At 63.3% G+C, this 57671-nt stretch carries 48 protein-coding genes (2 of these 48 cut by a window edge); 19 read left to right on the top strand and 29 right to left on the bottom strand.

Features of this window, described 5'->3' with window-relative positions; genetic code table 11:
- A protein-coding gene (locus tag K288_RS0113130; RefSeq protein ID WP_027579964.1) for a hypothetical protein crosses the window boundary here: on the top strand, positions 1-338 show its 3' portion. 97 nt of this gene lie to the left of the window's left edge; only the last 338 of its 435 coding nucleotides appear in the window; the start codon falls outside the window, past its left edge; the stop codon is at positions 336-338.
- A 114-nt stretch (positions 339-452) separates the two neighbouring features.
- On the opposite strand, the gene K288_RS0113125 is transcribed toward K288_RS0113130, so the two are convergent.
- The 3 genes from K288_RS0113125 to K288_RS0113115 all read right to left on the bottom strand — a co-directional run bounded on the left by K288_RS0113125 (position 453) and on the right by K288_RS0113115 (position 3945).
- Complete coding sequence (locus tag K288_RS0113125) at positions 453-1514, bottom strand: CPBP family intramembrane glutamic endopeptidase (RefSeq protein ID WP_152535500.1); 1062 nt, start codon at positions 1512-1514, stop codon at positions 453-455.
- Between the two features lie 218 nt (positions 1515-1732).
- A complete protein-coding gene (locus K288_RS45430) occupies positions 1733-3187 on the bottom strand; it encodes an MFS transporter (protein ID WP_084799583.1) in 1455 nt (484 codons plus the stop codon).
- A gap of 251 nt (positions 3188-3438) precedes the next feature.
- Complete coding sequence (locus K288_RS0113115) at positions 3439-3945, bottom strand: ferritin-like domain-containing protein (protein WP_027579962.1); 507 nt, start codon at positions 3943-3945, stop codon at positions 3439-3441.
- Positions 3946-4338: 393 nt separating this feature from the next.
- Here K288_RS0113115 and K288_RS0113110 point away from each other — a divergent pair, with 393 nt between their 5' ends.
- A complete protein-coding gene (locus tag K288_RS0113110; protein WP_027579961.1) occupies positions 4339-5424 on the top strand; it encodes a YbhN family protein in 1086 nt (361 codons plus the stop codon).
- Between the two features lie 87 nt (positions 5425-5511).
- Positions 5512-7449 (top strand): hypothetical protein, encoded by a 1938-nt coding sequence (locus K288_RS0113105; protein ID WP_043159764.1) that lies wholly within the window; start codon positions 5512-5514, stop codon positions 7447-7449.
- A 120-nt stretch (positions 7450-7569) separates the two neighbouring features.
- Here K288_RS0113105 and K288_RS0113100 read toward each other — a convergent pair whose 3' ends face one another.
- Entirely contained in the window at positions 7570-8157 is a 588-nt protein-coding gene (locus K288_RS0113100) for a DUF2147 domain-containing protein (protein WP_027579959.1), read from the bottom strand.
- A 162-nt stretch (positions 8158-8319) separates the two neighbouring features.
- The gene (locus K288_RS0113095) at positions 8320-9348 is read right to left on the bottom strand and encodes an NAD(P)/FAD-dependent oxidoreductase (protein ID WP_027579958.1); all 1029 of its coding nucleotides are present in this window, start codon (positions 9346-9348) and stop codon (positions 8320-8322) included.
- Between the two features lie 164 nt (positions 9349-9512).
- On the opposite strand from K288_RS0113095, the gene K288_RS0113090 reads away from it, so the two are divergent.
- On the top strand, positions 9513-9977 hold the full coding sequence (locus K288_RS0113090; RefSeq protein ID WP_027579957.1) for a thioesterase family protein: 465 nt from the start codon (positions 9513-9515) through the stop codon (positions 9975-9977).
- A gap of 96 nt (positions 9978-10073) precedes the next feature.
- Here the strand turns inward: K288_RS0113090 and K288_RS0113085 are convergent, their stop codons facing one another.
- On the bottom strand, positions 10074-10394 hold the full coding sequence (locus K288_RS0113085) for a 2Fe-2S iron-sulfur cluster-binding protein (protein ID WP_027579956.1): 321 nt from the start codon (positions 10392-10394) through the stop codon (positions 10074-10076).
- A gap of 127 nt (positions 10395-10521) precedes the next feature.
- Positions 10522-10911, bottom strand: a complete 390-nt coding sequence (locus K288_RS0113080) for an Hpt domain-containing protein (protein ID WP_027579955.1) — start codon at positions 10909-10911, stop codon at positions 10522-10524.
- Positions 10912-11306: 395 nt separating this feature from the next.
- Between K288_RS0113080 and K288_RS0113070 the strand changes: the two genes are divergently transcribed.
- The 3 genes from K288_RS0113070 (at position 11307) to K288_RS0113060 (ending at position 18765) form a co-directional block, all read left to right on the top strand.
- Positions 11307-17228: a negative regulator of septation ring formation gene (locus K288_RS0113070; protein WP_027579954.1), complete on the top strand. Its 5922-nt coding sequence runs from the start codon at positions 11307-11309 to the stop codon at positions 17226-17228.
- Positions 17229-17399: 171 nt separating this feature from the next.
- A complete protein-coding gene (locus K288_RS0113065; RefSeq protein WP_043159761.1) occupies positions 17400-18080 on the top strand; it encodes a hypothetical protein in 681 nt (226 codons plus the stop codon).
- Between the two features lie 85 nt (positions 18081-18165).
- On the top strand, positions 18166-18765 hold the full coding sequence (locus tag K288_RS0113060) for an RES family NAD+ phosphorylase (RefSeq protein ID WP_244443138.1): 600 nt from the start codon (positions 18166-18168) through the stop codon (positions 18763-18765).
- Positions 18766-18846: 81 nt separating this feature from the next.
- Here K288_RS0113060 and K288_RS0113055 read toward each other — a convergent pair whose 3' ends face one another.
- The 3 genes from K288_RS0113055 to K288_RS0113045 all read right to left on the bottom strand — a co-directional run bounded on the left by K288_RS0113055 (position 18847) and on the right by K288_RS0113045 (position 21743).
- Positions 18847-19716, bottom strand: a complete 870-nt coding sequence (locus K288_RS0113055) for an MlaD family protein (protein ID WP_027579951.1) — start codon at positions 19714-19716, stop codon at positions 18847-18849.
- Positions 19717-19833: 117 nt separating this feature from the next.
- Entirely contained in the window at positions 19834-20604 is a 771-nt protein-coding gene (locus K288_RS0113050) for an ABC transporter ATP-binding protein (protein WP_027579950.1), read from the bottom strand.
- 5 nt (positions 20605-20609) lie between these two features.
- On the bottom strand, positions 20610-21743 hold the full coding sequence (locus K288_RS0113045; RefSeq protein ID WP_027579949.1) for an ABC transporter permease: 1134 nt from the start codon (positions 21741-21743) through the stop codon (positions 20610-20612).
- Positions 21744-21868: 125 nt separating this feature from the next.
- On the opposite strand from K288_RS0113045, the gene dgcA reads away from it, so the two are divergent.
- Complete coding sequence (gene dgcA, locus K288_RS45425; protein ID WP_043159760.1) at positions 21869-22876, top strand: N-acetyl-D-Glu racemase DgcA; 1008 nt, start codon at positions 21869-21871, stop codon at positions 22874-22876.
- 25 nt (positions 22877-22901) lie between these two features.
- Here dgcA and K288_RS0113035 read toward each other — a convergent pair whose 3' ends face one another.
- Entirely contained in the window at positions 22902-24101 is a 1200-nt protein-coding gene (locus K288_RS0113035; protein WP_027579948.1) for an MFS transporter, read from the bottom strand.
- A 75-nt stretch (positions 24102-24176) separates the two neighbouring features.
- Here K288_RS0113035 and K288_RS0113030 point away from each other — a divergent pair, with 75 nt between their 5' ends.
- Together K288_RS0113030 and K288_RS0113025 are read left to right on the top strand one after the other, a co-directional pair.
- Positions 24177-25373 carry a hypothetical protein gene (locus tag K288_RS0113030; protein ID WP_027579947.1) on the top strand — a complete coding sequence of 399 codons (1197 nt, stop codon included), beginning with the start codon at positions 24177-24179 and terminating at the stop codon, positions 25371-25373.
- Between the two features lie 187 nt (positions 25374-25560).
- On the top strand, positions 25561-27330 hold the full coding sequence (locus K288_RS0113025; RefSeq protein ID WP_051334518.1) for a metallophosphoesterase: 1770 nt from the start codon (positions 25561-25563) through the stop codon (positions 27328-27330).
- Between the two features lie 42 nt (positions 27331-27372).
- On the opposite strand, the gene K288_RS0113020 is transcribed toward K288_RS0113025, so the two are convergent.
- From K288_RS0113020 to thiD, 5 genes are all read right to left on the bottom strand, one after another.
- Entirely contained in the window at positions 27373-28413 is a 1041-nt protein-coding gene (locus tag K288_RS0113020) for an AI-2E family transporter (protein WP_027579945.1), read from the bottom strand.
- Between the two features lie 240 nt (positions 28414-28653).
- Entirely contained in the window at positions 28654-29643 is a 990-nt protein-coding gene (locus K288_RS0113015) for a threonine/serine dehydratase (protein WP_027579944.1), read from the bottom strand.
- A gap of 53 nt (positions 29644-29696) precedes the next feature.
- Positions 29697-30767 carry a glycosyltransferase family 1 protein gene (locus K288_RS0113010; RefSeq protein WP_027579943.1) on the bottom strand — a complete coding sequence of 357 codons (1071 nt, stop codon included), beginning with the start codon at positions 30765-30767 and terminating at the stop codon, positions 29697-29699.
- Positions 30764-31576 (bottom strand): UDP-2,3-diacylglucosamine diphosphatase, encoded by an 813-nt coding sequence (locus tag K288_RS0113005; protein ID WP_027579942.1) that lies wholly within the window; start codon positions 31574-31576, stop codon positions 30764-30766. The genes K288_RS0113010 and K288_RS0113005 overlap by 4 nt, the downstream gene beginning before the upstream one ends.
- Before the next feature lie 272 nt (positions 31577-31848).
- Complete coding sequence (gene thiD / locus K288_RS0113000; RefSeq protein WP_027579941.1) at positions 31849-32646, bottom strand: bifunctional hydroxymethylpyrimidine kinase/phosphomethylpyrimidine kinase; 798 nt, start codon at positions 32644-32646, stop codon at positions 31849-31851.
- Between the two features lie 139 nt (positions 32647-32785).
- On the opposite strand from thiD, the gene K288_RS0112995 reads away from it, so the two are divergent.
- Positions 32786-33031 (top strand): Lrp/AsnC ligand binding domain-containing protein, encoded by a 246-nt coding sequence (locus K288_RS0112995; protein WP_027579940.1) that lies wholly within the window; start codon positions 32786-32788, stop codon positions 33029-33031.
- A gap of 30 nt (positions 33032-33061) precedes the next feature.
- Here K288_RS0112995 and K288_RS0112990 read toward each other — a convergent pair whose 3' ends face one another.
- From K288_RS0112990 to K288_RS0112970, 5 genes are all read right to left on the bottom strand, one after another.
- Positions 33062-33766 (bottom strand): glutathione S-transferase N-terminal domain-containing protein, encoded by a 705-nt coding sequence (locus K288_RS0112990; protein ID WP_027579939.1) that lies wholly within the window; start codon positions 33764-33766, stop codon positions 33062-33064.
- A 181-nt stretch (positions 33767-33947) separates the two neighbouring features.
- Positions 33948-34586, bottom strand: a complete 639-nt coding sequence (locus tag K288_RS0112985; RefSeq protein ID WP_027579938.1) for an HD domain-containing protein — start codon at positions 34584-34586, stop codon at positions 33948-33950.
- Between the two features lie 211 nt (positions 34587-34797).
- Complete coding sequence (locus K288_RS45420; protein ID WP_051334517.1) at positions 34798-35844, bottom strand: RES family NAD+ phosphorylase; 1047 nt, start codon at positions 35842-35844, stop codon at positions 34798-34800.
- 91 nt (positions 35845-35935) lie between these two features.
- Positions 35936-36853: an NADP-dependent oxidoreductase gene (locus K288_RS0112975; RefSeq protein ID WP_027579937.1), complete on the bottom strand. Its 918-nt coding sequence runs from the start codon at positions 36851-36853 to the stop codon at positions 35936-35938.
- 178 nt (positions 36854-37031) lie between these two features.
- Positions 37032-37964 carry an NADP-dependent oxidoreductase gene (locus K288_RS0112970; RefSeq protein ID WP_027579936.1) on the bottom strand — a complete coding sequence of 311 codons (933 nt, stop codon included), beginning with the start codon at positions 37962-37964 and terminating at the stop codon, positions 37032-37034.
- A 278-nt stretch (positions 37965-38242) separates the two neighbouring features.
- Between K288_RS0112970 and K288_RS0112965 the strand changes: the two genes are divergently transcribed.
- The 5 genes from K288_RS0112965 to K288_RS0112945 all read left to right on the top strand — a co-directional run bounded on the left by K288_RS0112965 (position 38243) and on the right by K288_RS0112945 (position 43819).
- Positions 38243-39646 (top strand): PLP-dependent aminotransferase family protein, encoded by a 1404-nt coding sequence (locus K288_RS0112965; RefSeq protein WP_027579935.1) that lies wholly within the window; start codon positions 38243-38245, stop codon positions 39644-39646.
- A gap of 271 nt (positions 39647-39917) precedes the next feature.
- Complete coding sequence (locus tag K288_RS0112960; protein ID WP_027579934.1) at positions 39918-40643, top strand: alpha/beta hydrolase; 726 nt, start codon at positions 39918-39920, stop codon at positions 40641-40643.
- Positions 40644-40822: 179 nt separating this feature from the next.
- Positions 40823-41293, top strand: coding sequence for a c-type cytochrome (locus K288_RS0112955; protein ID WP_051334519.1), 471 nt, complete (start codon positions 40823-40825; stop codon positions 41291-41293).
- A gap of 157 nt (positions 41294-41450) precedes the next feature.
- Positions 41451-42713 carry a flavin-dependent oxidoreductase gene (locus K288_RS0112950; protein ID WP_084799582.1) on the top strand — a complete coding sequence of 421 codons (1263 nt, stop codon included), beginning with the start codon at positions 41451-41453 and terminating at the stop codon, positions 42711-42713.
- A gap of 146 nt (positions 42714-42859) precedes the next feature.
- The gene (locus K288_RS0112945; RefSeq protein ID WP_027579931.1) at positions 42860-43819 is read left to right on the top strand and encodes an NADP-dependent oxidoreductase; all 960 of its coding nucleotides are present in this window, start codon (positions 42860-42862) and stop codon (positions 43817-43819) included.
- 108 nt (positions 43820-43927) lie between these two features.
- Here the strand turns inward: K288_RS0112945 and K288_RS0112940 are convergent, their stop codons facing one another.
- A complete protein-coding gene (locus K288_RS0112940) occupies positions 43928-44857 on the bottom strand; it encodes a cytochrome c (protein ID WP_027579930.1) in 930 nt (309 codons plus the stop codon).
- 284 nt (positions 44858-45141) lie between these two features.
- Between K288_RS0112940 and K288_RS0112935 the strand changes: the two genes are divergently transcribed.
- Positions 45142-45564, top strand: coding sequence for a CHRD domain-containing protein (locus K288_RS0112935; protein ID WP_027579929.1), 423 nt, complete (start codon positions 45142-45144; stop codon positions 45562-45564).
- A gap of 224 nt (positions 45565-45788) precedes the next feature.
- Here the strand turns inward: K288_RS0112935 and K288_RS0112930 are convergent, their stop codons facing one another.
- The 6 genes from K288_RS0112930 to K288_RS0112905 form a co-directional block, all read right to left on the bottom strand.
- A complete protein-coding gene (locus K288_RS0112930; RefSeq protein WP_027579928.1) occupies positions 45789-46238 on the bottom strand; it encodes a cytochrome c in 450 nt (149 codons plus the stop codon).
- Between the two features lie 103 nt (positions 46239-46341).
- Positions 46342-48651 (bottom strand): xanthine dehydrogenase family protein molybdopterin-binding subunit, encoded by a 2310-nt coding sequence (locus K288_RS0112925; RefSeq protein WP_027579927.1) that lies wholly within the window; start codon positions 48649-48651, stop codon positions 46342-46344.
- A 241-nt stretch (positions 48652-48892) separates the two neighbouring features.
- Positions 48893-50422, bottom strand: coding sequence for a murein biosynthesis integral membrane protein MurJ (murJ, locus tag K288_RS0112920; RefSeq protein WP_027579926.1), 1530 nt, complete (start codon positions 50420-50422; stop codon positions 48893-48895).
- Between the two features lie 92 nt (positions 50423-50514).
- Complete coding sequence (locus K288_RS0112915; protein WP_027579925.1) at positions 50515-51663, bottom strand: DegT/DnrJ/EryC1/StrS aminotransferase family protein; 1149 nt, start codon at positions 51661-51663, stop codon at positions 50515-50517.
- A 29-nt stretch (positions 51664-51692) separates the two neighbouring features.
- Positions 51693-52709 (bottom strand): Gfo/Idh/MocA family oxidoreductase, encoded by a 1017-nt coding sequence (locus K288_RS0112910; RefSeq protein WP_027579924.1) that lies wholly within the window; start codon positions 52707-52709, stop codon positions 51693-51695.
- A gap of 261 nt (positions 52710-52970) precedes the next feature.
- Positions 52971-54380 carry a mannose-1-phosphate guanylyltransferase/mannose-6-phosphate isomerase gene (locus K288_RS0112905; RefSeq protein ID WP_027579923.1) on the bottom strand — a complete coding sequence of 470 codons (1410 nt, stop codon included), beginning with the start codon at positions 54378-54380 and terminating at the stop codon, positions 52971-52973.
- A 434-nt stretch (positions 54381-54814) separates the two neighbouring features.
- On the opposite strand from K288_RS0112905, the gene K288_RS0112895 reads away from it, so the two are divergent.
- On the top strand, positions 54815-55795 hold the full coding sequence (locus K288_RS0112895; RefSeq protein ID WP_027579922.1) for a lysylphosphatidylglycerol synthase transmembrane domain-containing protein: 981 nt from the start codon (positions 54815-54817) through the stop codon (positions 55793-55795).
- On the top strand, positions 55792-56808 hold the full coding sequence (locus K288_RS0112890; RefSeq protein ID WP_027579921.1) for a glycosyl transferase: 1017 nt from the start codon (positions 55792-55794) through the stop codon (positions 56806-56808). Before K288_RS0112895 ends, K288_RS0112890 begins: the two co-directional genes overlap by 4 nt.
- Positions 56809-56812: 4 nt before the next feature.
- On the opposite strand, the gene K288_RS0112885 is transcribed toward K288_RS0112890, so the two are convergent.
- Positions 56813-57671, bottom strand: partial view of an NAD-dependent epimerase/dehydratase family protein gene (locus K288_RS0112885; protein WP_027579920.1) — the 3' portion only. The gene runs 83 nt beyond the window's last position; the window shows 859 of its 942 coding nt (coding positions 84-942); the start codon falls outside the window, past its right edge; the stop codon is at positions 56813-56815.

The raw sequence follows: 57671 nt of genomic DNA, 5'->3' as shown, positions 1-57671 counted from the left end.
GCTACGGCCTCGATCTTGGCGGGCTGTGGCGCTCCGACACGCACGAATCCATGCCGGCTGGGGCGGCAATCGCCTGGTGGCTGATCGCGACGGTGGCGTTCTGTGGCGGCTATTTCACCGCGAACCTGATGCACAGCGCCGTCTCCGGCGAGATCCCGCCGCGAATGCGGCAATTCCTGATCGCCGTCGGCGTCCTGATCCTCGCCGGCGCCGGCCAGGTGGCTTCCGCACCGAGTTCGATCTCGACCATCTCGATCGTGGAGGCAGGCCTCGCCGCGCTGTGCCTCGGCGGTGCGATGGCGTTTTGCGGCGCGCATTTCGCGCTGCGCAGGAACTAAGCTCGCTGGCATTGGTGTGACCTCTCCGCCGTGGTGATGATGCCCAGGCTCTTGCCGAGCCCGGTCACGGCGCGAACGATCGCCATGAGCCAACATCACATGCAGCCCGCCACTTCACGGTAGCAGCGCCCGTGCGAAAGCCGCACGGGATCGCTCCGACGCAGCGTTTGTCTCAATGTCCGAAATGCCGGCAACCGTGTCTATGTGGAGGGCAGGATACGTAAAGAAAACCGCGTGAATGAAGTTCAACAGAAAGTGCACCGCGATAGATGTTTCCAGGCGGTTGGTTTTCAGAAAGGCTGCACCGTAGAACAATCCTGCGAGAGCGGCCAGCGCGACATAGGCCCAGCCTCCAGCAATATGGGCTAATCCGAAGAGTCCAGCGCTTACCAGCAACGCAGCATAAGCGGGCCAGCCAAGACGGGTAAATCCGGCCGTGAGGCTGCCCTGCACCATCCCGCGAAACAAAGTCTCTTCTGAAAACGCAACGAATATGAGGTTATTCGCTGCCCAGATCCAGAAGAAGGGCATGATCTTGGGGTCGAATGCGATGTAGCCGATGGCTAAGGAAACCGGAATTATCACGGCAAGGCAACTGCCCAGACAGAGGGCGCCGATCACGAGACTGCGCCGTGCGTCAGCCTGTTCGTTCGCTGATTTTTGGGAGTCGGCGGCCACGGGAAAAAAGCCCCCGCACCGCGCCAGTATCCAGGCCGCGGCCACCTTGTCGAAGTCAAGGTACATCGTGAACGGCACTCCGCCCGGAGACATCACCATGTGATCTATGATTTTCGCATTATGAAAACCGGGCATGAAGTGACCGGCGAATGTAACGGCTGCAGCCACAACCAAAAGTCCGGATAACATGGTCGCGCCGGGAAAGGTGAAAGCCACGTCGCCGCGGCGCAGGCTGAAGTGCCAAAGACACAGAACGAGAAACGCCGCCAATGCGAAAACTGCCTCGATCGATACGATGCCGCCGAAGAGGGCCGCCACCAACGAAAGGCACGCAAACCAAGTCGAGAAATTTTGCTTTCGAGCGACAAGTGCGGCGGCTGAAATTGCCAACAGAAGATATGCGGCGCCGGACAACGGGTGGGTTGAAACAAACGACATCAAAGCCCCTTGCGAAATATCTTGAGTTCGTTTGAGAACATCAGGGGTGCCGCTTTCCACGCGAAGCCGCTCGAGCCATGAAAGACACTAGAGCATGATCCGGACAATCCGAAACCGGCTTTCGCTGGACGCGCGAGGCGTTTGCCGAAAGATCACGCCCTAATGATCTGCAGCCCAGTCAGCCTGGCCGGATCGTGATTCAGTTCGCTGCCGTGCGCAGGCGATCAGCCGCATAGATGACGATCTCACTTTGTTCGGCGGTTTCTGCGCGGCATTGATCAGCGCGGGGGTGGGCACGTTCTCGTCATCCACCTCTCCGGCCAACGCTGGGCACCAAGCATGATCGTGGCAGCGGCAGTAACCAGCAGGCCGGCCGAGATAAGCAGCGACGCGTGCAGGCCGGCGATGAATGCCGTGGACCGACCGACCAGCGAGCCGAACAGCGCGACGCCCAGCACACTTCCGGTCTGCCGCGTCGCATTGAGCACGCCGGCCGCAATCCCCGAGCGCGATTTCTCGACGCTGCCGAGCAGCGTCGACGTCAACGGCGGGACCAAGAGACCCAGGCCGCAGCTCATCATGACCAGTTGCGCGCAGATCGCCCAATAGGAGGTATCAGGCCCCAAACCGAGCAATGCCAGACATCCCGCGGCCGACAGCAGAGCGCCGCTGCCGATGGTCGCGGGCGCGCCGATGCGCTCGCTGATGCGCGGCGCGATCAGATTGACGGGCAGCACCGCGCCCATCATCGGCACGAAGGCAAGCCCGGTCTGAAATGCCGAAAGGCCATTGATCTCCTGGAAATACAGGCTCAGCACGAAGATCAGCCCGTAATAGGCGACGTTGACGAGAAGACCGACGAGCGATGTCGCCGTGAACATTCGCTGCCTGAACAGTGCGAGCGGCAGCATCGGTTGCAGCGCATAGGCTTCGAGCCGGGCGAACAGCGCGCTCAGCACCGCGGACGCGGCAAAGCCTGAGACCACGAATGGATCTTGCCAGCCGCGCGCGCCGCCCTCGATAAGCGCGCCAGCAAGCGTGCCGAGGGCCGCGATCGCCGCGATTTGACCAGGCAGGTCGATCTCGCGCGAGAATGAGCGCGTGGTCTCGTCGGCGTAGCGGAAGGTGAGCCAGAGGCCGGCAAGGCCGATCGGCAGATTGACCAAAAAGATCGCGCGCCAGCCGATCAGCGCAATCAGTGCACCGCCGAGAAAGGGCCCAGCCGTCAGCGCCACGCTGGCGCCGGCCGCCCAGACCGCGACAGCGCGGCCGCGCCCTCTCTCATCCGGATAGGCATGGCTGAGCAGCGCCAGCGAATTGGGCACCAGGATCGCGGCCGCCAGTCCCTGGATGCAGCGCGCCGCGATCAGGACCGTTGCGTTCGGCGCCAGCGCACAGGCAAGGGACGCCGCGGTGAACAGGGCAAAACCGGTCATGAAGACCCGTTTGGCGCCGATGCGGTCGCCGAGCGCGCCGGCCGTCAGGATGAAAGCGGCAAACGCGATGGTGTAGGCGCTCACCACCCATTGCAGGTCGGACACACCGCCGCCAAGCGTGGCGCCGATCGCATGCAGCGCGGTGTTGACGATGGTGACGTCGAGCTGCACCACCCCGTAGCCCAGGCTCATCGCGGCAAGTGTCAGCGAGGCGGCGAGCCTGGAAGGCAGCGGTTTTTCTTCCGGACCGGACGGCGCGTCCGCATATTGTCGGGTCCTGAGCGACTGGTTTTGCATGGATCACCTCGACGGAGAGCCAGCACCAGACATAGCCCGTTATCTCACGAATACACTTCGGTATTGATCGAATAATGATCGCGGAGAGCGGCGACCGGTACAAAAAGCCGCACCGGATTATTCCGGAGCGGCTTTTTGCCTCAATATCCGAAATGCCGAGAGCATGATCCGGACCATCCGGAACCGGCTTCAGCTAGGCCGAGATCACACTCTGATGAGTCATGACCCAGTCGAGCTGGCCGGATCGTGATCTAGCCCGCGGCCCTGAGATTGACCTTGCCTTCGGCGATCGAGGTCAGCTTGTTGTCGGTCATTTTTTCCTCGTCCAGCGTCTTCTGCAGGATGGAAGCGCAGTCGTTGCGGCCGAGTTGCCGTGCCCATGCGATCAGGCTGCCATAGCGGACGATCTCATAATGCTCAGCGGCCTGCGCCGCGTTGATCAGCGCGGCGTCGAGAACGTTCTTGTCATCCACCTCTCCGGCCACCTCGTCGGCTTCCTCGATGATGCCGTCGATTGCCGGACAATCGACCGCCTTCACCTGGGCGCCGTGCATCTGGAACACCTGCTCCAGTCTCTGCACATGCGTCCTGGTCTCATCCAGATGGGCCAAAAAGCCCTGCTTGAGCTGCGGATCGGAGGCCTTTTTGGCCATCTTCGGCAACGCTTTCACAAGTTGTTGCTCGGCGTAATAGATGTCCTGCAATTGGTGCACGAACAAGTCATTCATGCTCTTGATGTCTTTACTGAACAGTCCCATTGCGCGTATCCCTTGGTTCTGGGAACATGACGCGCGGCCACCTCCTTGTCCCCCGCACGACGCCATGTTCTGTTTGCCGATACCTGCGCTAACCGGCTGGATGGACCGACGTTCCGGAGAATCCGTAAGAACCCGGCCTCGGAACAGCGGAACGCTGCGACGAATTGAACCGAGAGGGCCGCTGGCGGCGACTCACATTTTCCAAGGCCCAGACATATGTACGGCGTATGACAGAAATCGCGAACGAAGGCGGAAGCGTGGCTTGTCAAGGGCTGCACAAATCTACGGTTTTGCCTTATGGGTGCTTGGGCACGGTGCGTTTGACCGTCACCCGTTACCCCATCTGACCACGTAACGGGCCTTCTTAAGAATGTCGCCCCGCCGGGAGGACGAATGCATCGGCTGCTGACCGCGCTTGGGCGTGGCTTCAAGGAAAAGATCGGCTGGAAACGGCTCGGGATCGCCGCGAGCCTTATCATCATCGCGTTGGCGGTGACCCATCTGGTCCGGACCTTGAAGGGCGTCGATACCGCCCTGGTCCTGACGGCGCTGACCGAGATCGCCCCCCATCGCATCGCGCTCGCGGCGCTGTGCGTGGTCGGAGCCTTCTGCACATTAACCTTTTACGACTTCTTCGCGCTTCGGACCATCGGCAAGACCCATATCCCCTACCGCATTGCGGCACTGTCCAGCTTCACCAGCTACACCATCGGCCACAATATCGGCGCCACCGTCTTCACCGGCGGCGCGATCCGTTTTCGCATCTATTCGGACTATGGCCTGACCGCGATCGATGTCGCCAAGATCTGCTTCCTCTCCGGCCTGACCTTCTGGCTCGGCAATCTCTTCGTGCTTGGGATCGGCATGGTCTGGCACCCCGCCGCCGCGTCCTCGATGGACCTGTTGCCGGCGGCCATGAACCGGCTGATCGGATTGGGCTGCCTTGCCGGCATCGGCGCCTATCTGGTCTGGCTCGTGACCGGCACCGGCCGCCGCGAGCTCGGCCAGAACGGCTGGAAGGTGATATTGCCGTCCGCGAAGCTGACGCTCGTCCAGATCCTGATCGGCGTCGTCGATCTCGGCTTCTGCGCGCTCGCGATGTATCTGTTGATGCCGACCGAGCCCTATATCGATTTCGTCTCGCTGGCGGTGGTGTTCATCCTGGCCACCCTGCTCGGCTTCGCAAGCCACGCGCCCGGGTCGATCGGCGTGTTCGACGCCGCGATGCTGGTGGCCCTGCCGGACTTCTCCAAGGAGCAGTTGCTGGCGACACTGGTCGTGTTCCGCATCCTGTATTTCCTGATCCCGTTCGGCATCTCGATCTCGATCATGGGGATGCGCGAGCTCTGGCTCAACGTGGTGCAGCCGTGGCTCAGCCGGCGCAAGCTCAATGATCCACCCTTCAGGGCGGAGACCGCGGAGGCCACCGTGCGGCGATCGGTCGAAAGCCGGCCCCGGATCAAGCACCTGAAGCGGTAACAGCGACGTTATCCGGGCGCGTTATTCTTTGTGGCTAATTCGGCGCGGCTCTCTTATTTCTGCCCCACCGATGCCGTCAAACGCGCCATGGTCAAAATTCCGTTCCGTTCGATCGTTTCCGTCGGGCTGCTGGCGATTGGGCTGCTGAGCCAGTCGGCCGAAGCGCAGACCGCCCCCGAACAGCCGCTGCAGATTTCGTGGGAAGTCCGCAACCGCTTTCGCCTGTTCCGCGAGGAACGCGACTTCCTGTTGCAGACCGAAGCCGGCCGCGGCCGCAGCGTGCTCGCCGGCGAGCAGGCGCTGGAATTGCAGAGCGACGGCCGCGGCTGGGCGCGCAATACCGTCAACCGGCTCTGCATCGACCTCGCCGGCCGCGTCAACGAGCCCTGCACCCGCGACAACATCAAGGAAAGCTACCTGACGCCAACGGATCATCCGATCACGGTGCGATTGGTCGGGCCGATTCCGGTCGGCGCCACCTGCGCCTGGTCGTTCGACGACGGCGATGGAGTGCAGAGCTCCGCCTTCGACTGCGCCGAACCGGTGAACCTGCGCGTCCGCTATGGCCGCACCACCGTTGCGACCGTCGACGTCTCTGCCGGCTCCGATCCGACCCAGCGCGTCTCCACCGAGATCGCCGTGCGCGACATCTTCATCGCTGGGCTCGGCGACAGCATCGCTTCCGGCGAGGGCAATCCGGACCGTCCGATTGCGCTGGCAGAAGAAGGCTTCTGCTTCCGCTCCTATCTCGGCACCGCGGGCGCGCAATATTACCGGCCGAGCCGCGCCGGCTATAAAGGCGGGCGCGCCTGCGAAGCACCGGACTTCCTCTCGGTATGGCAGAAGCACAGCGCGGTGTGGTTCAACGCGGCCTGCCATCGCTCGCTTTACAGCTACCAGACACGCACGGCGCTCGCGCTCGCGGTGCGCTACCCGCACATCGCCGTGACCTACCTGCCGCTCGCCTGCACCGGCGCAACCATCAATGACGGGCTGTTCGGCTCGCAACAGGCCCGCGAGTGCCAGCCGAGCAAGGGCAACACCTGCTCGGGCAGCGTCAACGGTCAGCTCGCTGAATTGCGCGATGCGCTTGCGGCAGCCAAGCGCCGCCAGCCGGATCGACAGCTCGACATGATCCTGCTCTCGATCGGCGCCAACGACATCTATTTCTCCGGCCTCGTCGCCGACGTGATCGTCGACACCGGGACGGAGCGTGCGCTGTTCCGGCGCGGTGGCGTCATGGCGTCCGTCGACGAGTCCCGCGACGCGCTGCGACGCACGTTGCCGCAATCCTTTGCCAAGCTGCGCGAGGCGCTCAAGCCGTTCGTCGGCGGCGACCTCTCGCGGGTGATCTATACGGCCTATGCCAATCCGGGGCTATCTGACGGCGGCGTCCCCTGCCCCGGCGGCCGCGCCGGCTTCGACATCCACCCCTCCTTCAACGCCGCACCGCAGCGGCTTGCTCCGGTGGTCGGCTATGTGCAGGATGAATTTCTTCCGACGTTGAAGGCGCTGGCGCTTTGCCAGTCCGGCATTCTCTGCCGCAATCCGCGCGCCGATCGCATGAGCTTCGTCGACGCCCATCAGGACGCGTTCGCGATGCATGGCTTCTGCGCGCGTGCCGCCACCGATCCGGAATTCGACCGGCAATGCTTTGCGGCCAATGGCGAGAGCTTCAATCCTGACATCGTCTCCGCCGCCAACCAGCCGATGATGTGCGGCCGTAGCGCCTCGGAATATCGCGCCTACCTGCCGCGCGCCCGCTGGATCCGCGACGCCAATGACAGCTACTTCACCGCGATGACCTATCCGCAGGCGCTGCCGTCCTCGATGCAACCCTCGGACATTCACGATGCGACCTGGGGCGTCCTGTCGGCCGTCTATGGCGGCGCGGTGCATCCGACCGCCGAAGGCCATGCCGCGATGGCGGACGCCGCTCTTCCCACAGCGGCCGCGGTGCTCCGGCTCGATGTCGGCGTTGGCGAGGTGATCTCCGAACCGGTGCAGCCGATCGGCGGACGCTAAAGCGTTTCCAAACGGCTCTAGAGCGTTTTCGAGCGAAGTGAATACCGGTTCGCGTGAAGAAAACGCGTCAAAACAAGAATCTAGAGCTTCGGTTCTGATTCAATCAGAACCGAAAATGCTCTAGCGCGAAGGGATGCCGGCGGGACCGACGTTCTTCTTCGTGGCCGCAGGCGGCGGCTTCATCGCGGCCGCCTGTGCCGGCAGATATTTCGCGACGATGCCGGGATCGAGTTGCGCGATCGCGGTGTCAGGGAGGCGGTACCAAGTCTCGTCCCTGCCGAACAGCGAGATGCCGATGTAGCCGCGCATCGTCAATTCCTTGCCGTCGGGACTGACGCTCATCTTGGCGCTGTAGATCTTGCCGTCGCGCGGATCGAGCACGTTGCCTTCCTCATACTTCAATCCGTCGCGCTTCATGTTGCGGATAAAGGGAATGCCCAGTAAGGGCGCGTTCTTGCGGTCGTCAGTGCATTTCGAACAAGCCTCGGTGACAGGCTCGCCGGGTTTCGGGAACGTCTTGGCCATGATGCCTTCGAAGACACCGTTATGGTCGACGAACAGCACCCATACCACGGGCTTGCCGCCCTCGACCTTCTGCCACAGACCCGCCGCCGACGGCTGCTGAGCCTGCGCCGGCAATGCTGTCGCCAGCAGGAGCGCCGTGATGATCGGCACTAATACCCGAAATCGAAATGGCCAATTCCGCATCGTCGTCACCCGACTAATTCATCAAAGGAATGAACGAAGACTACGGCCATTTCGCGGAAGGTTCCAGTGGCAGCGCAAAACGATCCAGATGGCCGCAGAGATCGCCCGCGGCCTGATTGCTGACATTTTGACTGGGATCGGCCGATCATATGTTGATTGGCATCAATTGACCCCGAGTTTCTTCTGCAGGCTCGACGACGAGGTCGTGTATTGGAACACGAGCCGCTTGTCCGGATAGACATAGCGGTGCGCCTTTTGCGACATCAGCGCGCCCTCGTGGAAGCCGGACAGGATCAGCTTCAGCTTGCCGGGATAGGTGTTGATATCGCCGATCGCGAAAATGCCAGGCACGTTGGTCTCGAAGGCGGCGGTGTCGACCGGCACCAGATTGTTCTCCAGCGCCACGCCCCAATTCGCGACCGGACCGAGCTTCATCGTGAGCCCGAAGAACGGCAGTATGGTATCGCACTCGATCCTCGTGATGGCGTTGTCGTTGCCCTTCACCGTCGCCGCGGCAAGCTTGCCGCCGTCACCCTCGAGGCTGGTGACCTGACCGAGCTTCAGGTCCATCTTGCCATCGGCAACGAGCGCGCGCATCTGCTCGACACTGTGGGGCGCGGCGCGAAATTCGTCGCGCCGATGCAGGAGCGTGATGCGCTTGGCGACCGGGTGCAGGTTGAGGGTCCAGTCGAGCGCGGAATCGCCGCCGCCGACGATCAAGATGTTCCGGTCGCGGAACTGCTCCATTTTCCGCACGGCATAGAACACCGAGCTGCCTTCATAGGCTTCGATGCCCGGCACCGGTGGCCGCTTCGGCTGGAACGATCCGCCGCCGGCGGCAATCACCACGACCTTGCATTCGAACACCTTGCCCGCATCGGTCGTCACGCGGAAAGCGGGATCACCGATCTTCTCGATCGTCTCCACCATCTCGTTCAGATGGAAGGTCGGGTTGAACGGCTTGATCTGCTCCAACAGCGAATCCGTCAGCCCCTGCCCGGTGACGAGCGGAACGCCGGGAATGTCGTAGATCGGCTTCTCCGGATAGAGCTCGGCGCACTGGCCGCCGATCTTGTCGAGGATGTCGACCACATGGGTCTTCATGTCGAGGAGGCCCAGTTCGAACACGGCAAACAGTCCGCAGGGACCCGCGCCGATAATCAACACGTCGGTTTTGATCGCTTCGCTCATATCCGCTTCTTTTGTCAGTTGAGTACGAAATGGGAAGACTGCCGGCCGAGCCAGGACGGCCTGATCCGGCATGCCATAATAGGGGCGGCAAGCGCCGCGGCAACCCCTTGCCGCAACTCGACAACTAGGCTGTAACGGGGCGAACTACCTTGGAGATTGTGCAAGTGAATGCCCCGATCCGTTCCGACGCCACGCCGCGCCTGGAGGACTATCCCTATCGGCTGTCAGACAATGTGCGCTTTGCCGACCTCGATCCCAATGGGCACGTCAACAATGCGGTCTATGCGAGCTATTTCGAGACCGGCCGCGTCACGCTGATGAAGGATCCCAGCAAGGGATTGGTGCCGGATGGGCTCGCCTGGATCATGGTGCGGCTCGACACTCATTTCCGCGCCGAGTTGCACTGGCCCGGCACCATCGAGCTCGGGCTCGGCGTCGTGAAGTTCGGACGAACCTCGGTGACGTTCGATCAGGTCGTGTTCTCGCAAGGTCGGTGCGTGGCCTCAGCGCAGGCGGTGACGGTGCTGATCGACGAAACCACGCGCAAGCCGGTTCCGCTGACGGATGAAGTGAAGGCTAACCTAAAGCCCTGGATCCGCCGCGGCGTTGATCTGAGTCAACTGGATTAGAACTCCGTTTCTGATTGAATCAGAACCGAAGTTCTAGATTCTTGTTTTGACGCGCTTTCTTCACGCGAACCGGTGTCCACTTCGCTCGAAAGCGCTTTAGGCCTGCCGTTCCGGCGTCGTCACCACGAGCCCGTCAAGGTCGTCGGTGACCTTGATCTGGCAGGACAGGCGCGAATTCGGCCGCACGTCGAAACCGAAATCCAGCATGTCCTCTTCCATCGGTGTGGGTGCGCCGACCTTCTCGCGCCAGGCTTCGTCGATATAGACATGGCAGGTCGCACAGGCGCAGGCCCCGCCGCATTCGGCCTCGATGCCCGGAATGCCATTGCGGATCGCGCCTTCCATCACGGTCGCGCCGTTCTCCACCTCGATGGTGCGTCTTTCCCCGGAATGGTCGACATAAGTTATCTTGGCCATGATCGCTCGTGCTGCCGGAATACGGATCTGGATGAGGTCCCCGGCAGTCCCTATAACGGGTCGATCCCTGGAGCGCCAGCGGCCGGGCCCCCTCACGCAAAACCTTTTGAGGTGAATTTGTTGCCGATCAATTCGGGTTTGAAGGCTCGCCAAGGATAGCCTGGATTGCGTTCCGCGCCCGAGCGACCGCGTCAGTGAGCGCCGCCAGCGGCTCCGCCGTTTCGGCGCCGCTCGTCAGGACGTGTTCCAGCCCGGCGGCGGCATCCGCGACAGCGAAAGCGCCGATCGCGCGCGCCGATCCCTTCAGCGTGTGCGCCAGTTCGCGCGCATCCTGTGGGAGCGTGGCCAGGGCCGCGATCAGCTTGACCGATTGCGCCGCGAACAGTGAAAGCACCTCGCGCTCGAGAGCGGCGTCGCCAAGCGACATGCGCGCGAGATGCGCAAGATCGATCGGACCGTCACCGGGGGCGAGCGGCGGCGAAGCTATCCATTGGGTCCGTTCGAGGTGACGCGGCATGGCCTGACCTGATCCAGGGACCGGCCGCTACCTCCTTTTCGGTAGGGCCGTTTGGGCGTAAACCAATCACGGAAATAGTTAACGGATCGTTGGCCAAATTTGCCTCAACTTTGCCCTTTTTCAGACAAAGTGGACCTCAATGGCCGTCAGTCCGCGGGATTTCTGTGTAAGCAGAAGGCCTTAAGGCACAAACCTGTTAACGATGATTAAGAATGTCTTAATCGCGGCCATTTCATTCGCATCGCTCAGCCAATAGGATGTTTCCGGATGTAGCGGACAAGCGGCCGACGGGCGTGCTTGCGTACCGCTTTACGGGGACGGGACGGCTTGAGCTTGCGGGGGACAATATTCGCAAGATCGCCGACGCGTAATAGTTGAGAGGGCTCAGACTTAACATGGCGAACAATCCCAAGAAGGTGAAAGATCCCACCGAAGTCGCGCTGTCTGCCATTCAGGAGGCCCTGAACATCGGTGAGAGCAGTGCCGAGCCCAACCGCGATGTGATCAGTACCAGTAGCGGCGAAGCCGCGGCGCCCGTCATTCCTGCTCCGGCAACCCCCTTCCCCGAAACTCCGTTCGAGACACGTCCGAGCAACGAGCGATCGGTGTTCGAACCGATCGAGGAGCCGCGCGGCCCGCGGCGCGCCGCCAATGACGACCGCGAGGCGATCGGACAGCTCCTGCAGGCGCTGCAGAAGGGCAGCCCTGCCCGCAACGTCTACACCTTTGCGTCGATCTTCACCGGCGTCTGGCTGGTCGGCTGCGCCCTGCTCACCGTGACCTTCCTGTCCTCGCTGCAGGCCGCGATCGGCCAGAGCGGCGGCGTCTTGGTGCTGGCGGGCCTCGCCTGCCTGTTCCTGGCGCCCGTGCTGCTGTTCCACTTCCTCGCGAGCCTTGCCTGGCGCGGCCAGGAGATGCGGATGATCGCGCAATCGATGGCGCAGGTCGCGATCCGCTTCTCCGAGCCCGAAGGAGCGGCGAGCGATTCCATGGTCACGGTCGGACAGGCGATCCGCCGCGAGGTCGCGGCGATGGGTGACGGCATCGAGCGCGCGATCGCACGCGCCGGCGAACTCGAGACGCTGGTCGCCAACGAGGTCGCGGCGCTGGAGCGCGCCTATTCCGACAACGAGGTGCGCATCCGCGCGCTGTTGCAGGACATCGCCCACCAGCGCGACAATCTGGTCGGACAGGCCGAGCAGGTGCGCAGCGCCATTTCCGGCGTGCAGATCGACCTGCGCCACGACATTGCGCTGATCTCGGACGCGATCGCCTCGCGCGTCGACGAAGTTGCAAAAAGCATCACCGGCGCGCTGGAAGAGCGCGGCCAGCACATCACCCAGGCGCTGAGCCATGCCGGCGACAACATGATCCTCGCGCTCGGCGAGCGCGGCGGCGACCTGCTTGACCGGCTCGAGGAAGCCAGCTCCGAGACCACGCGCGCGGTGCTCGATGCCTCCGAGCGGCTGACGAACAGCCTCAACTTCAAGACCGGCCACGTCCACGACGAATTCGTCGACCTCGCCGACCGCGTCCATGAGATGCTGAACGAGCGCATCGATCGCATCACCGGCGATTTCGAGCAGCGCGCCGTGAGCGTTGTCGAGGGCATCTCCGAGCGCACCGAACTGGCGCACGATTCCCTGAAGAATTCCTCCGACTCGCTCCTGCTCGAGCTCGAGCTGCGCAGCGGCGACCTCGTCAGCAAGATCGACGAGGCCGGCAATCGGCTGGCCAGCCACATCCTCACCTCCGGCGACAAGGCGGGCGAAGTGCTCGATGTCACCGTCAATTCGCTGGTTGCCAGGGTGGTGAGCCAGACCAAAACCGCGCACGACTCGCTTTCGCTGCAGATGAGCGCCTTCGACGAACTGGTGAAAAACCAGGGCTCGGGACTGGCCGAGAGATTCGCCCGCGACTCCGGCACGCTCGGCGCGCTGATCACCCGCCACATCGCGGAATTCGACCGCACCGTGAAGATGTTTGGCGGCGAAATCGTCGAGCGCATGGGTCAGCGCACCGAGGACATGGCCAACACGCTGAAGGACTATGTCGACAATTTCGACGCCCGCCTCACCTCCAACAGCGGCGAGATCACGGCGACCCTCGACCAGCGCCTCTTGCAGTTCGAGACCACGCTCGGCGACCGCGTCACCAGCCTCGACTCGTCGCTGGACAGCAAGCTCGCGATGTTCGACAGCACATTGAGTGGCCGCGTCAACACGCTGGACAGCTCGCTGGAGAACCGGCTCGGCACGCTCAACGCCTCGCTCGAGAGCCGGCTCGGCTTCCTCGACAACTCGCTCGACGGCCGCCTCAAATGGCTCGACGAGTCGATCGACGGTCGTTTGAAGTCGCTGGAACAGACCTTCGACACCCGCGCGAGCTCAGTCACGCAGACGATCGATGGCCGGCTCGGCATGCTCGCGACCTCGCTCACCGAAGGCGCGGCACAGGCGATCCAGTCGATCGACTCCCGCCTCGGCCTGCTCACCTCCTCGCTCACCGACGGCGCCGCGCAGGCGATCGAGGCGCTCGATTACCGCATCGCCACCGTCACCGAAACCGTGGACGGCCGCAGCGCGCATCTGACCGACTCCATCTCGGCCCGGTTCCTGGAAATTCACCAGGGCATCGAGACCCACGTCGGCGCCATCGCCGGCGATATCGACTCCCGCGTGGCGCAGTTCGAGGACCTGCTCGGCTCCCGCGTCGAGGCGGTTGCCGGCCGCATCGAAAGCAGCGGACGCCAGGCCAGCGACGAGCTGATGGCGCGCGCTGAACTGCTCTCCTCCGGCATCAAGTCGCATGTCGAGGATGCCGAGCGCTCGCTGACCAACCTGGTGGTCAACACCAGCGAGACCATCCAGACCGGCGCCCGCACCGCGCAGCAGTCGCTGCTCACGGTCTCGTCCGACGTCGGCTCACAGCTCAAGCTCACCGCCGGCGAAGTGGAGGCTGCACTGACCGCTGTCGGCGCCGGTGCTGCGAGCTCGATCCTGTCCAGCGCCCGCGACGCCCAGGCCTCGCTGATGGCCGCCACCGGCGAGGTCGCTTCCCAAGTCAAGGCGCTGTCGACCGATGTCGAGCGCACCTTGCAGGCCGTCGGCAGCACCACCGCCGCTTCGATCCTGTCGGGAGCACGCGAGGCCCAGACCGCGCTGGTCAGCGCATCCACCGACGCGGCAAGCCAGGTGAAGTCGCTGGCCGTCGACGTCGAGCGCTCGCTGACGCTCGCCGGCACCGCCACGGCCGAAGCCGTCACGGCCGGTGCGCGCGAAGCGCAGAACGCGCTGATCACGGCATCCACCGAGATCACCAGCCAGATCAAGTCGCTGACGGGCGATGTCGAACGCTCGCTCTCGCTGGCGGGTAGCTCGACGGCGGAAGCAGTCGTTGCCAGCGCACGCGAGGCCCAGAACACGCTGGCCACGACCTCGACCGATATCACCACCCAGGTGAAGGCGCTCGCAGTCGATGTGGAGCGTTCGCTGTCCACCACAGGCACATCGACGGCCGAGGCGGTCGTCAACAGTGCCCGAGAGGCTCAGAACACGCTCACGTCGGCATCGACCGAAGCGGCAAACCTGATACGAACGCTTACCGCCGACGTGCAAAGCTCGCTATCGCTCGCCGGCACCGCCACCGCCGAGACGATCACGTCAGGCGCACGCGACGCGCAGAACACGCTGGTTGCCGCTTCAACCGAAGCCGCAAACACCGTCACGGCATTGGCCGCTGACATGCAGCGCTCGCTGTCCATGGCCGGCGCAGCCACCGCCGAGTCGATGACCTCAGGCGCACGCGAGGCCCAGAACGCGCTGGTTGCTGCTTCAACCGAAGCTGCAAACACCGTCCAGACGCTGGTCGCTGACATGCAGCGCTCGCTGTCCATGGCTGGCGCGGCCACCGCGGAGTCGGTCACCTCCGGCGCCCGCGAAGCGCAGAACACGCTGGTTGCCGCTTCAACCGAAGCCGCAAACACCGTCACGGCACTGGCCGCTGACATGCAGCGCTCGCTGTCCATGGCCGGCGCCGCCACCGCGGAATCGATCACCTCAGGCGCCCGCGAGGTTCAGACCACGCTGGCCACCGCCTCGTCGGAGGCGGCCAACCACGCCAAGTCGCTGGCGATCGATATCGAGCGGACGCTGAGCGCAGTCGGCGCCGACACCGCCGCGGCCATCCTGAGCAGCGCGCGTGAGGCGCAGACCTCGTTCGCGTCGACCTCCTCCGACGCGGCAAATCAGATCCAGGTCATCTCGGCCCAGATCGAGCGCTCGCTTACTGCCGTCACGGCGAACACCACCGATACGATCCAGACCTCGGCGCAGAACGCGCATAGCTCGCTGGTCGCCGCCGCCAACGAGGTTTCCTCGAAGGTCAAGACGACGTCCGCCGACGTCGAGCGTTCGGTGCTCGCCGCTTCCAGCCAGTTCGGCTCGACCATGACCGGCAAGACCGACGAGATCGTCACCTATGTGCAGCAGCAGGCCGAGCGGCTGGCACAGATGGTCGACACAAGGCGCGGCACGCTGGTGGAGGCACTCACCAACAAGAGCGCGCAGCTCGCCACCGATATCGATCGCGCCACCGCGGACGCGCTGAAGTCGATCGAGATGCGCGGCCATACCTTCGCGCAGACGATGTCGAGCCACGGCGCCGAAGTCGCGCGCAACATCACCTCCGCCGGCGATCTTGCCACCGGCGCGGTGTCGAAGTCGCTGAAGGATCTCGAGCACTCCTCGCGCGCGGCAATCGACCAGTCGCGCCAGGTCTCGATTGCCGCCGTCACCGAGATGCAGGAGACCAGCAAGATCCTGCGCACGGATACGGTCGCCCTGTTCGAGCGGCTGCGCGAGGGCAACATCCTCTTGCAGGAAGTGCTCACCGGCGCTCACGACAACCTGAACTCGCTCGAGCGCGCGCTCGTGACCCGCGTCGCCGACTTCGTCTCAGCGATGAACGACGTCACCTCGCGCAACGGCGTTGCGACCCAGACGCTGGAAGACCAGCTCACCGTGTTCAACAGCAAGACCCAGAAGGCGCTGGAGGACCTCGGCGAGCTGTCGACCCAGTTCGACACCCACGGCCGGGCACTGGTCGAGGCAGCAGCACTGGTGGAGCAAAGCAACCGCAACACCACCTCCTCGATCGCCGAGCGCAAGGCGACGCTCGAGTCGCTGGTCACCACCATCGACCTGCGCACCACGGATCTCGACCAGCGGCTGTCGCGCTTCACCGGCCTGCTCGATGAATCGCTGGCCGCTGCCGAGGAGCGCGCCCGCGACATCGCCCGCGTGGTGGCGGAGACTGCCGGCGCCGGTTCGGCGGCGATCAGCCGCCAGTTCGAGGCCGTACGCTCCGCCGCCGAGAACGAGCGGCAGCAGACGATCGATGCGATGAGCGACCTGTACCAGCAGAGCACCCAGGAAACGGATGCGATGTTCAAGGAATCGACGGAGAAGTTCTCCGCGATGGTGCAGTCGATGAAGCAGATGGCGGCCGAGATGCACAACGAGCTCGAGACCACCCGCAACGAGCTGCGCCGCGGCGTGCTCGAAATGCCGCAGGAGGCCGCGGAGAACACCGCGCAGATGCGCAAGGTGATCGTCGACCAGATCGAGGCGCTGGCCGAGCTCAACCGGATCGTGGCGCAGCACGGCCGCGGGCTCGACGTCGCGACCAATAACCGGGCCAGCGCGCAGCGCCAGGACGAGCCCGTAGTGGTCGCTGCCGCCGGCGGTCGCGCAAGCGATGTCCGTGTACGCGGCGACTATGGCAGCGCATCGAGCCTGCCGCCGCCGGACCTCGGCGTGCCGGCACCGGCCTCGCGCCGTACCGAGGCGCCGCCGGTCAGCCCGGCGACGCCCCCGGACAACGGCCGGGATGGCTGGCTGTCGGACCTGCTCAACCGCAGCGAGACGCCCGCCCCCGCACCGCGCGAAGCGCCGCGTCCCCGTCCGCAGGCCGCCACCGCCAATCCGCTGGAATCGCTGTCGCTCGACATCGGCCGGCTGATGGACCGCAACCTCGCGGCCGAAATGTGGGACCGCTACCAGCGCGGCGAGAACAAGGCGTTCACCAAACGCCTCTACACGCCGGCCGGGCAGAAGGCGTTCGACGAGGTCGCCCGCAAGTACCGCTCCGACCGCGGCTTCAAGCAGACGGTCGACCGCTACATCGCCGAGTTCGAGCGGCTGCTCGACGAGGTCGCCCGCGACGACCGCGGTCAGCAGGCGCTGCGCAGCCACCTCACCTCTGAGACGGGGCTGGTGTACACCCTGCTCGCACATGCGGCGGGACGATTGGGGTAGGCCGCGGATAGCGCGTGGCGGATAGCGAATGGAGAAACGGAGGCCTTCGGCCTCCGTTTCTGTTTTAATGCCCGCCGGGCCGACGAGGCGGCACCCATGCGCAACCCTTGATGAGAAGGGTTATCGTGATATATAGATAATCACGATCACCCTAGCTGGATATGGAATCCCATGGCCGCACCTGACAAAACCATTGAGCTGTCAGGCATCGGAACATTGAGCGGGACACCGGAACAGGTCCGAACCAGACTTAGCCGCCTGCACGCGGAGCGCGTCATCGCATTGACGCTGGAGCACGGGAACGAAGCGGCAGTCCGAGCACTCACGGAGACGGTCGCCAATCTAGCGCCGCTGGTCCGAACCATTCTTGAGCGCCGCCAGGACGAAGCGCTCCATTCGATAATAGAGGCACTTGTCCCGGAGGTCCCCCTTCCCCGGCACAAGCTGATCGAGGCCCGCATGACGGCTGAAGCGCGCAAGGCCGTGCTCGAGAGTGGCGATTGGTTAACTGCGGCTCAGATCGCCGAGATCGCAGGATTTAGTGCCAGCAATCCCAGCGCTCAGCCGAATAAATGGAAGAGAGACAGACAGATCTTCGCCGTGCGCCATCGCGGCGTGGACTACTTTCCAAGCTACGCCCTGGACCCCTCGACTGACTATCGCCCGGCCAAAGGCCTGGCGCGAGTCCTCGCCGTATTCGGCGAGCGGAAGGACGACTGGGGCCTCGCTTACTGGTTCGCCTCGGTCAATAGTTTCCTTGGTGGCAAGCGACCACAGGACTTGCTGATAGACCAGCCCGCGCGCGTGGTCGCTGCAGCGCAGGACGAGGTAGCCGGCGTGCTGCATGGCTAGAAGGAAATCCGGGGCCGGCCGCGTGGCGGCTCGGCCATCGGTTGTGCCGGCACCGCCTGCCGATCTAGCCAAATTGGTGAAGACAGTGACTTGGCCGAAAGGCCGGGTCATTCATCGAATCCACCGTAAAATCTACGGCAGCAATGAGTTTAACCCGGCCCTGAACGGCAATGCGCGGTTCAGTCCGATCAAGGCTTCAGACGGCGCAAATATCCCCACGCTCTATGGCGGCACGACATTCGATTGTGCCGCCATGGAGACTGTCTTCCATGACATCCCCTTCAGCGCGGGATTGAAGACGTTCGACAAATGGAAGCTGACCGGTCAGGTCTATTCACAGCTCACTTCGAAGCGCGACCTTAATCTGGCTGACCTGAGCGCAACGGCACTCCGGAAGCTCGGCATCCAACGCAACGAGCTCATTGATACTGAGAAAGACAAGTACCCCGACACCCGGAAATGGGCCGAGGTCATCCACGCAACGTGCCCTGGCGCCGAAGGGCTCTATTGGGTGTCACGGCAGGATGATCGCGCGTTTGCGATCGTTCTCTTCGGAGACCGCCTCGCTGGAGCCGACCTCGTACCAAATGGAGGTCCATACAGCGTGTCGGCTGACGTGACTGTCTACACGGACCTGCTTGCCCTCGCAGAACGGATCGGAGTCGATATTGTGGACGGAAGATAGCAAGCGGCCAGTAGATCAAGCGCGATTGTACCGGCCTTCGCCCCCGGAATCCGACGCGCTTCTACATGCGATCCGCCGCCTCTACTGCCGCCTCAGCCTCGGCGGCGGCGGCGGTTCGGATGCATTGCTGTTGCTGCTACTGCTGCTGCCGGCGCCGAACAACAGCCGGGTCGGGTTCCGGTCGAGGTTGTTCACGGCACGGCTGATATCGCCGAGCGTCCTGCGGCCGTCGGCCATCAGTGCGCCGGAGCGCTTGTCGAAATCTTCGGCGAGTTCGCGGATTGATTTCACCATCGCTGCCAGGTCGCCGCCGCGATCGCCGCCGGCGATGCTGTTGAGGCCGAGCATGAGGTTGTCGGCCTTGCCCATCACGCCGTCGACCCTCAACATCACGTTGTCGATCTTCTCGGAATTGCGCGCGAGCGCCGCCGTGAAGGTTTCGAGATTGCGCAATGAGTTCTTCACCGACTCTTGATTGTCGGCGACGATACGGTTGACGTTCTGCAGCGTCGCGCGGATCGCTTCGGTGACGTCCTGCAACGCTCTGGGATCGGCTGTCAGTACGGGGATGCCGTCCTCGTCGATCGGCACCGGAGGCGCCGTCTCCTCGCCGCCCTTCAGCGAGATTGCGGCAACGCCGGTCAGCCCCTGGAATTCGAGGCCGACCAGGGTGTCCTTGCGGATCGGCGCGTTGTTCTCGACCATCGCCAGTGCGACCACGCGACGGGGATTGTCGAGCTTGACCGAGATGACTTCCCCTATCCTGATACCGTTGAAATTGACGTTACCACCGTTCCGCAGACCCGAGGCCGGGCCTTCGAAGATCACCCGCAACGGGCTACGCTGCTTGGTGGTGTGCAGGCTCTGGAACCAGAGCACGAAGCCGAACGCAGCCGCGATCACCGCCAGCGTGAAGGCGCCGATCAGGACATAGTTCGCCCGGGTTTCCATCGATTGCTCCAGCTACTCGTCCAAGCTCAGGCTCCGCCGCAGCGGAACCGTCACTGACCCTTTTATCTTGCGCATGATCTTGTCCGAAAACCGGTTTCCACCTGCCGGGATCGTGCGCTAGCCGATGACGGCGCGGGCGCGTTTGCCATGGAAATATTGCCGCAGCCAAGGGTGCTGCGAGGCCTGCATGTCGGCGATAGATCCTGCGGCAATGATCTTACCGTTCCCTAAAACGGCGATGCGGTCGCACGCGGTGTAAAGGCTGTCGAGGTCGTGCGTTACCATGAAAACGGTCAACCCCAAAGTGCGCTGCAGGGTGCGCACCAGCTCGTCGAACTCGCCGGCGCCGATCGGATCCAGGCCCGAGGTCGGCTCATCCAGGAACACGAGTTCCGGATCAAGCGCGAGCGCGCGCGCCAGCGCCACACGCTTGATCATGCCGCCGGAGAGCTCGGAAGGGTAGCGGTCGGCGACCTCCGGCTTCAGCCCGACCATCACGAGCTTCGCCACCATGATCTCGTCCAACAGCCGCTGCGAGACCTTCAAATATTCGCGCACCGGAAACTGGATGTTCTGCCGCACGGTGAGCGAGGAGAACAACGCGCCCTGCTGGAACAGGACGCCCCAGCGCCGTTCGACCCGGCGCCGCTCGCCGGAGCTGGCGGCATCGAGGTCGATACCGAACACCTCGATGTGTCCTGATACCTTCGGCACCAGCCCGATGATGGTGCGCGTCAGCACCGACTTGCCGGCGCCGGAGGGACCGACAAAGCCCAGGATCTCGCCGCGCTTCACATCGAGGTCGAGGCCGTCGAGCACGCGGGTCCTGCCGAATTGCACCGTGATGTCGCGAACGCGGATGATGGCGTCGGAAATGGGCTGCACCATCATGGTCACATCCCGATCGACGCGAAGAAGATTGCGAACACGCCGTCCATCACGATGACGAAGAAGATGCCCTTCACCACCGATGACGTCGTGTGCTGGCCGAGCGATTCCGCGCTGCCCTGCACCGCAAGCCCCTCGACGCAGGCAACGATGCCGATTACCGCCGCCATCACCGGCGCCTTGACCATGCCGACGATGAAATGATCGATCGAGATGGCGTCACGCAGCCGCAGCAGGAACGCTTCCGGATCGACACCGCCATAGAGCCAGGCGACAAGGCCGCCGCCATAGAGCGCGGCCATCGCGCCGAGAAAGGCAAGGATCGGCAGCGCCAGCACCAGCGCCAGCATGCGAGGCAGCACCAGCACCTCGATCGGATCGAACCCCATGGTGCGTAGCGCGTCGATTTCCTCACGCATCTTCATCGAGCCGAGCTCGGCGGTATAGGCGCTGCCCGAGCGGCCCGCGACCATGATCGCCACCAGCAGGACGCCGATCTCGCGCAGCACCAGCACGCCGAGCATGTCGACCACGAAGATGTCGGCGCCGAACCTGCGGAAATGAAAGATGCCCTGCTGCGCGATAATGCACCCGATCAGGAAGGTGATCAGCACCACGATCGGCACGGCGCGCCAGCACACCTGCTCCAGATGGTGGATGGTCGAGGTCATGCGGAACGAGCGCGGACGAACCAGGACATGCCCGCTTGCGACAAGCACGGCGCCGAGCATGTCGACCAATCCGATGATCGTGCCGCCGATGCCGACCACGGTGCGGCCGATCTGGTCGAGCATGGCCGTGATCGAGACCGGGCTGGTCTCGATATCGGGCGTTTCCCTCACCCGCCGCACCTCGTCGACCAGGCTCGAATAGTTTTCCGAGAGGCCGGCGATGATCGCCTCGCCGCCACCATGGCTCAGGCTGCGCCTGAGACGCTCGATCAGCCAGGCGCCGAAGGTGTCGAGCTTGGAGACCTGGGAGACGTCGATGAAGATGTCGGGACGGGTGCCGCGGAGTTTTTCTGCATCGGCCACCATGCGCTCCAGCACGGGCGCGAAACGGGCCGTCCAGGGCCCCACGGCGCACAGGGCAAGGCCGTCGCCTTGTGCTATCCGTTCCAGTGTCCGGTCGCCGTTCAAAATGCCCATCCCTCGTTCGAAAGGTCAGAATTCGAACGCCGCATTGCCTTGTAGAATCTGGCGCTAACCAGCCATAGTTGGTAGCGCCTCGCAAGCGCACGGTCCAGAAATTGCGAGATTTTGAAATGACTTCCAGTCGATCCGCGCCCCCTGCGCGACACCTTGCCGCCACACTCGAGCGCTGGCCGATCGCGGGCGCCTTCACCATCAGCCGGGGCGCCAAGAGCGAGGCCGTCACCGTCGTGGCCGAGGTCAGCCTGGATGGGCTGACCGGCCGCGGCGAATGCGTGCCCTACCCGCGCTATGGCGAGACGCCGGAGGCGACGCTAGGGGCTATCCAGGCGCTGAAGGAGCCGTTTGCAGCCGGGATGGACCGGCAGCCCCTGCAGACGCAAATACCGCCAAACGCCGCGCGGAATGCGCTGGACTGCGCCCTATGGGACCTCGAGGCCAAGCGGGCCGGCAGCCGGATCTGGAACCTGCTCGGACGCGGCGCGCCGGCCCCCTGCACCACCGCCTACACGATCTCGCTGGGAACGCCGGAGGCGATGGCGGAAGCGACCGCCAGGGCCGCGCACCGGCCGCTGCTCAAGATCAAGCTCGGCGGCGACGGCGATCCCGAGCGCATCAAGGCGGTACGCAGGGCGGCGCCGAATGCCGAACTGATCGTCGACGCCAATGAGGCCTGGACGGCGGACAACCTCGCCGACAACCTCGCCGCCTGCGCGGACGCCGGCGTCACGCTGGTGGAGCAGCCGCTGCCGGCGGGCAGGGATGCGGCGCTGGCGCGGATCAAGCGGCCGCTTGCTGTCTGCGCCGACGAAAGCGTGCATGCACGCGCCTCGCTGGAGGGGCTCCGCGACCGCTACGACGCGGTCAATATCAAGCTCGACAAGACCGGCGGCCTGACCGAAGCGCTGGCGATGGCGGACGCGGCGCAGGCGCTCGGCTTCGACATCATGGTCGGCTGCATGGTCGCGACCTCGCTCGCCATGGCGCCCGCGATGCTGCTGACGCCGCGCGCGCGCTTTGTCGATCTCGATGGTCCGCTGCTGCTCGCGCACGACCGCGACAATGGGCTGCATTACGACGGCAGCCTCGTCTATCCGCCGGAGGCCGCGCTGTGGGGATGATAGAGCCCCTTTTTGACGCGTTTTCTTAACGCGAACCGGTACCCACTTCGCTTGAAAACGCTATCCGGTGCTGTCCCAGCCACATGATGAGTGCACCTGACGCTGCCATCGCGGCCATCAGGTAATAGACGCCCTGGCCATAGCGGGCATAGACGAGGCCACACAGGATCGAAGTACCGCTTGAGACGATGCCGCTGCAGGCGGCGAGATAGCCCTGCCCGCGCGCCATCATGTGTCCAGGCACCTGATGCACCAAAAGCCCCATGATGCCGACCTGCGTCAGGCCGAAGGTCAGCCCATGCGTGAGCTGCACGACGGCCAGGATCGGAAGCGACGGCTCCTGTGCGGTGATCACCCAGCGCGCGACCCCAGCCAGTGCACCGATCACGACCAGCATCGCCGAGGGCAGCGTGAAGCGCGGCGATGCCGCAAACAGCACGATTTCCGCGAGCACGCCAAGCGACCACAGCGCTGCAATGGTGAGCCCGCCGAGGCCGGCCTGCTTCCAGACGATGGAGGAAAAGATGTAATAGGCGACATGGCTGCCCTGGATCAGCGCGGAAGCCGCGATGATCGCAAGAAAGCCGCGATCGCGCAGCAGTGCGCTGCCGCTGCGGTGTGCAGTCTCGGCCCTCTTTGCGACCTCGAGCGGCCGCAAGCCCAGACTGGTGAGCGCGCTGACCCCCGCCACGGCAGCGATGATCCAGATCAGGTACTCCGCTGCGACCGCATCGACCAGCAAGCCGCACAGGAGCGCACCGACCACAAAGGCCGCCGATCCCCACAGCCGCAGCGGCCCATAACTCAGGCCATAATGCGTCACGCCGCGGAGCGCATAGGCGTCGGTGAGCGGCGCCGTCGGCGTCCACAGGCAGCAGGTGACGACGAAGACCAGGAATACCGGCAGCGCCTGGTGCTGGGTGCCAATGAGGGCAAATCCGAGCGCGGTCGCGGCCGCCGTGATCGTGATGGCAGGCCGCAGCATCTGCCGCCGCTCGGCTAGTCCGGTGATCAGCGGCAGCACGGTGAATCGGGTCACCGCGGGCGCCGCCGTGATGATGCCGATCCAGGACGCCTCGATCCCCACTGCCTTCAGCCAGACCGGGAAAAACGGCAGATAGGTGCCGAGCATCCCGAACATGGTCCCGTAAAAGGCTCCGAGGCGAGCCGCGAATCGCTTAGCATCCACTTGCGGCGCTGCAGGAATTTGTGATTCGGAAGCCATCAATCCAATTGCGATTCGCGTGATATCGTGGTGTTCGTTATCGCAGCGTGCCGTGATTTGCGCGACGAGATTTGCATGGCCAACGAAGCATTCGCCCTTTCGCCGATCACAGCCCGCCCGATGCAACCGGGCGAGGATGACTACCACGCGATCAGCGAAGCCTTCATGGAGACGGCGCGAGGCCGCTGGTTTCTCGCCGAATATGCCAAGCGCAACCGCAACGCCGATACCCGCCTGGTGCTGGATGCGGTGGCCCGGCTCGAGGAAAGCCTTGCCGCGCAGAAGCAGGTGGTCGAACCCGATCGGGGGCCGGCGGTCGCCGAGGCCATCGCCGCGATCCGCGATGCGGTGGAGGCTGCGCAGGCATCTGCGGCCGAAGCGCTCGATGGCTTGGGGCTGGAGCAGAAGCTCGCCCCGGTGCGCAAGGGCGCGCGGGTGATCCGCGAGATCGCATGGCGGCTGCGCGAGATCGGCAATGACGGGCGCATCTGCGACCTCATCGACTCCCAGGTCGTCGCGATCGAGAACGGCGCCGCGCAGATTTCATCCGAGGACGCGAAGGCCGCGCTGGATGCCGCCTTCGCACCGATCGTGCAACGCCTCGCCCAGTTCTCCGAATCCGACGAGACGCCCGCGCCGAGCGCCGAAGCACCGGTGGCACCCTCGCCTGCGCCGGAGAGCCCCGCGAAGGAGCGTTCCCTTCACGAGGAGCGCCCCCTTCACACGGTGGAGGTCGAAGCTCCACCTGAGGCGCCAGCGGTCGTAGAGACGGTCGCCGCGCCTCCCGAGCCGGAAGCCGCGGAAGAGACCATCACCGTCGCAGATGCGGAAGCTGCGCTCGCCGTTGCCGAGGCGGCGCTGGCGGAAGCCGAAGCCATTGAGCTCGCGCGCGCCACCGATGAGGCGGCCGCCGACGCTCATGACGAGGCTGTGCTCGACATGATCGCGATGGAAATGGGCGCGCCCGACGCGTTCGACGTTGAGGACGCCACGGCAACGATCGCCCGAGTACCAGTTGTTGAACAGGAAGCAGCACCCGCGCCGGAAATCGCGACGGAGGCGGCAGAGCCTGTCGCCGCGCTGCCGGAACCGCAGGTAGAGCTTCCGCCGCAGCCTACGTTCGCCGCGCCGCCGGAACTTCCGGTCGAAATCTCGCTCGGCTCCACGATCATTGCGAGCGGCATCATCAAGAAGCCCGGCGCCACCGCCAACGACCCGCTGGCGCCGATCCGCCGCATGAGCCAAGCTGAGAAGATCGCGTTCTTCTCGTGAATCACGGGTATCGCCGTTGCGCGAGCAGACTCGCGCCCGCGGCCGATGTGTCGTTACAAGACCTGTGCTAAAACCGATAGCACAGACATGTGCGGCTGCTAGCGTCCATGCACTTTGTGCCGGCTGCGAGTGAAGCGGCGCACGCAAAGTCGATCCTGGCGACAGGTGCAAGCGGCGGGCTCATATCATGACGCGGTCGACATCGGCGGACGAACCTTCGAGCATTCAGCGCCGCTTGATGCTTGATCCCCGCCTCGGCGACGTCGAGGACGATGCCGCCAGCCCCGGGCAGCGTTCGCTGCTCGCTATCGCCGGCAGCCTGCTCGTCGAGATCAGCCTGCCGAAGCTCTTGTTCGCGTGGACGACGTTGCTCCTCTTGCCGGCCGTGCTGCTCGGCCTCGCGCCGCTCCTGGCTTCAGCGTGGCTTTCAATCCTGTCCGAAAAGATCCTGGTCCTGACGGAAATCGGCGCGGCATTGATGCTGATTGTGATCGTCGCGCTCGGATGGTTCGCCTGGCGGCCGCTGCTGCGGATCGTCGAAACCAGTTTCTGGTCGCTCAACGCGCTCGCGGTGCAGCCGAGCTATGCGTTCTGCCGCGAGGCACTGCGCCATCTGACGGAACGGATCTGGCCGAACAGTTTGACTCCCGCCTTGCGGATGCGACTGCGCCGCGCATGTTCGCTCGGCGCCGGCATCCTGTTGGGCGCTGGCGCAGCGTTGATCGCGATCCTGGTTTGGCCGGCCTCGCGATGGACTGCTGGCCTGATCGATCTGGCCCTGGTCCATCATCTTGTGACGACGACGCTGGCCAATGCCATCGTGCTGGTGTCCTGCTATCTCGCCGTTGCCTCGCTGGCCTGGGGCTTTGCCGATGCCAGCATGGATCAACCGGCCGATCTCGCCGCCTTCGATATCCCTCGATCCGATGCCCGCATCTGGCGTGTTGCGCATCTGTCCGATGTCCATGTCGTCGGCGAGCGATATGGCTTCCGCATTGAATGCGGGCGCGCCGGCCCGCGCGGCAATGAACGCCTCGCCGCCGTGCTCGCTCGTCTGGCCGCCATTCATGCCGCCGATCCGCTCGATCACGTGCTTATCAGCGGCGATATGACGGATGCGGGACGTGCGAGCGAATGGGCTGAGTTCCTCGACGCATTGTCAGAGCATCCCGATCTTGCCGCACGGACCATCGTGCTGCCGGGCAATCATGACGTGAACATCGTCGATCGGGCCAATCCGGCCCGGCTCGACTTGCCGTTCAGCCCTGGCAAGCGGCTCAGGCAAATGCGGAGCCTGTCAGCGATATCGGCCATTCAAGGCAATCGGGTGCGAGTCATCGACAAGTCAGGCAAAGTCGCGGCCACGCTGGACGAGGAGCTCACTCCGCATCGCGAACGGATCGTTGCGTTCGCAGAGCGCGGCGGCGTGCGTCAGGCCGCCGGGCTGGGCCGGCTATACGAGGACCAGTTCCCGATGATCCTGCCTCCAGAGCAACAGGACGGCCTCGGAATAGCCATCCTCGACTCCAATGCCGAAACCCACTTCTCCTTCACCAACGCGCTCGGACTGGTCTCCTTCGAACAGGTACGGCGGCTGGAGGCCGCGATGGCCTATTTTCCGCGAGCACGCTGGATCATCGCGCTGCACCACCACGTCGTGGAATATCCCACGCCGACGACGAAGTTCTCCGAGCGGGTTGGGACGGCATTGATCAATGGAAGCTGGTTCGTCCGCAGGCTGCAAGCCTTCGGCGATCGCGTCGTGATGATGCACGGTCACCGCCACATCGATTGGATCGGCGCATGCGGCGCATTGAAGATCATCTCCGCGCCCTCGCCAGTGATGAATGCCGCCGATGATGCGCCAACCCATTTCTACATCCACCGGCTGGCAAGCGGACCCGATGGGACGCTCTGCCTTGCCGAGCCCGAGAGGGTGGAGATTGCGGGGAGCTAGAGCGTTTTCCATCGCGAAAGGAAAGCGCTTCAAGGCAAAAATCTAGAGTTTCGCCCGCTTAGCATCCGCCGGTCCGCCGAGCAGCTCGGCGAGCCACCGTGTTGACGGATGTTCGCCACAGAAGGTGAGAAGCGCAAGCGTGATTGGCACACCTATGAAGGTCCCGAACAGGCCCCACAGGAAGGTCCACAAGAAGATCGCGAACAGCACGATGAATGGAGAGATCGACAGCGTGTTGCCGGCGACGCGCGGCTCGACATAGCTGCCGACCACGAACTGGATGATGTTGAGGCAGGCAAAGACGCCGAACACCGCCGGCCAGCTCTCGAATTGCGTCATGGCAAGCAGCGTGGGAAACAGCGTGGCGATGAACGGGCCGATGAAGGGGATGTAGTTGAGCACGAAAGCGATCACGCCCCACTCGAATGCAAATGGCAATCCGGTAACGCCGGCGAAAAGGCCGACCAGAAGGCCGGTGACGGCGCTCATCTGCGTGCGCACCAGCAGATATTTCCGAAATTTGGCGGCGGTCGCCGCACTGCCGTGGCACAATACGCGCGTCGCCGTGGCGTTCTCCAATCTGTCGATTCTTCGCTTGGCGTCCTCGACCTCGAGTAACCCCAGTACGACATAGACCAGCGCGATCAGCCAGAAGCTCAGCGTGGTGTTGACGCGGCCGGTGACGTATTGCGTCGCGCGCAGCAGCCAGCCGACATTGAAATGCTCGGCCCAGAGGCTTGCAACCTCGATGCCATGGCCATCGAGCCACACCACGGCCCGTTCATAGAATGTCTGGTACCGCCCCGCATCGGCGACGAGGAAATGGCCGACGCGGCCAAAGCCCCATGCCGCCAGCGAAGCGAAGGCAAGGCAGACCGCCACCGTGACGAGCATGGTGATCGCGAGCGCTGCCAGTTTTGGCATCCATGATTGCAGCCATTTCTGCGCCGGCCAGACGATCGCGATAATGAAGAGCGCCGCGGCCAGTGGCGCCAGCACACTCCTCGCCTGGGATGCCGCCGCGCCGACGAGCACGACGGCGATGATGACCGTTGCAACCTTTTGCCCGGAGCCGTCCCCCATCCTGGATTCCTCCGACCTTGCGCCAATCAAACATTGTCAGCAGCTTCGATCCGCCGCAAGGGTGGTCAGGGCCAGGGATTTGGACGCCGCGCCTTCATGCGCTGATTGCGCAGGCGCCGAACCGATGTTCAGCGCTGTAGCCCGGGTGGAGCGCAGCGTAACCCGGGAGCTCTGCATCGACGTCTACAGGAGGCCCAGGTTGCGCTACGCTCCACCCGGGCTACAGAATCTCGGCCTTGTTCAGGCCACCAGCTTGGCGAACAGGTCGGCGTCGACATTGCCGCCGGAGAGAACGATGACGACGTTCTTGCCCTTTGCGTCGATGCGGCCGGCGAGCAAGGCGGCAAGGCCAACGGCGCCGCCGGGCTCGACCACCAGCTTCAATTCGCGATAGGCGAACGCAACGGCAGCGGCGACTTCCTCGTCGGAGGCCGACACGCCACCCGCCAGCAGCTTGCTGTTGATCGCAAATGTGAGTTCGCCTGGCATCGCCGCCATCAGTGCGTCGCAGATGGTGCGCGCGGCGGCGGGATGCGGTTCGCGATGCCCTGCCTGCAGCGACAGCGCGTGGTCGTCATAGCCCTTCGGCTCGGCGACGATCACCTGGGCTTGCGGAAATTTGGCCTTCACAGCGGTCGCGACGCCCGCGATCAGCCCGCCGCCGGAGGCCGGCGCCACCACGATATCAGGCGTAAGCCCAAGCGCGGCCATGTCCTCTGCGATTTCGCGGCCTGCGGTGCCCTGTCCGGCGATCACGAAGGGATCGTCGTAGGGACGCACCAGGGTCGCGCCACGCTTGCTCGCGATGCCATTGGCGATCGCCTCGCGGTCCTCGCGGTCGCGGTCATAGAACACGACCTCGGCGCCATAGGACTTGGTGCGCTCGCGCTTGGTGATGGGCGAGTCCGCCGGCATCACGATGGTTGCCTGCATGTTGAGGATCTTCGCCGCCGCAGCCACGCCCTGGGCATGGTTGCCGGAGGAGAATGCGACGACCCCGCCGCCGCGCTGGGCCTGCGGGATCGACGACAGCTTGTTGAAGGCGCCGCGGAACTTGAACGAGCCAGTCCGCTGCAGCATTTCCGGCTTCAGGAAAACCTTGGTCCCGGCGCGCTCGTTGAGGACGGGAAAGGACAAAAGCGGCGTGCGCACCGCAAACGGCGCGACAACCCTTGCAGCGGCTTCGATATCAGCCGCGCCGATGGGTGGATTTGTGATGATTTCGGTCATCCCGGCTTTGTAACGCGGCCGCGGACAGGCCGGCAAGACGCTTCTGTGTGAAGTTACGCCGCGAAATGCGGGTCCTCAGCCACGAATTCGGCCGGCTCGCTCTCGGGCGCCGATTCAGGCTCGACCGGCCGGAGGTTGAGGGCGTGGTCGATAAAGACGCGCGCAGAGGCTTGCCAGGTGTGGCGCGCGGCAAAGTCGATGCAGTCCTGCGCGGGGATGCTGAGCGCCTCCAGGCAGGCCTCGCGGAGGTCATCCCTCAGGACGCCGACGGGCGCGCTGCCGATCACGTCGCGCGGACCGACCACCGGGAAAGCGGCGACCGGCAGGCCGCTGGCCAGCGCCTCCAGCAGCACAAGGCCGAAGGTGTCGGTCTTGCTCGGGAACACAAACACGTCAGCAGCGGCGTAAATGCGCGCCAATTCCTCGCCGTGCCGTGCGCCCAGGAACACGGCGTCGCGATATTTCCGCTCCAGCGCCGGCCGCGCCGGCCCGTCGCCGACAACGACCTTGGTGCCCGGCAGATCGAGGTCGAGGAAGGCTTCCAGGTTCTTCTCGACCGCCACCCGGCCGACGCTCAGGAAAACCGGTGCCGGAAGGCAGAGGTCAGCATGGCGCGGATGGAACAGCGCGGTATCGACCCCGCGCGACCACAGCACCACGTTGCGAAAACCGCGCGAGCGCAGTTCCGCGGCGAGTGCCGGGGTCGCCGCCATCACCGCCTGACTCGGCCGGTGGAACCAGCGCAGGAGCCACCAGACCCAGTTTTCCGGGATCGACGAACGCGCCGCGACATAGTCGGGAAAGCGGGTGTGAAAGCTCGTCGTGAACGGCAGGCCGCGCTTGCGGCAATAGCGGCGCACCAACAGCCCGATCGGACCTTCGGTGGCAATATGGATGCTGTCAGGCTTGTCCTGCTCGATCAGCGCGGCGATCGCCGCCGGATTCGGCAAGGCCAGCCGAAGATCGCGATAGCTCGGCATCGCAAAGGTGCGGAACGATTGCGGGGTAAGAAACACGATCTCAACGCCGAGGCCCTTTGCAGCCTCGGCCATCATGGTCAGCGTCCGAACCACCCCATTGACCTGGGGATGCCATGCGTCGGTCGCGACCAGGATTTTTGTCATGCAGCGCGCGCCGTGACCCGTGGAACCGGAGCGATCCGCCGGACCGGATCCGTCCACGTGATGATCTCGAAGCGGCCGTCCTCATGCTCGGCGAGCGCGGTACAGCTCTCGACCCAGTCGCCGCAATTCATGTAGCGGATGCCGTGCTCGTCGCGGATGGTCGCATAATGGATATGACCGCAGATCACGCCGTCGCAGCCATGGCGGCGCGCTTCGCTCGCGAGCGTGGTTTCGAACGCGCCGATATAGTTGACCGCCTTCTTGACCTTCAGCTTGGCCCATTGCGACAGCGACCAATAGGGGACGCCGAACATGCGGCGGAAGAAGTTGACGAAGCGATTCATCTGGATCGCGAAGTCGTAGGCCTTGTCGCCGAGATGGGCGAGCCAGCGCGCATTCTGCACCACGAGGTCGAAGATATCGCCGTGGATCACGAGGTAGCGCTTGCCGTCGACGCCGGTGTGGATGGTGTTCTCCATCACGTCGATGCCGCCGAAATGCGTGCCGTAGTACTTGCGCAGGAACTCGTCGTGGTTGCCGGGGATGTAGATGACCTTGGCGCCCTTGCGTACCTTGCGCAGCATCTTCTGGACAAAGTCGTTGTGCGTTTGGGGCCAGTACCAGCTCGACTTCAGCGCCCAGCCGTCGACGATGTCGCCAACGAGGTAGATCGTGTCGGCATCGTGAGAGCGGAGGAAATCCAGCAATCGGTCGGCTTGCGACCCGCGGGCTCCGAGATGGACATCGGAGATAAACAACGTGCGAAAGCGCCGCTCGGGGCTCTCTTCACTGAAAGAGTCGCTTCCCATACCTGTGCACCTAACAAATCCCTGTGACAGGGCGATGACGATTCGTCGCAGCCAACGGTCCCAACAGAATCAGCTATGCGCCCCTCTGAAATGCGGATAACAGCGCCATGCGACAATCTGGCGACACCAGAGCGTTTTCGAGCGAAGTGGATACCGGTTCGCGTGAAGGAAACGCGTCAAAACAAGAGTCGAGAGGTTCGGTACTGATTCAATCAGAACCGAAGCTCTGGAGGCGGTAGATATGCGGGACAGGGTTGAGGCAGCCCGATCGTCTAATAAAATCTGTGAAAATGGTGCACTGGCCCGTGGCCGTGACCGACGGTGAAACGATCGGCGGCTTCGATCGCGGCGCTGATCCAGCGCTTGGCGTTGCGCACGGCCGATGCCATGTCCTCGCCCTTGGCAAGCCCGGCTGCGATCGCCGACGACAATGAACAGCCGGTGCCATGGGTGTTTGCGGTGTTGATACGGGGGGCCGCGAGCATGATCGCGCTGTCGGCATCGACGAGATAGTCGATGCTCTCGCTGCCCTGCCTGTGCCCGCCCTTGATCAGCACCGCCTGACAGCCGAGCGCAAGCAGCCGCCTGCCCTGGCTTTCGATGGCGGCCTCGTCCGAGGCCATCGGCTCGTCGAGCAATGCGGCAGCTTCCGGCAGGTTCGGGGTGATCAACGAGGCAAGCGGGATCAATCTCGTGCGCAACGCGTCGACCGCTTCCGCGGCAAGCAGGCGATCGCCCGATGTAGCGACCATCACCGGATCGAACACGATATGCCTGGGCGACCAGCGCTCGAGTCCGGCCGCGATCGCATCGATGATCGAGAGCTCCGCCACCATGCCGATCTTGACCGCGCCGACCGCCAGATCGGAAAACACCGCATCGATCTGCGCGGTCACGAACTCGGCCGGCACCTGATGGATGCCGCGTACGCCCATCGTGTTCTGTGCCGTCAGCGCGGTGATGACGGAGGCGCCGTAGACGCCGAGCGCGGCAAAGGTCTTCAAGTCCGCCTGGATGCCGGCGCCGCCAGAGGAATCCGAACCGGCGATGGTGAGCGCGATCGGCGTCATTGGAAAACTGCCGCGCAGTGGGATAGCCATACGACCATGACACCTCCTAGCGCGGCCGACCGGGCCCGGCAAGCCGGCTTGCTATTGCACGGCGAATTTGGCTCTATGCATCCGCTATTTTGCCCCGGAGACGACAGCGATGGTTCCCTTCTTCATCCAGATCAAGTGCAAGCTCGGCCAGTCCTATGCCGTCGCCAATGCGCTGGCGGAGGCCGAGATCGCCTCCGAGATCTACTCCACCGCGGGCGATTACGACCTCCTGGTGAAATTCTACGTCGACAAGGACACCGACATCGGCCATTTCGTCAACGAGAAGGTGCAGGTCATCCCGGGCATCCAGGACACCCACACCATCATCACCTTCAAGGCGTTCGGGACGACCTAGCTTGGACTTGCGGGCCATGGGAGGGTCGTTTTACCGCATGTGCGGGATAGTCAATCCACGCTGCACGGCGGGCCGCGCCAGGCCCCGTTCGAGCCAAGCTGGTACTTCTTGCAGACTGTCGAAGTCGACGAGTTCGCGAGCCTCATAGAAGCCGATCAGGTTACGTACCCAGCCAAGCATGGAAATGTCGGCGATGGTATATTCATCGTCCATGATCCACTTCCGTCCAGCGAGATGCGTTTCCATCACGCCAAGCAGGCGCTTTGACTCATTGACGTATCGCTGAAGTGGCCGCTTGTCCTCGTATTCACGGCCTGCGAATTTGTTGAAGAAGCCGACCTGGCCGAACATCGGTCCGATCCCACCCATCTGGAAATGCACCCACTGGATGGTCTCGTAATAACGAGCTGCGCTAGCAGGCAGAAACTTGCCTGTCCTCTCCGCGAGGTATTGCAGAATCGCACCGGATTCGAACAAGGGCAGCGGCTCACCCTCCGGGCCGTTGGGATCGAGGATCGCGGGGATCTTGCCGTTGGGGTTCAACGAAAGGAATTCCGGCGTGTGCTGGTCGCCCTTATTGAAGTCGATCAGATGCACTTCGTAAGGTAGCCCGATCTCCTCCAGCATGATCGAGACCTTTACGCCGTTGGGTGTCGGCAGTGAATAGAGTTGCAAACGCTCCGGGTATTTCGCAGGCCAGCGCTGTGTGATCGGGAAATCAGAAAACCTTGGCATCTCTCAACTCGCTCTTCCGGCTGGATCAACATTTTCGAGGTGGCAAGCATCGCGGCGGGTGAACGTTTGTGGCTACGTGAATGCCAGCACCTATCGCTACACGTTGGTTGCAAACAATTGGCTGTGTGGATGCCGCCACACTGATGGTTCCGAACTTACGAAAACAAACGCGCATGGGCGTTCAGGTAAGCCAAGGAGTGTTGCGTATCCGAGTGCACGCGTTTGGCTTGTGAAACGTAGGGTCGTGGTCTTCGATATAGTCGAAATTGACTGTGCCGAACGTCGTCTGAGGCTTCTTCAAGGCCGAGCAAGTCTGAAGCTGGATGAAGTCATCCTTGAAGGCGCCGCGGGGAAACGCGGCGATGACCTGGTCGCGTTGCTCTGGCGTATAGTGGTCATATCCAATACCGACGACGTCGACTAGAACACCGGCGTTCGTGAGAGCGATTTCTGGCTGCATGTATTGGGGGATGCCCGGCGTGGTATGTAAGGCGATTGCTTCCCACACCAGATCCGCTTTCGGGTCCGGGATGCCATGGCTCTTAAGGAATTCGCGGGCTGCATCGGCGCCGTCGACTTCAAACCGCTTTGTATGGCTATGAAAAGGTTGGACGAGGCCTAGATCGTGAAACAGCGCAGCGACGTAAAGCAATTCAGAGTCGAATTTTAGGTTCTGGCGGATTCCCTTCATCGCACCGAACACAAACACTCGAACCGAGTGGTTGAACAACATCTCGTTTTCATGTTGTCGCACGAGTTCGGCGGCTTCGCGCGCGATCCTGCTATCGGGGATCTTAACGCCAGAAATAACGTCGGCCATTGTCAAACTCCTATCTCCGTGTCTGCGATCTGTGCTGTCTGCATTGACCGGGGTCACACGAACCTGATGCATCGGCATCACTCCGGTCGCTGGTACTGGCGAATAGATGCGTTGCGCCTGTTTACAGAACAGTACCAAGATTGCCGATTTCGGCTGTACCATCCTGCGATGGCTGCCTTTCGCATCCACATGATGCGCTTTTGCGGCACCCCTAACGATCAATGCTGTCCCGTTTTTCCTGACGATGCCGTTTCACCGTGAATGCGTCCGTCGCGAATTGGGCACGCTTTACGCGATGCACTTCCATGCTTTCGGGCACGATGCGAAGACTAGCTTCGCGCCAATCGACCTTCCGCGGGTCAAGACGCATTGCTTCCGCAATTGCAGTGAAGTCCAGGCTTTCCAGCTCTTGCTCGTTCTTATGAACCTCCCTGTGTACCGGTGCTATTTTCTCAACCACCTCGTAATCTTCTACCCAGCCATCCTCTGTCCAATAGCCCGTACTCGCGCTTATCTCTGTTCCCTCCGGAACATTCAGAGCCTCGATACGGGCAGCCTTGTGAAAAAGCACGACGTAAAGACTGTCGCCGCCGGCCTGCCCGGATGGAAAAATGATGCCGTCGATCGGCACCGAAGCCTCCGTCGCCAGAAAATCGGCTATGGCCTGCGTTGCGAGGCATTCAAACGGATCATCATCGGGCATCGCCGGCCGCATGATACGCTCACTCAGCAACCGCAGGAATACGGCGGTCTCCATCCTCCCGGCTAACCCGAAATCACAAAGGCTTCCGGTGACGCGGACGTCACTGAGGGCAGCCAAATCGAGCAGTCGCAGCTTTCTGATGATCTCGAATTGGGTGACCGCGATCTGACTACCAACAGTCGGGCGCACCTCTGCGATAGCCGCTTTCTGATTGTTGGTGCCGTAGAAAACCGAGATACCATCCGCGTTCATGCGGCCGGGCGCTGCGAAGGGTGCTGGCGGCGAGCCGAGGTGGACGTCCGGCCTGCCGAGGGCGGCTTCGAGTTTGTCGTCAGATTGAAAGACCCGAGCGTGATAGAGGGTATGAAAATCCGTTCCGGGCCCCGCATCCACTACAAGTGGACGGCCATCGCGCGTTTGAAGCTCGCCAATACCATCGAAGATTGACATGAGACGGTTGGCTGCCGTTCGGCTGAAAAAGCGCGCCTCGGTCTTGCCGTCGACATCGACATCGACCTCTTGGGGTGCGCCGTTGATCTTTAACGTGGAAGCCATGCATGCCTCTCGGTGGCTGGGGGCTGATAGGAAGCAGCCGCCCGTCCTGGACAGCGCCGGCCGGCTGCGTGCATCAATGGGCGTGCGTCGCTCAGGGACGAACGCGTATGATTGTCTTCCCCTTGCGTCGCTCGGTCGGGTTTAAGGCGGCGACGGCATCGTCGAGGGTCGAGACGTCGCCGATGTTCGTCCGCAGTCGTCCGTCCCGCACCCGCTGGACGATCTCACTCAGTTGGGCACGATCGGGCTCGACGACGAAGTCGACCGCGAGGCCGTCGGCGGGCCGTGCCTCAGCCGGCCCGACGATGGACACCAGCGTTCCTCCGGCTCGAATCAGGCCTGCGGACCGCTTCCCGATGTCGCCGCCGATGACATCGAACACCAGATCGACTCCGCCGACGTCTTCCAAGGCGTCGTTGTCGAGGTCAACGAACTCCTTCGCGCCGAAGTCGAGCGCCGTCTGACGGTCGGCGGCGCGTCCGGTGCCGATGACATAGGCGCCGAACTCTCGTGCGAGCTGGGTCACCATCGAACCGACTGCGCCAGCCGCGCCGTGCACGAGGACGCTGTGCCCCGCCTGAAGGCGGCCGTGCTGCAACAGTCCCTGCCACGCGGTGAGGCCCGAGATTGGCAGACTCGCGCCCACCGTGAAATCGACGTCGCCCGGAAGCGGCGCGAGGTTACGTGCCTCCATGGCTACATACTCCGCCAGCGTGCCGTCGCGATACCAGTCGGCGAGGCCGAACACTCGCTGTCCCACCGACAGCCCCGTCGTGCCGTAGCCGAGAGCGGTGACTACTCCGGCCAGCTCGTGCCCAGGGATCGAGGGTGTTCGGTCACGGTCGAGGCGATCGGTCCAGGTCGAGGGCCACGCCAGCTCAGTCGGGACGAATCCCGACGCATGAACCTGAACGATGACGTCGTTTATCGCCGCCTGCGGCTCGGGCCGCTTCACCAGCTTCATCCCGGCCGTTCCGGCCGCCTGGTCCGTTACGACGATTGCCTTCATGATAGTTTTCTCCTCAGTCATTTGTCTCTTTGCTGGATATGTTCCAGCGATAGAGAGCCCGTTCGACATCTCATGCCAGGGGCCATAGGTAGTTTCCCGGGTTGCCCGGGCTGATAGGACGCAGTCGGCCGATCTGGACAGCTCCGGCTGGCCGCGCGCATCGATGAGCGCGTGTCGCTCACGGACGAACGCGGATGATCGTCTTCCCCTTGATCCGCTTGGCCTTGATCCGCTCGGTCGGGTTGAAGGCGGCGACGGCATCGTCGAGGGTCGAGACGTTGCCGATGTTCGTCCGCAGCCGTCCGTCTCGCACTCGCTGGATGATCTCACTCAGTTGGGCGCGATCGGACACGACAACGAAATCGACCGCCAGACCGTCGGCGGGCCGTGCCTCGGTCGGGCCGGCGATGGTCACCAGCGTTCCTCCGGCTCGAATCAGGCCCGCGGACCGCTTCGCGATGTCTCCGCCGAAGACATCGAAAACCAGATCGACTCCGCCGACGTCTTCCATGGCGTCGTTCTCGAGGTCGACGAATTCCTGCGCGCCGAAGTCGATCGCCGTCTGACGGTGGGCAGCGCGTCCGGTGCCGATGACGTAGGCGCCGAACTTTCGTGCGAGTTGTGTCACCATCGAACCGACTGCACCGGCCGCGCCGTGCACGAGGACGCTCTGCCCCGCCTGAAGGCGGCCGTGCTCGAACAGCCCCTGCCACGCGGTCAGGCCCGGCATCGCCACGCTCGCGCCCACTGTGAAGTCGACATCGCCCGGCAGCGGCGCGAGATTGCGTGCCTCGACGGCCACGTACTCGGCCAGCGTGCCGCCGCGATACGAGTCCGTGAGGCCAAACACCCGCTGTCCCACCGACAGCCCCCTCGTGCCATAGCCGAGAGCGGTGACCACTCCGGCCAGCTCTTGCCCGGGAATCACCGGCGTCCGGTCACGGCCGAGGCGATCGGTCCAGGTCGAGGGCCACGTCAACTCATCCCAGGTGAATCCCGACGCATGAACCTGAACGACGACGTCGTTTATCGCTGCCTGCGGCTCGCGGCGCTCCACCAACTTCATCCCGGCTGTTCCCTCAGCCTGGTCCGTTACCACGATTGCCTTCATGGTAATTTTCTCCTCGGTCATTTGTCTCTTTGCTGGAAATATTGCAGCGTTGGAAAGTCGGTTCGACATCTCATGCCCGGGGCCATGGGTAGCTTCCGAAAGCGAAGGTGGAACAGCGCTTCGCCATTGGTGACCGCGCTTACCGAACTGCTCGGTGCAGGGCAGCGGCTCCCACCAAGCCTGATGGATCGGGACCACTCCGGTGCTAGCGAATAGATGAGCTGCGCCTGATCATAAAACAGTACCAAGATCGCCAATTTTGACTGTACCATCGCGCGATGGCTGCCCTCCCCATCCAACTCGATCGTGCCAGAAGGACTCCGCTGGCTGCGCAGATTTATTCGGCGATCCGAGAGGGCATCGAGAACGGGCGGCTCGCCTCGGGCGCGCGGTTGCCCTCCTGGCGCGATCTGGCCGCTCAGCTTGGGGTCTCGCGCGGCACCGTGCGTGTGGCCTACGAACGTCTCATCGCGGAGCAATTCGCGATCGGCCTCGGGCCAGCTGGAACTCGTGTGGCCGAGCGGCCGTCCCGATCCTCGATGCCCGACCGATCGCAGGAGGCCCCGCTTCTGCCGGACCTCTTTTATGAGTTCGGAAGCGCACCACGGCCATTTCAGATGGGCGTACCCTCTCAAGACGCCTTTCCGTTCAAGCTGTGGTCACGCATCCTGATGCGTGAGAGCCGGCGGGCCGCAGCAGCACCGGTGACATATCCGGATCCGCGTGGCGATCCGGAGTTGCGAAAGGAAATCGCGGCTTACTTGGGGCTGGCCCGCGGCATTCGGTGCAGCCCCTCTCAGGTGCTCGTAACGGGCGGATTCTCTGGTGCACTCGGTCTGGCGATCCGAGGGCTTCAGCTTGGAAGGATGGGAGCCTGGATCGAGGATCCAGGCTTCCCGCTCACGCGCACCGCGCTCGGTCTGGCCGGCGTGCCTGTGACAGCCGTCCCGGTCGATGCAGAAGGACTTGATGTCGCCGCTGGTGTCCAGACCGCCAGTGGAGCGGCACTGGCAGTTGTAACACCGGGCCAGCAGGCGCCGCTCGGCATGACGATGTCGCTGCCGCGGCGGCTAGCACTGATCGCCTGGGCTCGGCGGAACGCCGCCTGGATCATCGAGGACGATTACCTCAGCGAACTGCAGCTGCAAGGACGGGCGGCTCCGGCTCTTGCATCTCTCGATCATGGAGGACGGGTGCTGCACATCGGCAGTTTCAGCAAGACGATCAGTCCGGCGCTGCGCCTGGGTTTCATGGTCGTGCCGCAGGAACTGACTCATCCGTTCGGTGAACTCGCGGCTAGCCTGGCGCCAGCGCCGGCTGCGGCCATCCAGCGCGCTGTGGCGGAATTCCTGCGCGAAGGGCACTACATTCGCCATCTGCGCCGCATGAAGCGGCTTTACGCCGCCCGACGGGAAACCTTGCTTCGTTGCCTGGGAGAGATGGCGTCAGACTCGATAAAGGTGCAAGCAAGCGCCGGTCTGGCAGTGGTTCTCTTGCTTCCCGAGTCTGTGTCAGACGTGGACATCGCTTCGCGCGCCCTACAGGTCGGCTTGGCCCCGGCTCCCCTGTCGCAGTGGTACATGCAGCCTCCCCGGCAGCAAGGATTGCTGCTCGGCGTGACCAACCTCAATGAACGGCGGCTGCCGGCGGACTGTAGTCGGCTATTGGAATTGGCGCGATAGCACTGCGCAATGAACGTCAATGCGAAGTCTCTCGATGGTACATTGAGAGTTGCCAATCTTGGTACTGTTGCTGATCAGGCTACCCCCTACCTCTAATCGGTAGCGCCGGTTGACGCGGATCCACCGTCACCGGTGCAGGACACTGTGGCAACATCTTCTGCGTATCCGCCTCCGGTCCGCAATCGTTTCGCTTTCGGTCAGTCCGATCGCAACTGCACCCTACACGGGTGTGGCGTGCGACAAGTATTGATCGTGAACAAAGGCAAAGTGCATGGCGAACTACGTGCTTGTACATGGCGCTTGGCACACAGGTGCCGAACTCCTGCTTGTGGCTTCCCACATTCAGGCGATGGGACATGATGTCCACACCCCTACAATAAAAGGCAATCGGCCGGGTGACTCGAAAACAGTCGGCTTGTCAGAAGCCATAGATTCGATCGTCGAATATCTGGAAGAAACCGGCACCGAGGACGCAATACTCGTCGGGCACAGCTACGGTGGAATGGTGATTACGGGAGTGGCCGATCGCGTTCTACGCCGCATCCGGCGCCTGGTCTATTGGAACGCCTTTGTTCCCAATGACGGAGAGTCCCTCCTCGATATGACTGCACCACATCATGTCGCCGCGATAGAGGCCCTCGCAGCAGAACGGAATGATGGTTCGATCCTGTTGCCGTTCCCGCTCTGGCATGAAGCTTTCATCAATGATGGCGACCTTGAGACAGCGCAAATAGCCTACAACATGCTCAATCCGCACCCGATGCAAACCTTCAGGGACAAGATCTGTCTATCCGACAATCCGGCCGACATGGACGTTGGCAAGTCCTATATCAACTGCACCGAGGATATAGCGGGCTCGCATAGCCATCCGTGGCATCCGAGGCTTTCGGAGAAGCTTGGACTTTTCCGCCTCATCCAGATTCCGGGGTCTCATGAAATATGCTTCACGCATCCGGATCGGATAGCGAGGGCCATCATAGAGGCCGGTCGCGACTAAACCAGATGTCAATGTCGGCAATCGAGTTGCTCCTTGCGCGACACTCAGCCGGCGGCCGAGCCACAACGGCTCAACAAATCCTTTCCCGAAAGACGATGCCGATGAACAAGAATCAAGCCTTGAAGCCGAAAACACGATCTCCTGCCGCCTTCCTCACGTGCGTCATCGCCGCCGCCGCGATGGGCTGGAACGGCTCAGCCGAGTCAGCCTCGGCTTCGACTGCGCAGCTTGCACGCGGTAAATACCTTGTCGAACTCGGCGGCTGCAATGACTGCCACACGCCGGGCTCTCTCCGCGGAAAGTCGGACGCGGCGCGCTATCTGGGCGGTTCGGATGTCGGATTCGATATCCTGAAAGTGGGCGTTTTCGTTGGGCCGAACCTTACGCCGGATAAGGAGACCGGTCTTGGCAACTGGACCAAGGACCAGATCATCGCGGCGTTTCAGACAGGCACGCGCCCGGACGGGCGCAGACTTGCAACCATCATGCCGTGGCAGGCCTTTTCAAAGCTCACAAAGCAAGATGCTGAAGCGATCGCGGATTATCTAATGAGTCTCAAGCCGGTGAGTCACAAGGTGCCCGGCCCGTTCGGGCCTGACGAGAAAACCTCGATCTTCGTGCTGTCGCTACGTCCGCCCGCCGCGCAATAAAGAAGGGAGCACACTTCGGCACCCTCAATGCGGGCGCCATCACGGATGCCTGGCCGCGATTAAATCAGATGTCAGTGCGGGCAATCGAATTGCTGCTTCCCGGAGACACGGGCGGCGCTGCAACAGCTCAGTAAATCCCGTAACGAAAGACGATCCGATGAACAAGAATCATGAGCCATCGACCGGCAGCCCGCAAAATAAGGGCCAAGATGGATCTCTCAACCGGCGCGTTCTTATTGCGGGAGGAGGAATCGGCGGACTAACGCTGGCATTGTCGCTGCATCAGCTCGGCGTTCCCTGCACCGTCTTCGAGGTGGGCATAAATATCCTTCCGCACAGCGCCCGCGTTCTCATGTCGCTCGGCTTGTTGGGGGAGCTCGACGATATCGCCATCCGCACGCGCGAACTGCGGTATGTGAATCACCTCGGACAACAGATATGGGCTGGCGAGTGCGGCCTCTGGGGCGGGCACGATATGCCTCAGCTTTCAATCCATCGTGGCAGGTTGCACGGCGTTCTTTGGCGAGCGACGCAGGCGCGCTTGCCGGCCGGCAGCTTGCGCAACGGTCATCGGCTGCAGAGTTTTACTCAGGGCAGCGACGGCGTCACGGCGCGGTTCACGCTGGCCGATGGCGCCGAAGTGGAAGAGCGTGGCGATGTGCTGGCAGGTGCTGACGGCATCCACTCGGTACTGCGGGCCCTGCTGCATCCTGCGGACGGCGGCATCCGCTGGCAAGGCAGTCAGCTGTGGCGAGGAGCAGTGGATTGGCCGGTTTTCGAGGGCGGCAATGTCATGCTGATCGCCGCCGACTCGATGGCCAAGCTGACTGTCTATCCGATCGCCGAGGGCGGATCGGCGGGAACGCGGCTGACCAACTGGGTGATGAACGGGAAGGTGGCGAACGGCGCATCGCCGCCGCCCCGACGTGAAAACTGGTCTCGCCCCGGCAAGCTTGAGGAGGTGCTACCGTTCGCGAAGCGCCTGCGGCTACCCTTTCTCGATGTCGAGGCGCTGATCCGGGCCACGCCGCAGTTTTTTGAGTACCCGGAGTGCGATCGCGATCCGCTTCCCTGGTGGAGTCAAGGGCGCGTGACGTTGCTAGGCGATGCGGCACATCCCATGTATCCGACCGGCTCGAACGGCTCAGCCCAAGCCATTCTCGATGCGAGATGCCTGGCGAGGCTCTTGTCCGAAATGGCACCTGAGGCGGCGCTCAGCGCCTATGAGGCCGAGAGATTGCCCAAAACTGCCGAAGTTGTGCGCAACAATCGTAGAGGCGGTCCTGAGCGCGTGCTGGATCTGGTGGCCGAGCGCGCACCAAACGGCTTCAACCGCCTGGAAGATGTGATTACGTCTGCAGAACTCGCTGACATCGTTGGCGGCTATGCGCGATTAACCGGACTTGCCCACACCGAGTAGCACTTGTTAGCGGCGGCTGAAGTGCGGCTGGAGGTGCGCAGGAGCTTGAGACGGTGAATAGCGGAATCTGACCCGCAATTAGTATGGAGACCAACATGACAAGTACCCACGTCGGCGATGTGTCCCAAGGTCCTGCTCGCTCTTCCATGTTGGCATGGCGAGTACACAAATTCGGACCGCCGGAAGTGATGATGTTGGAACGGGTTCCCAGGCCAGATCCTGGTCCGGGCGAGGTTCTTGTCGATGTTCACGCAGCAGGAGTCGGTCCCTGGGACGGCTGGATCAGGGCCGGCAAGAGCGCGTTGCCGCAGCCTCTTCCTCTTACGCTCGGCTCTGATTTGTCAGGAACAATCGCGGCCGTGGGATCGGGCATTTCCGACATCGCTGTCGGAGATCAGGTCTTCGGAGTGACCAACACCCAATTCCTTGGCGCTTACGCAGAATACGCCGTAGCCTCTGCCGGGATGCTCGCGAGGAAACCAACCTCGCTGAGCTATGCCGAAGCGGCTTCCGTTCCCGTCGTTGCAGTCACGGCGTGGCAAGCCCTGTTCGACCACGCTCGCCTCGAAGCCGGGCAGACGGTCGTTATTCAAGGCGCTGCGGGAAGCGTCGGAGCCTATGCGGTTCAACTGGCTCGTCGCGCTCGCCTTCGTTCAATAGCGACGGCGGGGACCAAAGACATCGAGTACGTGCGGTCCCTCGGTGCCGACACGGTATTGGACTATCATACGCAACGCTTCGAGGAAGAGGTGAAGGACGCGGACGCGGTACTGGACCTCGTCGGAGGCGAAACGCAAACGCGTTCTTTTCAGGGTCTTCGCCCCGGTGGCAAGCTGATCTCCGCCGTATCCCCGCCTGATCAAGCCCTTGCAAAGCACCACGGGGCCACTGCGGCCTTCTTCCTGGTGGAAGTGACCACCGAGCGTCTGCGCGAAATTGCCGATCTCATTGATCGCGGTGAACTGAAGACCTGCGTCGGCGCAGTTCTTCCTTTTGCCGGTGCGCGAGACGCCCACCTGATGTTGGAAGGCCAACGACGATCACCGGTGAAAGGGAAGGTCATCCTCAATGTAGAGACCTCCGGCGAAGTCACGGCGCCCGCGTGAATTGGGGCTAACCATGAGCGTGCGGCAAGCAGCGGTGGAGAACGCCGCCGGCCCTGCGCGAGTCGGGAGCACACGAAGGTGGACATCAAGCGCTTATAAGAAAACGTCCTAGCTCTTGCTCCCGCTCCGCTTCGGCGGCGTCGGTCCCTCGACCGGTGGCAGCGATTTGAGATAATCCGCCATTGCCGCGCGATCGTCATCGGACAATTGCGAGGTGTTCTTGATCACGCGCGCCATCAATCCGCTGGCGTTATCGCCCTCCGGCAGTTCGCCGGTCTTCAGGAAATACGCGAAATCCTTCACGCTCCAGTCTCCGAGATTCTTCTGCGTGATGTTGGGCACCCAGCCCTCGCCTTCCGGATTCGGTCCGCCAGCAAAGCGTTGCGCGCGGATGATACCGCCCAGGAAATTGCGCGGGCTGTGGCACTCCGCGCAATGGCCGAAACTGTTCACGAGATAGGCTCCGCGATTCCACTGCGCGGAGCGTGTCGGGTCCGGGGTGAACGGCTTGCCATCCATGAACAGGAATTTCCAGACGCCGATGTTGCGGCGAATGTTGAAGGGAAACGGCACGTCGTGATCGCGCACCTTGCCCGCGACCGGCGGCAGCGTCTTGATGAAGGCGAAGAGGTCGCGGACGTCGTCGATCTTCGCATGCTGGTAGGAGGTGTAGGGAAACGCCGGGAAGAAATGGGTGTCGTCCGGCGAAGTCCCCTTCATGACCGCGGCGACGAAATCGTCCTCGCTCCATCGGCCGATGCCGTCGTTGGGATCGGGCGAGATATTCGGCGCATAGAAGGTGCCGAACGGTGACGGAATCGGGAGCCCGCCGCCGAGCCGGGTCCGATCGGGCTGGTTCGGCACGGCGTGGCAGGACGAACATCCGCCCGCGTTGAAGATGGTGGAGCCGTTGCCGATGTCAGGCCGATAGGCCGGCAACGCGCTGGCCGCAATCGTCGAAGGTATGGTCATCCACCAATAGACGCCGATGGCGACAATGCCGGCGAGGATGATCGCGGGATATGTTCGTCGCAACATGGTCCGACCCGTTATTGGAGCGTTTTCAAGCGAAGCATGCCCTCGGACTTGATCCGAGGGCGGACACCGGTTCGCGAAGAAAACTCGTCAAGACAAGAATCTGGAGCCTCGGTACAATCAGAACCGCATATGCTCCAGTTCGTCGATCGAGCGGCTAATATGGAGAGAGTTTCGGCCATACGCTTGCTCGAAATTTTCCGCGCTCGCGGGCGATTTTGGGAATAAAGCGAAAAAGCCATTGTTTTGAGGTCGACACCATTCCGATACCAACAGGGAGAAAAACCATGCCGAACAAGACCATGCTTGCTACGCTCGCGCTCGGAGCCGCCATCGTGTTTGCCGCTCCTGCTCTCGCCGACAAGTACAAGGTGCCGTTGGACAGCAAATCGGAAGTGCCGCCGAACAACAGCGCCGGAACCGGAACCGCCGATATCGACTACGATCCCGCGACCAAGAAGCTGAGCTGGAAGGTCAGCTATTCCGGCCTCACCGGCCCCGCCACTGCGGCGCATTTCCACGGTCCCGCCGAAGCCGGCAAGAATAGCGGCGTCGCCGTCCCGATCCCGAATATCGCCTCGAGCCCCGCCGAAGGCAGCGCCACACTGACGGATGCGCAGGCCGCTGATTTCCTGGCCGGCAAGTATTACGTGAACGTCCACACCGCGGCCAATCCGGGCGGCGAGATCCGCGGCCAGGTCGTGAAGTAAGCCAGCCGCAAGCGCTTATCCCTGAAAGCGGATGCTCCTGCATCCGCCTCTGTCATTTCGCGGCTATTGAACTGGCCACGGTGTAGCTGCGCCCCCTCTCCCGCTCTTGCGGGGGAGGGTTGGGGTGGGGGTGTCTCCGCATTGGGATTCCCGGAGTGGAGAGATCCCTCACCCGGCGCTTACGCACCGACCTCTCCCGCAAGCGGGAGAGGTGAAGCCTCGCATCACTTCAATTTGACACGATAGATGTCGTGACACCCGCCGCAGCGGTCGTTGATGCTGGTGTAGGCCACCTTCAACTGATCGAGATTTTTGACCTTGCCTTTGAAGTCGACGATCGCCTTCGTGACCGGCGGGATCTTGGAATCGAAATCGGCCTTGTTCTGCCAGATCTTGGGCGACGAAGTGTAGGTGGCGTCCTTCACGTCTTCCTTGGGGTTGGTGGCAAAGACCGTGGCGATCTTGGCGACGTTCGTTTCGAGATCGGCGAGCGCGGTATCGACCGCCTTCTGGTCGTAGGGGATATCGCCCTTCACCATTTTCCCGATCACGGTGTACATGCTCTTCGCCTGCGCCCGCATCAGGTTGTCCTGCTGAACCGCGATCTCCTGCTGCGCCATGACGGCGCTCGCACCGAGCAGCACGCCGCACACCACCATTACCATCCGCTTCATCCGCGAATTCTCCTTTTCGTGAAGCTTTGCCGGGCGTGCCCCTATCGCCGCTTCTCCAGTAGAACCCGTGCGCGGGGATTTATTCCCGCGCACGGAATCGTCATTAGAGATTATGGCGCCGCTGCGCCTCGCGGATCGCGATCCAGACCCGCTCGGGGGTAGCGGGCATGTCGATGTGGTCGATCTTGTATTCGCGCCACAGGCCTTCGACGATCGCGTTGACAATCGCGGGGCATGAGCCGATCGCGCCCGCTTCGCCCGCGCCCTTGACGCCGAGCGGATTGGTCGCACAGGGCACGTTGTGGGTCTCGAACACGAAGGACGGACCGTCGGAGGCGCGCGGCACCGCATAGTCCATGAAGGTGCCGGTGACGAGCTGGCCGTCGGTTGCGCTATAGACCGCCTGCTCCATCAGCGCCTGCCCGATGCCCTGCATCGCGCCGCCGTGAACCTGGCCCGCCAGCAGCAGCGGGTTCAGTGTCACGCCGAAGTCATCGACGATGACATAGTTCACGATCTTGATGATGCCGGTCGCCGGATCGATCTCGACTTCAGCGAGATGCGTGCCATTCGGATAGGTGCCGTCGGCACTGGCGAAGGTCGCGCTGGCGTTCAGCTTCGACGGATCGATGCCGGGGCGCTTGGCGAGATCGGCAAAGCTGATCGAGCGGTCGGTGCCGGCGATGCGGATCACGCCGTCTGATATCTCGAGGTCGCCGGCGCTTGCTTCCAGCGCCTGCGCCGCGATCTCCTTCAACTTGTCACCGAGCGCGGAGGTGGCGCGCTGCACGCTGACACCGCCCGTGGGGATCGACGCCGAGCCGCCAGTGCCAAGACCTGTTGCGATCTTGTCGGTGTCGCCCTGCAGGATGTGGACGCGCTCCGGCGGCACGCCGAACTGCTCGGCCACGATCTGTGCATAGGCGGTCTGGTGGCCCTGCCCGCTCGATTGCGTGCCGATCAGGATCGAGACGTCGCCATTGGGATCGAGCGCGACGTTCGCGGTCTCCTCGCCCATGGTGCCGCAGATCTCCACATAGGTCGCGAGCCCGATGCCGCGCACCAGGCCGTCCTTCTTCGCCGCCCTGGCGCGCTTGGGAAATTCCTTCCACTCGGCAATCTCCATCGCGCGCTTCATATGCGCGGCGAAGTCACCGGAGTCGTAGACCTTCCCGGTCGCGGTCTTGTAGGGCAGCGACTTCGGCGGAATGAAGTTCTTGCGCCTGACAGCATCCGGCGTCATGTCGAGTTTTCGCGCGGCGGCATCAACCAGGCGTTCGATGACGTAGGCCGCCTCCGGCCGCCCGGCGCCGCGATAGGCATCCACCGGCACGGTGTTGGTGAACACGGTGCGGACGCGGCAATGGAAGGCCTGGATGTCGTAGAGCCCCGGCAGCATGCCGGCGCCGCCATGCGGAATATACGGGCCGAAGGTCGAGAGATAGCCGCCCATGTCGCCCATCAGGTCGACATCCATCCCTAAGAACTTGCCGTCCTCGGCGAGCGCCATCTTGGCGGTCGTGACGTTGTCGCGTCCCTGCGAGTCGCCCATGAAGTGATCGGCGCGATCCGCCGTCCATTTGACGGTCTTTTTCAACTGGCGCGCGGCGACCGCGACCAGCGCATATTCGCGGTAGGGAAACAGCTTTGTGCCGAAGCCGCCGCCGACATCGGGGCAGATCACCCGCATGTTCTCGACCGGGATCTTCAGGATGTTCTGGCAGAGAATGTCGCGCAGGCGATGGCTGCCCTGGCTGCCGATCGTCAGCGTCAGATGATCCTTCTTCGCATCATATTCGGCGACCGCCGCACGCGTCTCCATGAAGTTGGTGACGATGCGCGGATTGACGATCGAAATTTCCGCGACCGTGTGCGCCTTGGCAAAGGCTTCTTCGGTCGCCTTCTTGTCGCCGATCGAGACGTCGAACAGCACGTTGCCCGGCTTATCGGGCCACACCTGCGGCGCGCCCGGTTTCACGGCATTGAGGACGCCGATCACGGCCGGCAGCGGCGTCCACTGCACGTCGATCGCCTCGATCGCATCGCGCGCCTGATCGATCGTCTCGGCGACGACGAAGGCGACGGCATCGCCGACATGGCGCACCTCGTCCTTGGCCAGAATCGGATAGGGCGGACCGGTGAACGGGTCGGTCTCCAGGTTGAACAGGCATGGCAGGTCGCCGAGATCGGCGACTTCGGCCGCGGTCAGGATCAGGCTGACGCCTGGCAGGCCCCGCGCCTTGGCGACGTCGATGGTGAATTTCGCATGCGCGTGCGGCGAGCGCAGCACCAGCGAATGCAACGCCGGCTGCGGCGCGACGTCGTCGGTGTAGCGGCCCATGCCGCGAATCAGCGCGTCGTCTTCCTTGCGGCGTACGCTCTGGCCGACGCCGAATTTGATGGGGGCTGCCATCGTCACTCCAATTGTCGTTGTTGTTGTCCACGCCATGTCGGCGTGTTTCCGGCCATATTGGCGCGGTTGGGAAAGAAGCGCAAACCGCGAATTGCGGAGCTTGGAAGCACCGCAACAAAAAGCTGATTTGACTAGCGCGCGATGACTTTTATTCGAATCGTCATCCCGCTCTAGCTCTTTGTTTGAGCATGATCTTTTTCGGAAAACCGGTCTCCACTTTTCCGGATCATGCTCTCGAAAACTAGCCGCGCCGCAAGGCAAAGAGCCAGCCGCGCCCGAACAGCACCAGGATGGAAAATCCATAGACGAAGGCGCCGACCGCAATCAGGAGCGCAAGGATGGTTTCATCGCGCAGCACATGCATCTGCGCAAAATAGCTGGCCGCGAATCGCTGGGTCCACCACAGCGATCCCGCGAGCACGAGGCCCGAGACGGCGAACTTCCCGAAGGTCAGCATCATCCGACGATCGAGCTCGAGATAGCCGGCGCGCACCGCAAAGCCGAGCACCAGCAAGAGGTTGATCCAGGCGCCGACCGCGGTGGCGAGCGCGAGCCCGATCTGGGCGAGCGAGCCCATCAGGCCGATCTTCAACAGCAGATTGGCGCCTAGCCCGGTGAGCGACGCCTTCATCGGCGTTGCCGTATCCTTGCGCGCGTAAAACGTCGCGACCGCGCTGCGAATCATCACGAACGGGATCAGGCCGATCGAATAGGCCGCCAAGGTCGCTGCGGCCGCCGCGGCGTCGGCCTTGGTGAAGGCGCCGCGCGCAAACGCCGCGCGCACGATAATGTCGGGTACGGTGAGGAAGGCCGCGACAAAGGGCACGGTCGCAAGCAGGGTGAAGTCAAAGGCGCGCCGCTGGGCGGCTGCAGCCCCCGCAACATCCTCCGCCGTGATCCGCCGCGACATTTCCGGCAACAGCACCGTGCCGACGGCAATCCCGATCACGCCGATCGGCAGTTGGTAGAGCCGCTCGGCGTAATAGAGCGCCGACAGCGCGCCGGCGGCCAGGAACGTCGCGATGATGGTGTCGGCGAACACGGCAACCTGCGTGCCCATCGAGCCCAGCGTCGCCGGCCCGATCGCGCGGAAGAAAGCGCGGACGTCCTCGTCCAGCCGCGGCATGGCAAAGCGCGGCAGCGTGCCGTGCCTCGCCAGATCGCCCGCGAGCAGGAAATACTGCAGGAAGCCGGAGATCAGGACGCCCCAGGCCGCAGCATGCCCCGCGGTCGGGAAGGACGCCGCCAGAGCCAGCGTTGCCATCATCGATAGATTGAGGAGGATAGAGGCCCCGGCGGCGCTGGCAAAGCGCTGCATCACGTTGAGCATGCCGCCATAGAGCGTCACCATCGTGATCAGCAGCAGATACGGAAAGGTGATCCGGGTGAGCTCGATCGCAAGCTGGCGCTGCTCGGCCTCATCGGTGAAGCCGGGCGCGAGGACGCGCAGCACCTGCGGCATGAAGGCCCAGGCTAGCGCCAGCAGGATGAGCTGCGACAGGAATAGCAGCGTGAAGATCCGGTCGGCGAACAGACGCCCCGACGTCTCGCCGCCCTTGCCATGGACATGGGCATAAGCAGGAATGAACGCGGTGTTGAACGCGCCTTCGGCGAAGATTGCGCGGAAATTGTTCGGCAGGCGCCAGGCCACAAGGAAGGCGTCGGCAATCGGCCCCGCGCCGAGGATCGCGGCGAGCATGATGTCGCGCGCGAGCCCCGTCAGCCGCGAAAGCAGGGTGTAGCCGCCGACGGTGAAGATGCGTCCAAGCATGCGCCGCTTCTTAGCGCATATTTGATGCCGATGGCATCAGAGCCGAACGGCTAATTTTGCTGTGACGTGAAGCCGCGCCCAAAGCGGCGAAATCAAGACAGCGCGCCGCGCACCGCCTCGATGATTCGCCCCTGCGTCGCCTCGTCGAGATAGGCGTGAATCGGCAGGCTGATGACGTCATTCGAAAGCCGTTCGCTGACCGGCAGGCCGCCCTCAGCCACCGGGAAGTCGCGGTAGGCGGTCTGCTGATGTATCGACTTCGTGTAGTAGATCGCGGTCGGAACGCCCTGAGCTTTCAGCGCCGCGGCAAAACCGTCGCGGTCGGTCCCCTCAGGCAGGCGGATGGTGTAGCACGCCCAGATCGAGCTGCAGCCGGCGGCGAGACGCGGCACCTTCACGACATTGCCGAGCCCGCGCGCATAGCGCTCCGCGACCTCATTTCGCGCGGCGATCTCGTCCTCGAAGATCTTGAGCTTCTCGAGCAGCACGGCCGCCTGCATGGTGTCGAGCCGCCCGGTCAGGCCGAGGCGCACGTTGTCGTATTTGTCGGAGCCCTGGCCGTGCACGCGGATGCTGCGCAGCGTTTGCGCAAGGTCGTCGTCGTCGGTGAAGATCGCGCCGCCATCGCCGAAGCAGCCGAGCGGCTTCGCCGGGAAGAAGCTGGTCGCAGTCGCCAGGCCAAAGGTGCCGATCCGCCGCCCCTTGTAGCTGGCGCCGAAGCCCTGGGCCGCGTCGTCGAGCACGAACAGACCCTCGGCCTTGGCGACCTCGCCGATCGCGCCGTGATCGGCGCTCTGCCCGAACAGGTCGACCGGAATGATGCCGACGGGCTTGAGGCCGCGCGCCTTCGCGGTCGCGATGCCACGCTTCAGCGAGGCGGCATCCATGTTGAAGGTCGTCTCATCGACGTCGACGAAAACCGGCGTCGCGCCAGTCAGCGCCACTGATTCGCCGGTTGCGCAGAACGTAAAGGACGGGCACAGCACCGCATCGCCCGGGCCGACCTTCTTGGCCATCAGCACCATCAAGAGCGCGTCGGTGCCGCTGGCGCAGCTCACCACATGTTTTGCGCCCGAGAACTTTGCAAGCTCAGCCTCCAGCGCTGACACTTCCGGTCCGCCGATGAACTGGCAATGGGAGAGCACGCGGGAGACCGCCTCATCGACGGATGCGCCAAGCCGGCGGCGCTGCGCGGCAAGGTCGATGAAGGGAATCGGTTCGGGACGCATATGCTGGTTCATGAGGCCTTGCGAGGGAATGAGGGATGAAATCAGCCGGCGACGCGGCGCGGGGCCTTGCGAACGATGGTCGCGGCCGGCGTGGCCGGCGTTTCCAAACATTTGATCGCGATCTCGAGACTCGCGACGCCCTCGTTGCCTGATACCGCCGGCTCCTTGCCGCTCCTCACTGCATCGAGGAACGCAATCAATTCGGCACGCAACGGTTCGTCGTGGCCAACCGGCAGATGCCGCATCGAATAGCTGCCGTCCGGCTTGAAGCCGAAGCACTCGGTGACCTGCCGGGTCAGGAGATCGCCCATCACATATTTGCCGCGCGTGGCGACCGTGACGCTCCGCGCCTTGAACGGCGTCAGCCAGTTGGTGTTGATATGCGCGAGCACCCCGGAAGCGGTACGGAACTGCAACAGCGCGATGTCCTCGCGCTCCGCCACGGCACTCGAAAGCTGCGGCTGCACGTCGACGATTTCAGACTCGGTGAACCAGCGGATCAGGTCGATGTCATGCACGGCCAGATCGATGACGACACCGACATTGGACATGCGCGGGGGGAACGGACCGACGCGGGTAATGCCGATCGAGAGGATGTCTTCGCCCGATATCGCCTGCTTGATCGCGGCAACCGCCGGGTTGAAGCGCTCGACATGACCGACCATCAGCGTCACGCCGGCCTGCCGCGCGGCGGTGACGATGTCGTTGCCCTCCTCGACCGTGGAGGCGACGGGCTTCTCGACCAGGATATGGACGTTGCGCGCGATACAGGCGAGCGCGATCTCGTGATGCAGATGGGTCGGCGCTGCGATCGTCACGGCATCGACGCCTTCGGCGAGCAGTTCATCGAGCGTCGTAAACGCCCGGCACCCGACCATCGCAATGGCGCGCGCGCGATGTTCAGCCAGGGGATCGACGATCCCGACCAGCGTGACCTCGGGCAATCCCGCCAGCACGCGGGCATGGTTGCTGCCCATAACCCCCGCACCGATCACCCCGACGCGCAAGGCACGCCTGATCCCGGCTTTTGCGGCCAACCCAGACCCTTTGGAACTCATGTGATTACCCCAACAGACTTTTGGTGGCGCCCATCGGTTGCGCGTTCTTCCCCAGACCAACCCGACTCCACCGAATCAGGCCGTAGCCCTATCCCCTTGTCGCGACGTGCTTTCTTTCCCCGAAGCATCGTCACGCAGACGCTATAGCATGCTGTCACAAATGTGGCGAATGCCAACAAGCAAATCCGGACACGTTTTGATTCAAAAGATTACACCGTCGTGGCCGGCCATCGGAAGCGAAACGGGTGCGCGGAGCAACCATCAGGTGCGCTGATAATCGTCCTCGATACGGATGATGTCGTCCTCGCCGAGATAGCTGCCGGTCTGCACCTCGATCAATTCCAGGAGGATCTTGCCCGGGTTCTCCAACCGGTGCACCGCGCCGATCGGGATGTAGATCGATTCGTTCTCGTGCACGGTTTTGACCGTTTCGTTGACGGTGACGCGCGCAGCACCTCGCACGACGATCCAGTGTTCGGAACGATGGTGGTGCTTCTGCAGCGACAGTCGCTCGCCCGGCTTGACGACGATGCGCTTGACCTGGTGGCGTTCGCCATTGTCGACCGACTGGTACGAGCCCCAGGGCCGATGGACCTTTATGTGGTTCTCGGTGACCTCGGGCGCCACCGTCTTCAGTTTCGCCACCAGGCGCTTCAGGCCGTTGGCATCCTTCTGCCGCGATACCAGGATGGCATCCTGCGTCGCGACCACCACGAGATCGTCGACGCCCTCGAGCGCGACCAGCGCGCGGTCGGTCGAAACGTTGCAGTTGCGCGAGTCTTCGAAGACTGCAACGCCGCGCGCGGCATTGCCCTGCCCGTCTTTGTCAGACAATTCCCACACCGCGTGCCACGAGCCGACATCCGACCAGCCGCAGGACACCGGCACCACGGCCGCGCGCGCGGTCTTTTCCATCACCGCATAGTCGATCGAGATCGCTTTCGCCGATCCGAACCCATCCGCATCGAGCTTGACGAAGCCGAGATCGCGCTCGGCCTTGGTCGCCGCCTCGATCACCGCCTGCACACTCGCGGTATCGAAATTGCGGTACTCGTCAAGCAGCACGGCGGCGCGGAACATGAAGTTGCCGCTGTTCCAGAGGTAGCCTGATTTGATGTAGTCGGCTGCAGTCGCCGCGTCCGGCTTCTCGACGAATTTTGCAACCGCGCGCACTTGTCCCGAAATGCTATCGCCAGGGCTGATATAGCCGTATTCGGTCGCTGGGCGCTCGGGATTGACGCCAAAGGTGACGATGCGGCCTGCTTTCGCGGCAGCCAACCCCTCGCGGCAGGCGGCGACGAAGGCTTCGGTGTCGCCCACCACGTGATCGGCGGCGAGCGCCAGCACGATCGCGTCTCTATCGCGCGCTTGCGCGAAAGCCGCGCCGGCCGCGATCGCCGGCCCGGAGTCGCGCCGCGCCGGCTCGAGCAGCACGTCCGCCTCGCGCCCGATGCCGGCCAGTTGCTCCAGCACCATGAAGCGATAGGCGTTGTTGGTGATCACGATCGGCCGCTCGAACAGCGCCGGATCGGACACCCTGAGCAGTGTCTCCTGGAAGGTCGAGCGGGTCCCGAACAACGGCAGGAACTGCTTCGGATGGACCTCGCGCGACGCCGGCCACAGCCTCGTGCCCGCCCCGCCGCACATGATCAGTGGAATAATTCGGTCCATCCTAACCTCGAATTCTGTAATAATCGCGCTGCCCGACGATAGTTAACGTCCTCATCGTCCCTCCGGAACCGATGTCCATATCCCCTTCACATTGTTGACATCGGCAAAATGCCTGGGATCACGGACGCGACCAGCACCACGTAACCCTGCCGGGCGGGTTTTCCGCCGGCAAGCGCTACCACACCGGTTAGTCCCTTCAGGTGAATTTTTTGTGGGCAGCGTAAACCCTTATGAGCATGCAAGCCAAATACCGGGGCAACCCGGCAGTCCCCATTCAGGCCCTCTTTACCCGCCGGTTAGAGGATGCCGCAAGAGCGATCGAACGGCTATTGCAAGATCAGTCCTAAACCCATACCAAGGCGGCCAAATTCGGCGCGCGGCGCCGATTTGCGCCGTTTTTGACGTCTTTCTCGAACTTGGCAAACGCGGACGAGATGCGCCGGATACTGCTTTCGACCATCAAGATATTGATCTCGGCTGCGTTGCTTTACCTCTCGCTCCGCAAGGTCAACCTGTATGACCTCGCCGCGCGCCTTCGCTTCGAAAGCCTTGGCTGGATCGGTCTCGCGATCGCGGTCACCTTCCTGCAGATCTTCCTCGGCGTATTGCGATGGCGCGAGATCAGCGCCGAATGCGGGGCGCCGCTCGAAACCGGGCAGGCGATGCGCTTCAACGTGATCGGGAGCTTTTTCAATCAGACATTGCCGTCGTCGATCGGCGGCGATGCCGTGCGGCTGTGGCTGGTCGCCCGCTCCGGCGCCGGCTGGCGCGCGGCGACCTATTCGATCTTCGTCGACCGGGCCATCGGGCTGATCGCACTCGCCGTGCTGATCGTTGCGAGCCTGCCGTGGAGCTACCGGTTGATCAGCGATCCACAGGGACGATCTGCGCTGCTCCTGGTCGATTTCGCGGCGCTTGCGGCTGGCGGCGGCTTTCTCTTGCTCGGCGCATTGAAGTGGCCGTGGCTGAAGCGCTGGTGGGGCACGCACCACATCCACGCCTGCGCTGTCATCGCAAACAAGGTGCTGTTCAGCTGGGATCGCGGGCCGAAGGTCGCGGTGCTCTCCCTGCTTGTTCACGTCCTGGCCGTGGTCATCGCCTGGTGCGTGGTGCAGTCCATTTCCGCGCCGCTGCTGTTCAGCCAGATCTTTCAACTGGTGCCGCCAGTGATGTTGATCACCATGTTGCCGATTTCGATTGCCGGCTGGGGCGTACGCGAGGCGAGCATGGGTCTCGCCTTCGGCTATGCAGGGCTGCCGGTCAACGAGGGCGTCAACGTTTCGCTGCTGTTCGGCGCCGTATCGTTCATCGTCGGCGCATTTGGCGGGCTGGTGTGGATTCTCAGTGCGGAGAAGAAAGCGCAAGGGCACAAGCCGATCGAGGTCCCCGAGCAAACGCTGTCGCCAATCGAATGACCAACGCTGATATCGCGCTTTCGCTCGCCGCCGCGGCGCTTGCTGCGTTATTGTCGGCGTTCCTCACCTGGCTGCTGCGGCCGATGCTGTTGCGCGTGGCGCTCGCCAAGCCCAATGCGCGCTCATCCCACCGGATCCCGACGCCGCAGGGCGCGGGGATCGCCGTGATCGCGGCGACGCTGGCAGCGGCAGGCACGCTCGTCGCATTGAGCGGCAGTGGCACGCTCCAGATCCCGCTCGCGGTCTTCGGTGCGACCTTGTTCATCGCCGCGGTCGGCTTTGCCGATGACGTCAAGCCCGTGCCCGTGCTGCCGCGCCTGTTGCTGCAGGGACTCGCGGTGGCTGTGGTCGTGTTTGCCGCGCCCGGCGATCTCAGGATCGTATCGGCCGTCCCGTTCTGGATTGAACGCGGCTTGCTGCTGATCGCGGGCCTCTGGTTTGTGAATCTCGTCAACTTCATGGACGGGCTCGACCTGATGACGGCGGCAGAAGCGGTGCCAATCACGGCGGCAGTCGCACTGCTCGGCTTTTGGGCGCAGCTCCCGCCTTCGACCGCGCTGGTGGCAGCCGCGCTCTGCGGCGCGCTGCTCGGTTTCTCTCCTTTCAATCGCCCCGTGGCAAAGATCTTCCTTGGCGACGTCGGCAGCCTGCCGATCGGGCTCCTGCTCGGCTGGTGCCTGCTGCAGCTCGCCTTTCACCAGCATGTCGCCGCGGCGTTGCTGCTGCCGCTCTATTACCTCGCCGACGCCACGATCACGCTGCTGCGGCGGCTGACCAGAGGCGAGACATTCTGGACGGCGCACCGCTCGCACTACTACCAGCGCGCGACAGACAATGGGTTTGCGGTGCCGCGCATCGTCAGCGAGGTCTTTGCGCTCAACATCGTGCTCGCGCTGCTCGCGATGTTGTCGATCCGCCTTGATTCGGTGACGGCGAGCCTCGTTCTGCTGCTCGTGGGCGCGAGCGCGGTAGCATGGCTGCTCTACAGGTTTTCGCGCAGACGGACCGGTTAATCGATCAGTGGTCGAAACCGCGCAAGGCGCGCTTCAAGCCCTCGTTGAGGCCGATCAGCGGCCGCCAGCCGGTGGAGGCGACCTTGGACAGGTCCAGCTCAAGCGAGCCGAACAGGCTCTCATTGGCCTCGTTGCGGCCGGTAATGCTGAACAATGAACTCAAAACCAGCCGCGGCATGGAAAACAGGCGCGCCGGTTTGCCTGCTGCGGCGGCGAGCAGCTCGATGAATTCTGGCGTCGACACCTGCTCGTCATCCGCGACAAGGAAAATGTTGAACTGGCCATCGGGATGAGAAAGCCGATGCAGCACGAATGATGTCAGATTCTCCACCGAGACGAACGCACGACGGTTGCGCACGTCCGCAAACGGGAGCGGGATGCCGAGACCGATCGCCTTTTCGAGCAAAGCTAGATTGCCTTTGGCGCCGGACCCGTAGATCAATGGCGGCCGAATGACCGTGACCCTCATCTGGCTGCCCTGCGCCAAACGCCTCAATCCTGATTCGGCCGCCGCTTTCGACATTCCATAGAGGCCGCGCGGGGTCAGGACGTCGTTCTCGCTGAATGGCGTGCGGCCGTCGGTGCTTCGGCCGTGCACCAGCACGGTGCTGACGAAGATAAAGTGGCGGACACCGGCATTGGCCGCGCAACGGGCCAGATGCAACGTGCCTTCAAGATTGACGATGCGATAGAGTTCGACGGCGTGTTCCTCGCGCCTGTGATGCACGCGCGCCGCCAGATGCACGACCGCATCGACGCCCGCGAGCGCGGCCCCCCAGTCGGTGACGGGGCCGATCGAATCGATCGTCACCTCGTCGGCGCTGCCTGTCGGCTTGCGGACGGCGCGTCGCACGTCCCAACCG

Source organism: Bradyrhizobium sp. Ai1a-2, assembly GCF_000426245.1.
Lineage (GTDB): Bacteria > Pseudomonadota > Alphaproteobacteria > Rhizobiales > Xanthobacteraceae > Bradyrhizobium.
The sequence above is the reverse complement of the archived record's forward strand: the minus strand, read 5'-3'. Positions and strand labels throughout refer to the sequence as shown.

Excerpts from the sequence above, each read along its gene's own strand:
- K288_RS0112945 (WP_027579931.1), top strand. The coding sequence starts at position 42,860 with ATGTTGGCATGGCGAGTACACAAATTCGGACCGCCGGAAGTGATGATG.
- K288_RS0113100 (WP_027579959.1), bottom strand. The coding sequence starts at position 8,157 with ATGCGGAATTGGCCATTTCGATTTCGGGTATTAGTGCCGATCATCACG.
- murJ (WP_027579926.1), bottom strand. The coding sequence starts at position 50,422 with ATGCTTGGACGCATCTTCACCGTCGGCGGCTACACCCTGCTTTCGCGG.
- K288_RS0113055 (WP_027579951.1), bottom strand. The coding sequence starts at position 19,716 with ATGGAAACCCGGGCGAACTATGTCCTGATCGGCGCCTTCACGCTGGCG.
- K288_RS0113065 (WP_043159761.1), top strand. The coding sequence starts at position 17,400 with ATGGCCGCACCTGACAAAACCATTGAGCTGTCAGGCATCGGAACATTG.
- K288_RS0113035 (WP_027579948.1), bottom strand. The coding sequence starts at position 24,101 with ATGGCTTCCGAATCACAAATTCCTGCAGCGCCGCAAGTGGATGCTAAG.
- K288_RS0113115 (WP_027579962.1), bottom strand. The coding sequence starts at position 3,945 with ATGGGACTGTTCAGTAAAGACATCAAGAGCATGAATGACTTGTTCGTG.
- K288_RS0113025 (WP_051334518.1), top strand. The coding sequence starts at position 25,561 with ATGACGCGGTCGACATCGGCGGACGAACCTTCGAGCATTCAGCGCCGC.
- K288_RS0113005 (WP_027579942.1), bottom strand. The coding sequence starts at position 31,576 with ATGGGAAGCGACTCTTTCAGTGAAGAGAGCCCCGAGCGGCGCTTTCGC.
- K288_RS0112930 (WP_027579928.1), bottom strand. The coding sequence starts at position 46,238 with ATGAAGCGGATGGTAATGGTGGTGTGCGGCGTGCTGCTCGGTGCGAGC.
- K288_RS0112890 (WP_027579921.1), top strand. The coding sequence starts at position 55,792 with ATGACCAACGCTGATATCGCGCTTTCGCTCGCCGCCGCGGCGCTTGCT.
- K288_RS0112985 (WP_027579938.1), bottom strand. The coding sequence starts at position 34,586 with ATGGCCGACGTTATTTCTGGCGTTAAGATCCCCGATAGCAGGATCGCG.
- K288_RS0112915 (WP_027579925.1), bottom strand. The coding sequence starts at position 51,663 with ATGAACCAGCATATGCGTCCCGAACCGATTCCCTTCATCGACCTTGCC.
- K288_RS0113020 (WP_027579945.1), bottom strand. The coding sequence starts at position 28,413 with ATGGGGGACGGCTCCGGGCAAAAGGTTGCAACGGTCATCATCGCCGTC.
- dgcA (WP_043159760.1), top strand. The coding sequence starts at position 21,869 with ATGACTTCCAGTCGATCCGCGCCCCCTGCGCGACACCTTGCCGCCACA.
- K288_RS0112960 (WP_027579934.1), top strand. The coding sequence starts at position 39,918 with ATGGCGAACTACGTGCTTGTACATGGCGCTTGGCACACAGGTGCCGAA.
- K288_RS0112940 (WP_027579930.1), bottom strand. The coding sequence starts at position 44,857 with ATGTTGCGACGAACATATCCCGCGATCATCCTCGCCGGCATTGTCGCC.
- K288_RS0112910 (WP_027579924.1), bottom strand. The coding sequence starts at position 52,709 with ATGAGTTCCAAAGGGTCTGGGTTGGCCGCAAAAGCCGGGATCAGGCGT.
- K288_RS0112970 (WP_027579936.1), bottom strand. The coding sequence starts at position 37,964 with ATGAAGGCAATCGTGGTAACGGACCAGGCTGAGGGAACAGCCGGGATG.
- K288_RS0112950 (WP_084799582.1), top strand. The coding sequence starts at position 41,451 with ATGAACAAGAATCATGAGCCATCGACCGGCAGCCCGCAAAATAAGGGC.
- K288_RS0113050 (WP_027579950.1), bottom strand. The coding sequence starts at position 20,604 with ATGGTGCAGCCCATTTCCGACGCCATCATCCGCGTTCGCGACATCACG.
- K288_RS0113030 (WP_027579947.1), top strand. The coding sequence starts at position 24,177 with ATGGCCAACGAAGCATTCGCCCTTTCGCCGATCACAGCCCGCCCGATG.
- K288_RS0113015 (WP_027579944.1), bottom strand. The coding sequence starts at position 29,643 with ATGACCGAAATCATCACAAATCCACCCATCGGCGCGGCTGATATCGAA.
- K288_RS0112995 (WP_027579940.1), top strand. The coding sequence starts at position 32,786 with ATGGTTCCCTTCTTCATCCAGATCAAGTGCAAGCTCGGCCAGTCCTAT.
- K288_RS0113095 (WP_027579958.1), bottom strand. The coding sequence starts at position 9,348 with ATGAGCGAAGCGATCAAAACCGACGTGTTGATTATCGGCGCGGGTCCC.
- K288_RS0113070 (WP_027579954.1), top strand. The coding sequence starts at position 11,307 with ATGGCGAACAATCCCAAGAAGGTGAAAGATCCCACCGAAGTCGCGCTG.
- K288_RS45430 (WP_084799583.1), bottom strand. The coding sequence starts at position 3,187 with ATGCAAAACCAGTCGCTCAGGACCCGACAATATGCGGACGCGCCGTCC.
- K288_RS0112935 (WP_027579929.1), top strand. The coding sequence starts at position 45,142 with ATGCCGAACAAGACCATGCTTGCTACGCTCGCGCTCGGAGCCGCCATC.
- K288_RS0112990 (WP_027579939.1), bottom strand. The coding sequence starts at position 33,766 with ATGCCAAGGTTTTCTGATTTCCCGATCACACAGCGCTGGCCTGCGAAA.
- K288_RS0113010 (WP_027579943.1), bottom strand. The coding sequence starts at position 30,767 with ATGACAAAAATCCTGGTCGCGACCGACGCATGGCATCCCCAGGTCAAT.
- K288_RS0113105 (WP_043159764.1), top strand. The coding sequence starts at position 5,512 with ATGGTCAAAATTCCGTTCCGTTCGATCGTTTCCGTCGGGCTGCTGGCG.
- thiD (WP_027579941.1), bottom strand. The coding sequence starts at position 32,646 with ATGACGCCGATCGCGCTCACCATCGCCGGTTCGGATTCCTCTGGCGGC.
- K288_RS0113110 (WP_027579961.1), top strand. The coding sequence starts at position 4,339 with ATGCATCGGCTGCTGACCGCGCTTGGGCGTGGCTTCAAGGAAAAGATC.
- K288_RS0112895 (WP_027579922.1), top strand. The coding sequence starts at position 54,815 with ATGCGCCGGATACTGCTTTCGACCATCAAGATATTGATCTCGGCTGCG.
- K288_RS0112925 (WP_027579927.1), bottom strand. The coding sequence starts at position 48,651 with ATGGCAGCCCCCATCAAATTCGGCGTCGGCCAGAGCGTACGCCGCAAG.
- K288_RS0112965 (WP_027579935.1), top strand. The coding sequence starts at position 38,243 with ATGGCTGCCCTCCCCATCCAACTCGATCGTGCCAGAAGGACTCCGCTG.
- K288_RS0112955 (WP_051334519.1), top strand. The coding sequence starts at position 40,823 with ATGGGCTGGAACGGCTCAGCCGAGTCAGCCTCGGCTTCGACTGCGCAG.
- K288_RS0113080 (WP_027579955.1), bottom strand. The coding sequence starts at position 10,911 with ATGCCGCGTCACCTCGAACGGACCCAATGGATAGCTTCGCCGCCGCTC.
- K288_RS0112975 (WP_027579937.1), bottom strand. The coding sequence starts at position 36,853 with ATGAAGGCAATCGTCGTAACGGACCAGGCGGCCGGAACGGCCGGGATG.
- K288_RS0113085 (WP_027579956.1), bottom strand. The coding sequence starts at position 10,394 with ATGGCCAAGATAACTTATGTCGACCATTCCGGGGAAAGACGCACCATC.
- K288_RS0112905 (WP_027579923.1), bottom strand. The coding sequence starts at position 54,380 with ATGGACCGAATTATTCCACTGATCATGTGCGGCGGGGCGGGCACGAGG.
- K288_RS45420 (WP_051334517.1), bottom strand. The coding sequence starts at position 35,844 with ATGGCTTCCACGTTAAAGATCAACGGCGCACCCCAAGAGGTCGATGTC.